We start from the raw sequence: 57,671 nt of genomic DNA, 5'->3' as shown, positions 1-57,671 counted from the left end.
CATCGTCATCAGCTGTATCATCTACAGCTTCAGTAATTCCTGTTTGTCCAGCTTTTATTGCGATATTTGCAAGTTCATCAAGATTTTTACTCATAAGATTTGTACTAATTTCCAATAGCATCGGTAAGTTCACACCACTTACTACTCTTAAATCATCTGGATGAGCTAGAAAGTATTTAAATGATTCATTAAAAGGGGTTCCACCTTTTAAGTCACATAGAATCAAATTATCTGAGCCAGAAACTGAATCCAGCAACGATATTAATTTATTTTTGTAGTTATCAATTCCAGTTTCATCAAGTTCTAAAGTTTTTACATTATCATTTTTCCCAGCAATCATTTCACATGCTGCCTTAAGGCCCGACGCCAATCCTTTGTGAGTTGTAACAATAACATTAACCATACTTACCCTCCTTTTGATATTATGTAATTACATATCTGACAACCACATTATAATTCCGAATTTTATAAAAAGTCAATGGATTTTGAGAGCGTTTTATTAAATACTTATTTTTTACTATAATATGCGAAATAAAAAGCGATGAAGCATTAAAATTTATAATTGACAAAAGCAATTAAGAGGTTTTATGATAATTGTGTCAAAAGAAATATGTAAATACATAATTCGAAGAAAGGAATTTAAAAAATGAAATATACTATAGATGATTTTGCTCGCTTAATTGATCACACCAACTTACATGCTGATGCTACGGAAGAAGATATGAAAAAGCTTTGTGATGAAGCTAAAGAATATCACTTCAAAATGGTTGCAATAAACCAATGTCAATCTAAGTTTTGTTCTGAGCAACTTAAGGGAACTGATATTGATACCGGAGCTGCAATTGCCTTCCCATTAGGACAACAGACTATTGAATCCAAGAAGTTTGATACCGAAGATGCAATTAAAAATGGTGCAAATGAAATTGACTATGTCATTAACATCACCAAGTTAAAGGACAAAGACTACGACTACATTAAGAAAGAAATGGAAACTCTTGTAGAGGTTTGTCATAAGCACAACATTCCTTGCAAAGTCATCTTTGAAAATTGTTATCTAACTAAAGATGAAATTAAGAAATTAGCAGAAATCGCTAAAGAAGTAAAACCTGATTTCATCAAAACATCAACAGGCTTCGGAACTGGTGGAGCAACAGTTGAAGATGTTAAATTAATGAAAGAGGTCGTAGGAGACGACGTGAAAGTTAAGGCTGCTGGTGGAATTAGAAGCAGTGATACATTTTTAGCCTTAATTCGTGCAGGTGCCGATAGAATTGGATGTAGTGCAGGAATACCAATCATTAATGCCTTAAAGCAAAGAATGAAAGATGATAATGTTGACTCTATCGAAATCAATCGCTAGTGCTCTTTAACTATATAATTGACCTTTACTCTAAATTCAATTAAACTGATTTTGCAAAATTTGAAAGATTGTTAGGTGGACTTATATGGCGAAATACGAAGAAATACAACAAACATTGCTTAAGAAAATTTCAGATGGAACCTATCCAGTTGGATCAATCATTCCCAAAGAACTTGAATTAGCTAAAAAGTATAGTGTTAGTCGCCCCACCGTTAATCATGCAATTCAAAATTTAGTAAAAGATGGTTTCCTTGAACAAAGAAAACGGCGTGGCACGATTGTAAAAAGAAATAAAATTGAGCAAGAGTTTACCCATGTAATAAAAAGTTACAATGAAGAAATGGAACAAAACGGTCTCCAAGCTAAAACAAAAGTCTTATTTTTCGACCTTGTTACTCCCCCGCTAGAAGTTCGACAAGCTTTTGATTTAGACGAGGAAGAAAAAGTTTACAAGTTGATCAGACTACGTTTTGCTGATGATGATCCGCTTGTTTTGGTTACTACATATTTACCAGCTTCTCCTCTTCCTAACTTAAAAAAAGTAGACTTTACTCAAAGATCTCTTTATGATGAATTAGATTCAAGAAAATTGGGTATAACTCATGTCATAAGAAAATTAGAAGTTAAAAATGCCGATAAAACTGCTAGTACCTTTCTAAACATTGAACCCGCTTCAGCCGTATTTCTTTTCCATACTTTGGGTTATACAGCCTCAGGTGACAAGCTTGAATATTCTATCGCTACATATCGTGGAGACAAGAACTATTTCATGATTGATATAGATCAAAGTAATAGTGGTTCAATTAATACTAAATTATCGCTATAAATAAAAATCAAACATATTTTAAAGGCTCAGATTAATACGGATCTGAACCTTTTTGTGTTTATTGAATTTTTCTCACCCACAGATTTTTTCACCAAAAAGGACTAAAATATGAAGCAGTATTATATATAGGAGATCTTCATATGTCATTGTCATCATTAGTCGGCGTACCCACTCAAATTGATTGGCTGCTGCGGATTTTAGTTGCTGCATTATGTGGCAGCGCAATTGGTTATGAGCGAGCAACTCAGCGCAAGAGTGCCGGAATCAGAACTCACATGGTTGTCGCAGTAGCATCTGCATTATTCATGATCGTTTCAAAATACGGCTTCTTCGACTTGCTCAGCATGCACGACATCGCGCTGGACCCATCAAGAATTGCCGCTCAGATCGTTACCGGTATTTCCTTCATCGGCGCCGGAACCATTTTAGTTAGAAAAGAACAAATCTCTGGTTTAACTACAGCAGCTGGCGTCTGGGCAACCGCCGCCATCGGTATGGCTGTTGGTGCTGGAATGTATTTGATTGGTATTATCAGTACCGTATTTTTGTTCTTCATCCAAATTCTATTTCACGACGATTCCTTCATTAATTTCATCATTTTGCACGTTCGCTTTACAGTTCAAGTTGATGCAAACAACCATCCCGGAATTTTAGATGAATTAAAAGATTTTCTTTCTAAAAATGAAGTGGAACAAATCTCAATGAAAATCATCGATGTGACAAGTGATCGAATTATTGTTAACGTCGATGGCATTATTAGGAACCGTAAGGACGAAAATGACATCATCCTCGCCCTTGAAAAAAACAGTGATGTCCACCGTGTAAATTATAGCCGCGGCGGAATGAATTAGATAAAAAACGCCTTTGAAAATTTTCAGAGGCATTTTTATTTCCCAGGAAATATTTAAATTGGATATTGGTATGGAAATTGAGCAGCTTGGGGCACATCTTGCCAAACAACAGTATGACCAGCCCCATGCGAGCAAAAAACAGAGTTAGGTGTATTTTCCAAATCAGATTCTGGATCATAGTTTTTTTGGGCAATGACTTCTTGCGCATTGTGACAATCAAAATAGCCTTTGACGATGCATTCAAGATTTCCCTGACCATGAGTATAAGCGCGCACTTCTTTGGCGTAATCTCTCATTTGGGCAACTGGTGCACTTCCTGTTAAAATTACGTACTCGCCCTCTTCTTGTGGCGCATCAAAATGTCCACCCATTTTTTGGATATCATTCATCGCACGGCCCACTTGATCTTGGCCAACTTCTAAACGAAAGTCATACCATGGCTCAAGCAGCTTTGTTTGAGAACGCAGATTTAATTCCATTAATCCCTGGCGAACTGCTCGCCAAGCAGCCTGCCTAAAATCTCCACCAACAGTATGGACGTTGCTACCTTTGCCGCCAATGAGCGTGATCTTCATGTCAGTTATTGGGGACGCTGTGAGGACGCCGCGATGCTCCTTGCTTTCAAGTGCAGTCATAATTTGATGTTGCCAATTTTTAGTCAAAACTTCTAAACTGCACTTATTTTTAAATTGAATCCCGCTACCAGCTGGTGCTGGCTCAAGCAACAAATGGACTTCTGCATAATGACGCAGCGGCTCAAAATGACCAACTGCTTCAATTTTATCTGTGATAGTTTCGGCATATAATATACTGCCTTCTTCAAATGCAACTTTTAAATTGAAGCGCTCTTGCATAATTTGTTCTAGTATTTCTAGCTGAACTTGACCCATAATTTGGACATGTATTTCTTGCAGGTGCTCCGACCACGTGACATGCAAGCTAGGATCCTCATCTTCTAGAATTCGTAATTTTTCTAAGCAGACATGGATATCATTATTTAATGGATTAAGTTTATAAGTTAAAACCGGTCGTAGCGAATTTTCAATTATATCTTTTTGATTACCTAATCCTTGGCCAGGATAGGTGGAGCTTAAGCCAGTAGCCGCGATAACGACACCGGCAGTAGCTACAGATTTGATTTCAAATTTTTCACCATTATAATTTCGCAGCTGATCAACTTTTTGACCAGGTAATACTTCGCTTTTAGCTTTTAATTCACCACCTATAATTTTGAGCCGCGTTAGCCGTTGTCCCTTCTCATCATGAGAGATCTTAAAAACGCGAGCTCCAAATTCTGAACCATAGCTAGGCTGGATGGTCCATTTTTCTAGTCCTTTTAAAAACAATTCGATATTTTCTAGCTTTAAGGCCGAGCCAAAATAGACTGGAAAGACTTTGCGGTCAGCTATCATTTTTTGAATTTCTTCGTCATCGATGTCACCTTGCTCAAGATATTTTTCTAAAACTTCTTCATCGCTTGTTGCGACATTTTCATAAAAGTCATCATCTTTGTTTGTAAAATCGACTGCATTTTGACTGAGCGACTTCTGAATTTCTTTTAGAATTTTATCTTTGTCAGCGCCTTGAGTATCCATTTTATTCACAAAAATAAAAGTTGGAACATTATGATTTTTAAGTAAGCGCCACAGAGTTTTCGTATAGCTGGTAATCCCATCTGCAGCTGAAACAACCAAAATTGCATAATCCAGTGCAGTCAATACTTGCTGTGTTTGGCTCGCAAAGTCAATGTGGCCGGGAGTATCTAAGATCGTTAAGTGAAGATTATCTGTTTGAAGCTGGGCTTGGTGAGAAAAAATCGTGATGCCGCGCTTTTTCTCCAACGCATCAGAATCTAAAAACGCGTCCCCATTATCGACTCTTCCCAGCTTACGTAAGCTGCCAGCGGTATAAAGAAGTCCTTCAGTTAAAGTGGTCTTTCCTGCATCAACGTGTGCAAGAATTCCAGTAATTAATTTTTTCATAATAGTATTTCCTTTTAGTTAGCTACTTTTATTTTTGTTCAAGTTAAGAAAATATGCAAAATTATATTTCCTGGGAAATTATTTCTCACTCAATTCTATACATTAATACTATTTGATCAGAATTTTTGACTATTACTTTAAGAAAGTTCCATTATTAAGATATAATAATCTAGTTTAGATTAACAATATTAAAATAGGAGTAAATACTTTAAAGAAAGGAGTATTTGATGCCTAAATTATTAGACTACATTCGTTGGCGTGGCGACCTCAGTTTCGAAGTCGAACCTTTCAATAGCGTCGACGCTGCTTTATTTGCTCACTTGATCTACTTACCTTATGATTCATCAGTAGGCGGTCACAAGATTGGTGAAGCCTCAAAAAGACTTTTATTCAAGCGAACTAAACCTTACCAACTTAACAAAATGGACACAACTGAACTTGAATTAATGCCATTAAGTGATCGCTATCGCAAAATGGAAATTCTTGATTGGACCGACTACATGCAAAAAAAGCCGGCAGTTCAATTTACTGCTGCTACAACTCGACTGAATAAAAATACGATTATTGTTGCTTTTCGTGGAACTGATGGTTCGATGATCGGTTTAAATGAAGATGTCGATATGTCCTATCAGCCCCAAATTGTCGGTCAGTCAATTGCAGCCGATTATTTAAAAAGCGTAGCAAAAAAGTATCCCCATGATTTCATTTATACCGTTGGTCACTCCAAAGGAGGTAATTTGGCGGCTTACGCTGCTTCTGCTTTGCCAATTGCTGATCAAGATCGCATTATCAAGGCATTTAGCTTTGATGGACCAGGCTTTATGCGGTCAACTTACTCAAGCCCTTCTTTTCAAAGAGTTTTACCAAAACTAATCACTTATGTACCCGAGGAATCAATTTTCGGTATGATGCTCGATCACCCAGAAAGAACGCTAGTCGTCCGCAGTAATGCAAAAATGTTAAAACAGCACGACCCGCGCAGGTGGCGTGTTGCACGAAATGGGTTTGTTTTAGCACCTGGCTTAACTAACTCCAGTCGGATCATTCGTCATTCCTTTATCTCTTGGAATACGCAAATTCCTCGAGAAAAGCGCGAATCTCTCTGGCTCGCCTTATTCAGTGCCCTTGAAAATGAAAAGATCACTGAATTCAACCAACTAACTGCTAACAAGCTTCGTGGTGCAATTCAATTTAGCCATGCCTATCTTTCTTTAGATCCCGAAGTTCGCCTTGTTGCAAATGAAATTATTTCTGATATTGCAGCTACTGCTCGTGAGCACATCAATATTCCATTTGTAAACAAAGCAAAAATTCTAGAGCCGTTGGGCAATGACTCTAGCAAAGGACCAATCGTAGATGACTCATATGATGGTTCATAAAGTTTCACGTGTAACAAAATAACCTCCCTTTTCAACTTTGAAAAAGAAGGTTATTTTTTTAGATAAAAATTTAGTTAAACTGATTTTGGTTCTGGTTTACCTAAAATCATAGTTGCGACTCTTGTTCCTGCCCAAACAGCGATAAACGATGCAAAATAAGACACGATAAAGAAAATCAACCAATCATGTAAACAGCCATTAATCCAGGTTTGCATTCTTGCAGCTTGAGGAATAGCTGAATTATAAAAAATGCTCTGTCCACTACAAATTAGGGTGTTGAAAGTGTTCAAAATTGCAGACGGAATAATTGCCTGTACCAAATTAAAGCCAACTGTTCCTTCTTTTAGTCCTACTGCATTAGCCAGCCAATTGCCCCAATCATTGTATGGGACAAATAAACTAACCATAAACACAATCATGAAAATTTCTGCCCATAATTTAAAAATTACTGTCCAATTCATTCCTAAATTATCAACTAAGGCTACAGCGATTGCCATCACCAATCCCATAATTAGAGAAAGTACGGTGGTAATTATTGTGCCAAAATGACTTTTCAAAAACATTTCGACTCAACTCTTTTCCATTCCATCCAAGTTAATGCATTGATGCTCCACTATTGGCATCACTATTATTTTCCTCAAAAGCAGTATCAGCTGCGATACGTCCAAAAGTGAAAATATCTGCTAAAGAGTTTCCACCTAAACGATTTCCGGCATGAATACCGCCAGCATTTTCACCAGCACTATAAAGTCCCTTAATTGCTTGGCCTTCTTTATTTAAAACGCGAGCTTTAGTATCAATTACTAATCCTCCCATCGTGTGGTGAATAGCAGGCTTACGAGGTGTTGCATAAAATGGTGCAACTTCGCACTTTAAGCCAAAGACGTTCTTATGAAATTCTGGGTCTTGGCCGCGATCAACATCTTCGTTATAAGTTTTTATTGTTTCAACTAAAGTTTCTGGATCCATGCCAACTTGCTTAGCCAAATCTTCTAACGTATCAGCTCTAAATAAAGTTCCTGCTTCAACTTGGGCATCAATGGATTCTTGAGTTGTGTTATAAGCTGTTTCTTTGATCTTGTCATCGGCAATTAAGTAAAATAGACCGCCATTAGCAATTGCTGCTTTTGCCAAAGTATCACGTTCAGCAAATTCATTTACAAAACGTTTTCCCTTTTGGTTAACCATAATGAAGTTAGCCGGTGGAGTCTGCAAGCCAGTAAACAATTCACCAGTCTTGGGATCAGATACTGGCATCAATTGGATAAAGCCCATTCCAAATAAGTCGGCTCCTGCTTCAAGTCCCAGCTTAATTCCATCCCCAGTAATAGCTGGCGAGTTGGTAGTGGCAATATCGTCATCAATACTTTCCCAATAAGTATTGTATTTTTGAACCATCTTCGTATTTGCGCCAAAGCCACCCGCAGTTAAAATGACCGCCTTGGCATGCACAGTAACTTTGCTGCCGTCTTTTCTTTGAGCAACTACGCCTTTAACTGCGCCATCTTCAATAATTAAGTCTTTAGCAGCCGTCTCAGTCAGAAGATGTGCACCATGTTCTTTAACCCAGTCACCTAACACGTGAATGTAAGCATAACCCATTGGTTCAACTGGCTTATGGCCACGCCGCCAAAGTCCACCAACTGGTTCAGTTACCTCCTCATTATCAAACTTAACACCTAAGTCAGCTAGCCATTTAACGGAATCCAAAGCATTAGTTACTAACTCATGAACCAAAGCATATTTACCATGAATTTCTTTACCATTTAAATCAGTTCTCTTCCCGCCCAAGTAAGTTTGAATTTCATGAAGTAAAGTCGAATCAAACAAATAGCTGGCACCAGAATCTACATAATCTTGAATTTGTTTTTGTAATTTTTTAAAGTCCTCTTGGTATTCAGGATCAATCTCTTCAATTGGAGTTGCAGCTAATTCTTCCAAAGTTTCCTTTTCACCAGCTAAAGACTTGAATTTTTTTTGCCAATCCGCTTCAGCCGCATTCATTGGGCCACCTGCACGGCTAGTATTACCACCGATTTGAGGATATTTTTCTAAAATAACTACATCTTCACCCTGTTGAATTGAACGAACTGCTGCAGCTAAACCAGCACCACCAGCACCGACTATTGCCACATCAGTAGTAATCTCTTGATCTTGGGCTTTTTGAGAAGCTGGCTTTTGGCGTCTTTTCCATTCATCACTATCGCCACCAGCCATTTCAATTGCTTGGGCAACACCATCGATTACTCCATGACTTGAAATAGTCGCACCTGATACACTATCCACGTTTAAAGTTTGATTATCAACAATTTCTTTAGGTAATCGTTTAAAAACTTCATCCGCAACTCCACGGGTTTCACCACTCGAATCGATATTAATATCTTCGATCTTATCTTCACCTAAGGTTACTTGCATTGGCATGAAACTTGAGCCATGTCCCTTAGCTTTTACTTCGTATTTTCCGGGCTTCATATTCATAATTTATCTTTCTCCTATAGCGCTTTCATTACTTTATAGTTCTATTTTATCGACCATTTATTTTTAAGTGAAATAGTTTTATTACAAGTAAGCTATAATAAAATTGTTATCGCAAAAAATTGAGGTGATATTATGAATGACCCAGAAGAATTACTCCACACTCTAGATATACTTTTAAAAGAAAGCAATTTTACAAAAGCGGCTAGCGAACTCTATATTTCTCAGCCTTATTTAACCCAGCTGGTTAAACGCATTGAAAAAAAGATTGGTGCAAAAATCATCAATCGAACTTCTCAGCCTTTTACTTTGACTGAAGCAGGTCTTATTTTTTATAAATATCTGGAAAATGTATCTTATAATGATCAACAATTGCAACGCCAGCTTGCCCAATTTACTCATCCGGAAAAAGAGGTTATTCGTATTGGGATTTTAGAAAGCTTGGGTTCTTATTTACTTCCTGAAATTCTTCCGCCCTTTCTTAAAAAGCATCCCAATGCTGAAATTCAGCTCTTTGAAGCTTTTCCAAGAAAAACTGAAAAACGTCTATTAAACGAAGAAATTGACTGCTATATTGGTCAAACACCGGATGCCATTGCTCGCGGACTCGACTTTTTCATCAATGGCGGTGAGCAATACTATATCGTCATCCCTTCTAACTCCAAATTTTTCCAGCCAAACAAGTTTATCTTAAATCCAGACGAATTAAATATTAAAGACCTCTTGAGCCAACCGCTAGTTCTTAGCCAACCAGAATCAGCGATTCGACACCAAGTTAATGGTTTGCTGCAAAAGTTTCACGTGAAACCAAATATTGTAATGGAAAGTAATAGTGTAATTACTGTTGCTAATCTGGCAGTTAATGGCATTGGCTTAACTATTTCCTCAGCGAGCATTTTAAAACGTCTGCGCCATCAACCGGTTAACTTATTACCACTTGATCGAGACTTAATTATGATTAAATTCTTTATTGCCGTTAAACAAGGTCGCAAACATTCCAAGCCCATCAAAGACTTAATAAAAACTTTTCAAGAAATCACGTTAGAACAAACTATCCATTAATCCAAAAATAAAAAACGGGGACCGGAAAATTTCCGATCCCCTTTCGAGTAGTAAAGTATATTAAATTAGTTAAACTTATTTATTCTTATTTTTTAAAGCTTCACGAGCTAATTCAAAATCACCTAGCGTAGCTGAGCCATTATCTGCAACTGCTGGCGACACAATCAAATCATCTAGATCTGGTGTAGCAACATAGTTGTTGTTAAATTGATCAAAGAATTTTCTAACCTTAATTAGATCATCTTCATTTAAAACAGATCCGCCCACAACCATAACGTCAGGACGCAAGGTCATGTAAGCATTGTACAAGCATTGAGCTACATAATATGCCACATAAGTGAAGACTTTATTGTCTCTACTTAATTTTTCACCAGGAATGCCAGTTCTAGCTTCAAGTGAAGGACCGGCAGCCATCCCTTCTACACACTTGTTTTGATGGAATGGACACTGGCCTTCGTAGTCATCACCAGGGTATGGAGTCACTAAGGTATGTCCAATTTCTGGGTGGTTGTTTAAGCCAACAAACTTACCAGCTTGAACAATTCCTGCTCCGACTCCAGTTCCGATAGTAATGTAGAAATAAGATTTGCTGTTGTCTTTTCCGCGAGCAATATATTCACCATAGCAAGATGCATTTACATCTGTTGTCATTACTACTGGAATGCCTAATTCTTTTTCAAAATATCCTTTTACATTAGTACCAGACCAGCCACGTTTTGGAGTATCCAAAATATAACCAAAAGTACGTGAATTAGGATTGATATCAATTGGACCAAATGTTCCAATTCCCAAGGCATCTACTGGATGCTCTTTAAAAAATTCCGCTGTTTTGGTTAAAGTTTCATCAGCAGTAGTAGTTGGAATTCTCTTTTTTGCAACAATTTCACCAGTTTCGGCATCTTGCACTGCAGCAATAAATTTAGTTCCACCAGCTTCAATACTGCCAAGATATGTTTTTTGTGTCATCTCATTTCACCCTTTTTCATATAAAAATATAGATTTTTATCTCATACATGCTTCTATATTATAGAAAAGATCACCCTAAAAAGTAAGTGCTTTCAAAATAAAAATATTATTTACTATCTTTGCGGAGTATCGTGAGCGTAATCTAAGTTTGAAAAACGGTTGTACGGCTTTGAGAACATTAATTTTACAGTTCCGCGGCTACCAGACCGGTTCTTTTCAATGATTACCTCAACTTCTCCATTATCTTGCTCAGCTTCCACTTCACCTTCGTCGCTATCTTCTTGCTCATCGCGATAGTAATCATCACGATATAAGAAGGCAACAATATCGGCATCCTGTTCAATAGAACCTGATTCACGAATATCTGATAAAACAGGGCGCTTATCTTGGCGCTGTTCAACAGAACGTGATAACTGTGATAGTGCAATAACTGGAATATGGAGCTCTTTAGCTAATTTTTTCAACTGACGAGAAATCGCAGAAACTTCTTGCTGACGTGATTCACTACGTGGACCTTCAATTAATTGCAAATAGTCGATAACAATTAAGCCTAAGTTTCCCTTTTCTTTAGCTAAGCGACGTGATTTTGCACGAATTTCGCTCATTTTAATTCCGGGCGTATCATCAATATAAATACTCGTCCGATCAAGTGATCCAGCTGCAACTACCAATTTTTGCCATTCATCTTCAGTTAACTGACCAGTTCGCAAGTGCTGTGAGTCAATAAGTCCTTCTGAAGCCAGCATTCTTTGCACTAACTGATCAGCTCCCATTTCTAGAGAAAACATAGCGACAGTTTTGTCAGTATGAAGTCCTACAAATTGGGCCACATTCAAGGCAAAGGCAGTTTTACCTACACCAGGACGCGCCGCTAAGATAATTAACTCATCCTCATGAAAACCTGTTGTCATCTTATCTAATTCTTGAAAACCTGTTGGAAGCCCCGTCACCATATTGCCATCGTCAGGAATATCATTGATTGCTTCAACTGTTTCATTTAAGACGTCATGAATCGATTTAAAGCCCCCAGAAGCATTTTCTTGAGAGACATTCATAATTGAGCTTTCGGCATTATCTAAGATGTCAGTGACGCCGTCTGAGCCTTCTATGGCATTTTGGATGATACGCTGACTTGTCGTAATTAAATTACGCAATAATGCCTTGCGTTTAACAATCTGAGCATAGTAGGTAATGTGAACTGCTGTTGGAGTTGCAATTGCCAATTGAGAAATATACGCAATTCCTCCAATATCTTCGAGTTGATTTTTCTTTTTTAACTCATCTTGCAAAGTAACGACATCAATCGCACTACCGCGATCAGCAATATCGATCATCGCACCAAAAACCAGACGATTGGCATGTTCATAAAAATCGTCTGGCTCTAAAATATCTGATGCCTCAATAATAGCTTCAGGGTTTAAAAAAACGGCACCTAAGACCGCTTTTTCTGCTTCACTATCATGAGGAATTTGTTGAGAAACAACATTATCCATTTTTTATTAATCTTGCTCCGTAATATGAACACGAACAGTGGATTCAACGCCCTTAAATAATTTAACTGGGACATTAGTATATCCTAAGGCTTTGATTGGTTCTGGCAATGATAATTTGCGCTTATCAATTTTAATGCCGTATTGTTGCTCCAAGCCTTCGACAATTTTCTTACCAGAAATTGATCCAAATAAACGTGAATCAGTACCAGCTTTTGACTTAAAGTTAACAATAGTCTTATCGTCTTCAAGCTGCTTTTTAATTTCTTGTGCTTGGGCTTTTTCTGCTTCATAAGCATCTTTTTCAGCCTTTTCAAGACGCTTCAAAGTATTCAAGTTTGAACTAGTAGCTTCTTTAGCTAAACCCTTTTTAATCAAAAAGTTTTGTGCGTAACCATCTGGAACGTTCTTAACTTCTCCTCTTTTACCTTTTCCTCTAACGTCTTGAGTAAAAATAACCTTCATAACTAATTACTCCTATTCATTTTCTTTTAAATATTCATCAATTGCCTTAAGCAATTCATCTTTTGCCTGCTCGACTGTCACATCTTCAAGTTGGGTAGCCGCATTAGAGAGGTGACCACCTCCGCCCAATTTTTCCATGATAACTTGGACGTTAATTTCGCCCATTGAACGAGCAGAAATGCCTACAGTGTTCTTACTACGTCTTGCAATTGCAAAACTAGCATCGACATGCTCAAGTGACAAAGCAGTATCGGCTGCTTGAGCCACAATTACTGGATTATAGATTTTATCATCTTCACCCATTAAAAGTGCCATATCTGGCTTGATCATTTCAATAGTTGAAACCAGGTGGTTACGCTGGAGATAACTATCGATATTTTCTTTTAATAACTCAGCCACAACAGTTGAATCAGCTCCGATAGAGCGCAAGTAACTTGCTGCATCGAAAGTTCTCGTTCCAGTTCGAAGTGAGAATTCCTTGGAATCCACTGTGATACCTGCTAGCATTGCAGAAGCTTCAAGCGGACTTAAAACTCCCTCACCACCTTGCGGCTGATATTCAATCATTTCTGTTACTAACTCACAAGTTGATGAAGCATACGGTTCAATATAAACCAGCATTGGATTTTCAGGAAACTCTTCGCCACGTCTATGGTGGTCTATCACAATTAAACGATTTTTCAATCTGTTATATAGTAACTGATCATAAGTAATTGAATACTTAGAGTGATCTGTTAACACTAATAATGAATCATCGGTTGCCTCATCTAATGCATCCCCGGGACTAATAAAGATATCTTGATCAATCCCTGCCGCTTTCATTTTAGCAACTAATCGGCCAACATCATAGTTAACATGTTCAGTATCTAATACAACATTTGCTTTAACACCATGAACTTGAGCAATTTTTACAATTCCGATGGCTGATCCGACTGCATCTAAATCAGGGTTCCTGTGTCCTTGAACAAAAACGTGGTCCACACCCTTGAATAACTCTTCCAGAGCTTGAGAAACCATTCTCGCACGCACACGGGTCCGTTTTTCCATTGGGTTAGACTTACCACCATAAAAGCGGGCATCTTTACCAGGCTGCTTAACTACCACCTGATCACCGCCTCGACCTAAAGCCAAATCCAAATTAGATTGAGCCTGATCAGCGATTTCATTCAAGCTTTCAGATCCAAAAGCAATTCCGATTGATAAGGTCAATGGCGTGTTACGACGACTTGACTCTTTTCTAATCTTATCTAAGATAGAAAACTTATCATCTTCCATTTTATCTAAGTCTGAAACGTGAGCCAACAAGATAAAGTGATCTTCGTCAATTCGCTTCAAATAAGCATGAAATTCTTTAGCATAGTCGTTGAGTGATTTTTGAACATAAGAACTCATATCCGTTAAATCTTGATCACTCATTGCCTGACTTAATTCGTCATAATTATCAATAAAAATTAAGGCAATTGCCAAACGTTGTTGCTTATATTTTTCTTCGATATTTGCATACTTGGTAATATCAAAGAGATAAACTACTCCGAGATTATTTTGAACTACCATTTCAAATTTATGATTGCCCCAAGTAATTACTCGATTTTGAGAAGTTTTATCGTTAATAGCTTCATTGATAAACTTATAAAGTTGCGGATCAACTGACTTAATTGACGATCCAATTGCGTCTTTATCCTTTAAATAAAGCTGTAAATATGGGTTTACCCACTGAATCTGTTGGTCATTATCATATAGCAAAATACCTAGCGGCATCTTAATCATGGCTTCTTGTTCACCACGCTTGATGCGATAAGACAAATTAGCGGCATAGTTGTTGGCATTGCCAGCTAAAACATAGGTCCCATAAACTGCAAAAGCACAAGTCAAGATAAATAGCAAAAACATCGCTAAGCCATACAAAGGACTAATCAAAAAACCAATGATAGCTCCTAATAGCGACAACACTAAAATAATAATTAGCGAAGCTGTTAATCTTGAATCCTTAATGAATGCAGGTAATTCTAATTTTCGTAAAAAATCTTTCATAAAGATCCTCTCTGATCGCATTAACATCTAGAAAATAGTGTACACTGCGTTACTTTATATTATACCCTAGTAAAAGCTGATTTGTGGATAAAATAAAATCCAGTCAATGTTTCTGAGTTATACACATGTGGATATGTTTTAAATTTAAAAAGAGTAATCCTTCTTCTGAATCACTCTTTTCGCTTTATTACATCATGTCATGTTTTTTCAAATACCACAACAAAACTAACATAACTAAAACTGTCCCTATCGTTATTAAAATCCAGTCAATTGTACTATTTAAAATTGGTAATTTAACGTTCATTCCAAAAAATCCTGTCACAATCGTTGGAATCGTCAAAAGTAGTGACCAGACAGTTAAGAACTGCATAGTATTGTTTAGGTTATTGTTCAAAATATTGTTAGAAGTCTTAGATATTTCTTCCGTCACTTCATTATAAATTTTTACCATTTGCGATGACTGCTGAACTTCGATGATAATATCATCACACATTTCTTCTTCGGATGCGTTCATATGAAGGCCAGACTTCTTATTTTTAACACTATCAAGCATCATCAAGTTGGTCCTAATTGAACTAGATAAGAAAACCAAACTTTTTTCTACCTGAGCTAAGGCCTGCAGGTCTTTGTTTTTAATTCTGCCACTTAAATGACTATCGAGCACAATCCGCTCACTATTTAGCTGACTTAAGGCTCTTTGGAAGTATTTTGTCACCGAAAAAAGAATTGCAAAGACTAACTCTTTTTCACTATGAATTGTCTCATCTGTTTTTTGCCTAAAATCTTCAATCATATAAGTTGTATCTGGGGTATGCACTGTAAAAAGTGTGCCGCCAACCATCAAAAACTTAATTGGTAATGTAGTAAAGTGGTCTGCATCTTCCGTCGGCCAAATTGGCACATCATAAACGAACAAGTCACTATTAGTAATGTAGTCGTGATCAAAGTGAGGACGTTCATGAAGGTCGTTGATATAAGAAATAATCTCTGAAGTTAGATGGAATTTGGATTTAAGTATGCGAATATCATGATCATCTAAATTATAGATATCATACCATTTATACTGAAAATCATATTGGCCTGGTAAACTTTGCTTAATGATCATTGTCCAATCCCCTTTTTTAGCTTGCAGTACTATAATAACGCAATAGCTAACAAAAAAGAGTACCCTGGGGTACTCTTTTTTTATTTTTTGATCTGTTTTTAGTCTTCTGCAACGAATGGCAATAAGCCCATAACGCGAGCTCTCTTGATTGCAACAGTCAACTTACGTTGATTCTTTGCGCTAGTGCCAGTGACACGACGTGGTAAAATCTTACCTCTTTCAGAGATAAAACGTTTCAACAAATCAACATCTTTGTAGTCGATGTAATCGATATGGTTAGCAGCAATGTAGTCAACCTTACGACGACGACGGCCACCTCTTCTTTGTTGAGCCATGTTCAAAGATCCTTTCTAGTTAAAATTTAAAATGGGAGATCATCATCTGAGATATCAATAGGATTACCTGAATCTGCAAATGGATCTTGTGGTTGCTTTGTAGGAGCATTGTTGTTAGTGCTTGGAGCACTATTGCCACCAAAGTTATCTGTACTTGGTGCACCAGCATTATTACCAGCTTGTGGTGCAAATCCTGGATTACTTTGACGATTTTCACGATCGCGACGTGATTCTAATAATGAGAAGTTATCTACAATTACTTCAGTAACGTAAACACGCTTACCATCTTTATCATCGTACGTTCTCGTTTGAAGACGTCCTTGAATACCAACTAATGATCCCTTTGAAGTAAAGTTAGCAAAATTCTCTGCAGCTTTACGCCAAATTACACAACTGATAAAGTCAGCGCCACGCTCGCCTTGGCTATTAGTATATTGACGATCAACAGCTAGAGTAAACGTAGCAACTGAGATTCCACTCCCAGTAGTACGTAAATCAGGATCACGTGTTAAACGGCCAACAAGTACAACATTATTAATCATACTAGTGTCCTTCCTTTCCTAATTCACGAAAAAATAATTACTTGTCTAACTTAACAGTCATTGAACGTAAGATTTGGTTATCAATACGTGAAAGACGACCAAATTCGTTAACTGCATCTGCGTTATCAGCAGTGAAAGTTAAGATGTGGTATGTACCTTCACGGTATTTATCCATTTCGTAAGCGAAACGTCTCTTACCCCAATCCTTAGATTCAAGATCTTGAGCACCGTTGTCGGTTACAATCTTGTCAAATCTTTCGATCAAAGCCTTCTTTGAGTCTTCATCAATGTCAGGCTTGATAATGTAAGTAACTTCGTACTTAGTTTTTGCCATATAAATGCACCTCCTCATGGACTAAATGGTTCTTGTTTAAAATCAAGAACAAGGAGTAATGAATAATATTACTCACAATCCTTGATTCTATCACAGAAACAAAAAAATTACCAAACTTTTTTCACGTGATCCTGAGCAAATTGCTCATTATTTATTACACGAAAAGTTGGTAATTTTATTTTTATTCTAGATTATTCATCAGAATTCTCTGAATTATTGTTTTGACTAGCATCTTCTTGAGAAGCCTCTTGGCTTTCTTGCTCATCAGAAGGTACCGCTGTCACACTGGCAACTTTGGCGCCATCATCAACACGAATTAAGCGAACACCTAAAGTTGCACGACCAGTTTGAGAAACATCATTCACATCAAATCTGATCATAACGCCAGCACTAGTAATTAACATGATGTCTTCATCACCATTAACTACAGTTACCCCAGCTAATGGACCGTTCTTTTCACCGATGTTGGCCGTCTTAATACCTTTTCCGCCACGTCCTTTAACCGGATATTCACTAGCACTAGTACGCTTACCGTATCCTTTTTCAGAAATTACCAAAACTTCTGAATCAGGTTCTAAGATATCAGACCCAACTACGTAATCATTTTCACGTAAGTTGATTCCGCGTACACCAGCAGCTGTACGGCCCATTGCACGGACGTCTTTTTCATTGAAAGTTACTGCATAACCTAAGTGAGTACCAATTAAAATGTTTTGTTTACCATTCGTAGTCAAAACATTGTTCAATTCATCCCCGTCACGCAAAGTAAGTGCAATCAAACCACTACGTCTAATGTTGTTAAATTCACTAACGTGGGTTCTCTTAACAGTTCCTAACCGAGTGACAAAGAATAAGTAATTATCATCTGCTCCTTCAGGAACATTAATTACAGCTTGGATCTTTTCACCCTTATCTAACTGCAATAAGTTAATGATCGGCAATCCCTTAGCATTTCGACCAAATTCAGGAATCTCATAAGCTTTCTTAGAGTAGACCTTTCCTAAGTTAGTAAAGAAGAGCAAGAAATCGTGGGTGCTTGAGAAGATCAGATGGTTAATAAAGTCATCATCTTGAACTCCCATTCCTTTAATTCCACGACCACCGCGGTTTTGAACTTTAAATTCACTAGCTGGCATTCTCTTGATATAGCCGTTGTGAGTTAAAGTTAAAAGAACATCTTCTTTTTCAATTAGGTCTTCATCTTCGATAGAAACCACTTCACCGGCTGCAATTTCAGTTCTTCTGTCATCACCAAAACGCTTTTGAATATCAAGCAATTCATCGTAAATGATCTTATCAATACGTTCAGGCTTAGCCAAAATGTCTCTGTAATCAGCAATTTTTGCTTGCAATTCTTGATATTCAGCTTCGATCTTATCGCGCTCTAAACCTGTCAAACGAACTAAACGCATATCCAAGATAGCTTGAGATTGACGATCATCTAGGCCAAAGCGAGAAATTAATTGTGCCTTAGCAATGTCACTTGTCTTAGATCCACGAATAATCTTGATGATTTCGTCAATATGATCTAAGGCAATTCGTAAACCTTCCAAGATATGAGCACGAGCTTCAGCTTTTCTTAAATCAAACTTGGTTCTGCGAGTAATAACATCTTCTTGGTGGTCCAAGTAATATTGCAGCATTTGCTTTAAAGTCAAAAAGTGCGGTGCGCCATTAACAATAGCAACCATATTGATTCCAAAGTTAGCCTGCATTTGGGTTTCTTTGAATAAATTATTCAAAACGACACTTGCACTAGCATCGCGGCGAATGTCAATGGTAATTCTCATACCAGTCTGGTCAGATTCATCACGAACCCCAGTAATACCATCAATTACTTTTTCGCGGGCTAAATCTGCAATCTTTTTAACTAATTCAGCCTTGTTAACTAAATATGGAATTTCGCTGACTACGATACGTTCACGACCGTTTTTTTCAGTTTCAATGTTGGTCTTAGCACGCACAACAATGTTTCCTTTACCACTTTCATAAGCGCGATAAATTCCACTGCGTCCCATGACAATACCACCAGTTGGAAAGTCAGGACCAGGAATAACTTTCATCAAGTCCTTAACGGTCACATCTGGATTGTCCATCAACATATGAATTCCACTAATGACTTCTGCCAAGTTATGAGGCGGAATATTAGTTGTCATACCAACAGCGATACCGCTAGCTCCGTTGACTAATAAGTTAGGAATTCGGGCTGGTAAAACAACAGGTTCATTTTCAGTGTCATCGTAGTTACGCTGCCAATCAATAGTTTCTTTATTGATATCGCGAAGCATTTCAACTGCAATTTTACTCATACGCGCCTCAGTATAACGCATTGCGGCTGGTTCATCGCCGTCAACAGAACCGAAGTTTCCGTGTCCGTCAACTAACATGTAGCGATATGAGAAATCTTGAGCCATGTGAGCCATTGCCAAATAAATTGATGAATCTCCATGTGGGTGGAACTTACCCATAACTTCCCCAACAATTCTGGCTGATTTTTTATATGGCTTATCAGGAGTAACACCTAATTCATTCATTCCGTACAAAATACGGCGCTGTACTGGCTTTAAACCATCTCTAACATCTGGCAAAGCACGCGCTACGATAACTGACATAGCATAGTCCAAAAATGAACTACGCATCGTATGAGTCAGATCAACGTTACGTATTCTGCGATCTTGCATTTGATTATCGTTATCCATTTAATTCTCCTATGCATCCAAGTTCTCTACGTATTTGGCGTTCTTTTCAATAAAGTCACGTCTTGGAGCTACTTCGTTACCCATGAGCAATTCAAAGACTTCATCTGCATCTTTGGCATATTCAGGACTTACCCGGTCTAAACGTCTATTTTCTGGATTCATTGTAGTTTCCCATAACTGTTCTGGATCCATTTCACCTAATCCCTTATAACGTTGAACAACTGGTTTAGGACTTGGTTGAAGCGTACCTAAGTAATCATGCAATTCTTCGTCAGTATCAAGGTATTTCTCAATCTTGCCTTGACGCACTTGATACAGAGGTGGACGAGCAATATAAACATATCCTTTTTCAATCATTGGACGCATGTAATTATAAAATAGCGTCAAAAGTAATGTTCTAATGTGAGCTCCATCGACATCGGCATCCGTCATAATAATTAGCTTATGATAGCGCGCTTTAGAAACATCAAAGTCTGCTCCAAATCCTGTACCTAATGCAGTAAACAGTGATCTGATTTCTTGGTTAGCCAAAATTCGATCCATCGAAGCTTTTTCAACGTTTAAAATCTTACCTCTGATTGGCAAAATTGCTTGAGTTAAACGTGAACGCCCTTGCTTAGCAGAACCGCCGGCAGAGTTACCTTCGACGATGAATAATTCTGAGATACTTGGATCGTTACTAGTGTTATCAGCCAATTTACCTGGCAAGTTAGCAATTTCTAAGCCAGACTTTTTACGAGTAACTTCACGAGCACGCTTAGCAGCCACACGTGCACGAGCTGCCAATTGACCTTTTTCAACGATCTTACGACCAACTTGAGGATTTTCCATCAAGAACTTACTGAAAGTTTCAGAAAAAGCCTTATCTACAGCTGCACGTGCATCTGAATTGCCGAGCTTGGTCTTAGTCTGACCTTCAAATTGAGGGTTAGGGTGTTTTACAGAAACAACTGCTGTCATCCCTTCACGAATATCTTCACCAGAAAGATTATCGTCTTTATCCTTGAAGATTTTAGCCTTACGAGCGTAATCATTAACCACACGAGTCAACGCTGTCTTAAAGCCAGCTTCGTGCATCCCACCTTCATAGGTATGGATATTGTTGGCAAAAGTCATCAAAGTAGTCTTATAACCAGTCGTATATTGCAAAGCAACTTCAACATTGATACCGTCGTATTCGCCTTCTACATAAACTGGTTCATCGAAAAGAACTTCTTGACCACGATTTAAGAAAGAAACGTATTCTTTAATACCACCTTCAAAATGGTAGACATCAGTTTCAGCACTTTCTTTACGTTTATCAGTAAAAGTTAACTTCAGCCCTTTATTCAAAAAGGCTAATTCTCTAATTCTGTTTTTTAAGACTTTGTCATCAAAAGTAGTCGTTTCAGTAAAGATATCAGGATCTGGATAAAAATGAACGATCGTGCCGTGCTCATTTAATGACACAGTTCCCACTTGTTTCATTTCTTGCACTACACGGCCATGGTCAAAGGCAATTGTATACTTTTTGCCATCACGCATAACCGTTACATCAAGCTTAGTGGATAAGGCATTTACAACTGAAGCACCAACACCGTGTAAACCACCAGATACCTTGTATCCGCCACCGCCAAATTTTCCTCCAGCGTGCAAAACTGTAAAAACAGTTTCTAATGCTGGACGGCCGGTCTTTTTCTGAATATCAACTGGGATACCACGTCCATCATCTTGTACGGTAACACTACCATCTTCATTAACAGTAATTTCAATTTTAGTCGCAAAACCTGCTAACCGTTCATCGATACTGTTATCGATAATTTCCCATACTAAGTGGTGCAAGCCCTGGCTACTGGTAGACCCAATATACATACCAGGACGTTTTCTAACGGCCTCTAGGCCCCCTAAAACCTGAATTTGGCTGGCATTATATTCATCAGCTTTTTCTTCAAATTTTTTAGCTTTTTGTAAGTCTTGCTTACTGTTATCTTCGGCCATTTAATTCTCCTCTTTAGTAATAATTCCTGACTTGATGTAGTAAATTTTTGGGGCTTTCACGATTTCCCAAGAAATTCCCTCTAAATCTGTAGTAGTAATAAAAGTTTGAGTTTTTCCATGAATGTAGTTGAGCAGACTGCTCTGGCGATCATGATCTAATTCGCTCATCACATCATCTAAAAGTAAAATGGGATACTCATTTGTAAGGTGATGAACTAACTGGATTTCGGCTAATTTCATGCTTAAAGCAATCGTGCGTTGCTGACCTTGAGATGCATAATCATGGGCATTTTTCCCATTAATCATAAAAACTAGGTCATCACGATGTGGCCCAGTCAAAGTAGTGCCCTTGCGAATCTCGTTGGCTTTATTTTTATGAAAACTCTCTAAAAGCTTGGTATATATGTCATTTACTTGATCATTAGCTTCAATTTCATTGATTGAAGGTTGATATACAATCTCGAGTTCTTCACGATTAGCACTGATTTGGCTATGAGCCTTATGAGCATAACCATTTAATAGTTTCACAAAATTGAGTCTGCGATAAATAATTTCTGCCGCAATGCCAGCCAATTGGTCTGACAACACATCTAAGAACAGCTTATCCTTCGCCTTGCCTAATGAAAGCTGCTTAAGATAATTATTTTTTTGCTGAAGGACTTGGCGATACTGGCTTGAAAAATACAAATATTCCGCATTAATCTGCCCGAATTCGAGATCCATAAACCTTCGCCTTAAAGCCGGAGCCCCTTTAACTAGAGCCAGATCTTCCGGAGAAAACAAAATTGCATTCATTTGCCCCACATATTTTGACAACTTTTTTTGCTCCAAGCGATTAACCCAGGCTTTTTTTCCTTTGGTAGATAAGCGTACTTTAAGCTCTACTTCTACTTGGCTTTTATGTACTTTTCCTTGCAGACCCGCAAATTTACTACCAAAACGAATTAATTCTTTATCACTGTTAGTTCGATGAGATCGTGTCAGTGCCAAAAAATAAATTGCTTCTAGCAAGTTTGTTTTCCCTTGAGCGTTTTGACCCAAGAATATATTGATTTGCGGATCAAAATCAGTCTGCAGACTAGAAAAATTGCGAAAATCTTTCAAAGTCAAATTTTCAAGATACATGATTATTGCGCACTAAATTGATAACTCGTACCTTCAACTTCAACCACATCGCCTGGATGAAGCTTTTTGCCTCGACGATCTTCCAAGACTCCATTCAATTTAACTGGGTTGTCTTTTAAATACCACTTGGCTTGTCCGCCAGAAGAAATAATACTTTCTTCTTTCAAAAATTGAGCCAAAGTAATAAATTCACCCTTAATTGTGAAATTTTTAATACTACTCACCCCATTTACCTAGTTATACCTTGTTATTATACCGTTTTTTACGGTTAAAAACAATTCACATTCGCCTTATCAGGGCTTTTGACTTAATTTATGTTGAACTAATATACCTATACTCAAATGGCAAAAAAAAGCTGAAAATGGCAAAATTTGCCTTTTCAGCTTAATGCACTAATAAAAAGTACTCGAAGTTTTTTTAAAATGTTCGAACTGGGGTAATCAATTGCGTAAAGTCCACATCATCTTTAGCTGGAGTAACAGTAAATGGACGAAGGGGTTGAGTAAACTTCATAACAATTGAATCTGTAATTGAGGCTCTCAATGCATCTCTCAAATAATCTGGGTTAAAAGCAATTTCCAAGCTTTCACCAGCTAGATTCTTAAATGGAATTTCTTCTTCCACGTTTCCGATTTCTGCAGATTGTCCTCTTAAAATTACACTTTGTTTATCAGTATCTAAGTTTAACTTAACGACGTTATTTCTACTTTCGTGAGTAAGTAAACTAGCACGATCAAGTGAACGTGACAAAGTTGACAAATCAAATTCAACTTCAGTTGTAGAACTTGTTGGAATTAAACGATCAGTATCAGGATATGACCCTTCTAATAAACGTGAATAAAAAGCAATATTGCCAATGTTAAAAAGTACTTGATTATCACCTGGATTAACAGTAATTTCAGGATCCTTTTCCCCAATAATTCTTGAAAATTCAACTAAGCTATTACCAGGAATTACAAGATTAGATTTAACTTCAGGTCCGTTTTCTACAGTAATTGTTCTTTGAGATAAGCGGTGACTGTCAGTAGCAACTGCCTTAATCGCATTCTTACTGAAATTAAAGTTAACCCCATTTAAAGTTGGACGACTTTCTTGGTTAGCAACTGCAAATACAGTTTCATTAATTACCTCTCTAAAAGTCTTACCCGAAAGTTTAAATGCTACATCAGTTGGAATTTCTGGTAAACGTGGGTAGTTATTGGCATCTAACCCATTAATCATAAATTCTGTATTTTCAGATGTAATCTTTGTTTGAAAACTTTCTTTTACTTCAAAAGAGAAATCCTTACCTGGTAACTTCTTAATAATTTCACTGAAGAAACGTGCAGGTAAAACAATAGAGCCAGTTGATTCAACTCTTAAGTCATCGTTAACTGGGATTTTAATTTCAATAGAGATATCAGTATCACTACCAGTTAAAATTAATTCATTTTCAGAAAGATCTAGTTTGATTCCGCTAAGAATTGGAATAGTAGCACGTGAAGAAATCGCACGCATAACATTATTCAAATTATCGAGGAACAAATTTCTATTTATTGTAAACTGCATTGTTTACCTCCGTTTAATTTTTTAAGTACTCTTTTTTTATTTAATTATATATTTAAATACTTAGAAGTAGTAGTAGGTACGGTGGATTATGTTGAAAAGTCAAATAATCCACTGATATGAAAGAAAAGTACTTGTACAAAACATGTGAATAAATTCAAAAGTTATCCACATGTTATTAACTTTCCTAATGATCTAACATTGCCTTTAAATCATACACAGCTGCTTTGATATCTGAGTCAGTTTTTAGGGAACGATCGATTTTTTCAACTGCATGCATGACTGTTGTATGATCTTTACCGCCAAATTCTTGACCTATTTTAGGTAGACTTGAATCTGTTAACTCACGCGATAAATACATAGCAATTTGACGTGGAACGACAATTTGTTTAACGCGCTTTTTGCCCTTTAGTTCAGCTGTCGAGGTTTGGAAGTAGTTAGCAACCACCTCTTGAATTTTAGATATTTGTAGGCCTCGATTTTTTTGAACCAGTTTTAAGTCAGTAAGGGCTTCTTTTGCAAGATCAACGTTAATGTCTTCTTTTTCAATTGTTGCATGAGCCTGAACCTTAACTAAAGCACCCTCTAATTCTCGTATATTAGTGTCAACTTGGGATGCAATATAGTCTAAAGTATTGTCATCAATTGAAAGTCCATCAGCTTCTGCTTTTTTACGTAAAATTGCGATTCTTGTTTCAAGATCTGGAGGCGTAATTTCAACTTGTAAGCCCCAGGTAAAACGAGACACCAATCTTTCCGATAAAGCAGGGATTTCATTTGGCAAACGATCACTAGTCATAACGATTTGCTTTTGATCGTTATAAAGGGTTTCAAAAGTGTGGAAAAATTCTTCCTGGATCCCCTCTTTTTTAGCAAAAAACTGAATATCATCTACTAATAAAAGATCACAAGTCCGATATTTTTCTCTAAATTCATCTTGGGTCTTATTTTTGATGGAATTAATAAAATCGTTAACGAAAGTTTCACTTTGAATGTAAACTACTTTAGCATTTGGCTTTTCAGAAAGCATTTGATGGCCGATTGCTTGCATCAGGTGTGTTTTACCTAATCCAACACCACCAAAAATAAACAATGGGTTGTAAAAACTACCTGGATTATCTGCAACAGCTAAAGCAGCACCAGCAGCGAGCTTGTTTCCTTCACCTTGGACGAAAGTATCAAAAGTATATTTACTGTTTAATTGTAAATCTTTCGTAAATTCATCAGGGGTTTCTTCATGAACTGGTTGAGTCTGTTCACGTGGCTGGGGAGTTACAAAGTGTTCGGGGCCTTCTTCTCCTGCAATAGTGAAAACCGGTGAGATCTCCATGTCGGCATAAGCATATGCTTCTTGAACTAGTTGAGAAGCGAGATTTTTTTCCCAATAGCCCTTAGAAACCGGAGATTCAACTGCAATTACCATTTGTTTAGTATTTTTATCAAAAGATAAGGGTTTAGTATTTTTAAACCAAGCGTTATAGGCAACTTCACTGTAACGTTTTTTCATTTCAGAGTTAAAAAATTGCCAAAATTTGTCTAAATCGAACAAAAATAGTTCCTCCAATTGGATGGTATACGTTTTAAAACAAAATAAATTCTAGCATTTTTTTGAATGGTTTTCCACAGGTGAATAACAGTAAATAACAAGTCCACAGGGATGTGGATAAAATATTTGCAATTTCCACAGAAGAACAAAAAATATTATAATTTTTATCATTATCCACAAGATATCTGTGCATAACTTTCTCTTGTTTTACAAAGCTTGAAGTGGGATTTTCAAAAAGATTTCCACAACCTGTGAATTATGTTTTTCACACCATGTTAATTGTGCAAAACTCTGCGTATTACCCTGTGTATAATTTTTTTATAAAAAATGGATTAAAATTTTTCCACACCAAAAGTTTTAAAAAATCAAGTCTTGATTAAGGATTTTTTCTCTGAAAACCTTGGTTTTTTGCGATAAATATGCTATCCTAATTTAGAAATTGTGCTTAAAGTACTAAAAACGGAGGTGCATATTAATGTCCACTAAGAGAACTTACCAACCTAAGAAGCGTCACCGTTCACGCGTTCATGGTTTTATGAAGCGTATGGCTACTGCAAACGGCCGCAAGGTTTTAGCAAGACGCCGTAAAAAGGGTAGAAAAGTCTTATCTGCTTAAGCCACTGAACTCAGTGGTTTTTTTAATCTAAGTTAGGATGAAAAGTTTTGAAAAAATCCTACCGAGTAAAATCCGAAAAAGATTTTCAGACTGTATTTGAACACGGCCAATCTATGGCGAATCGTGCCTTTGTCCTTTACGTTTTACCTAAACAGGGACAGAAGCATTTTCGTGTAGGTATTTCTGTTGGAAAGAAAGTTGGTCACACAGCTGTAGCAAGAAATAGGCTAAAAAGATATATTCGAGCTACACTCACTGAATTTAAACCAAATATCAAACCTGATTTAGATTTTTTAGTGATTGCTAGGCCATATGCTCGAGATTTTAATATGGTGAGAACTAGAAAGAATCTCGAACATATAATGAAGCTTTCACATATTCTGACTACTACGGAAACCGAGGAACAGTAGAGTGAAAGACCTTTTAACGAAGAAAAATTTAAAAAGGCTTGTACTAGTATTAGGAATTGTTGCTCTTGTGCTCACTGTTAGTGGGTGTGCGGCCCCAACTTCAGGTAATATTCAGCCGATTTCTCATACCAGCGGCAGTTGGTGGGATCGATATGTACTTTATTACTTGTCACAATTCATTTTATGGATTGCAAGTTGGGTTCATAATTCCTATGGTTGGGCAATTGTTATCTTTACTGTCATTATTAGAATTATCTTATTCCCACTGCAAGCAATGTCTATTAAGAGCATGGCCAAGCAGCAAAAGCTTCAGCCTCAGATGGATGCTTTACGTAAGAAATATTCTGGTAAAGATGTAGAGACTCGCCAAAAATTGCAAGCTGAAACAAGCAAGCTTTATAAAGAAGCTGGGGTAAATCCATATGTGGGATGTTTACCATTATTAATTCAGTTACCTATTATGTGGGGACTGTATCAAGCAATTTACCGGACTCCGGAATTGATGAATGGTAAATTCTTATGGATGGACTTGGGTCGTCCCGATCCTTATTACATCATGCCAATTTTAGCTGCGGTATTTACATTTATGGCTTCATATATTAGTCAAATGTCGCAACCACAATCATCCCAAAATGGTATGACGAAGTCGATGACCTATGTGATGCCTGTGATTATTGGGGTATCCGCAATTGGAATCCAATCCGCAATTTCAGTTTACTGGGTTATTTCCAACCTTTTCCAAGTAGTTCAGACCTTCATTTTGCAAAATCCATTCAAGTATCAACGTGAAATGGAGCAACAAAAAGAAGCTGAACGTGAGCGTGAACGTCGTTTACGTAAGACCTACAAGAAGTTAGGCCGTAAGAAAAAGTAAATAATTATCTAAATCATATAGATAAAGTAGTCAAAGTGCTTTGTCCATCATGTTTCAATGGTGGAGTGGGCACTTTTTTTATTGAAATTTTTAGATAGGGAGAAAAAATGGCACAAGTTTTAACACAATTTGATACAATTGCAGCAATTTCGACCCCGCTAGGTGAGGGAGGAATTTCAATTGTCCGCCTTTCTGGTGAAGATGCTGTCAAAATTGCTAATAAGGTTTTTAAAGGTGCTAACTTAACTAAAGTACCGAGTCATACAATTCATTACGGCCATGTCGTTGATCCGAAAACAAACAAAGTAATTGATGAATGTATGGCTACAGTGATGCTTGCACCTAAAACATTTACCCGTGAAGATGTAGTAGAAATTTCCTGTCATGGCGGAATCGTAGTTACCAATGACATCTTGCAACTTCTTTTGGCAAATGGTGCGAGAATGGCTGATGCAGGTGAATTTACTAAACGTGCATTTATGAATGGACGAATCGATTTAACGCAAGCTGAATCTGTTATGGATATGGTGCGCGCAAAAACAGATCGCGCTCGACAAGTTGCCATGAACCAACTGGAAGGAGGTTTAATGACTAAGATTAAATCTTTACGTGGGCAGCTACTGGATACGATGGCGCAAGAAGAGGTTAATATTGACTATCCTGAATATGATATGGACGATATGACTGGCCAACAGATGAAACAAAAAGCTATTTCTGTTTCTAAAAAAATCGATGACTTATTGGCTACTGCTCAAGAAGGAAAAATTATTCGCTCAGGCTTAGCAACAGCAATCGTCGGTAAACCTAATGTGGGAAAGTCTTCATTGCTTAATTACCTAACTCAAGATGATAAAGCAATTGTGACTGATGTGGCTGGCACGACTCGTGATACGTTAGAAGAATATGTGTCAGTTAAAGGAGCAGCGTTAAAATTGATTGATACTGCTGGTATTCACGCAACTGATGATAAAGTTGAAAAGATTGGGGTAGAGCGTTCAAAAAAGGCGGTTAAGCAAGCTGATTTGGTCCTATTATTGCTTGATTCAAGTCGCGAACTTTCTGATGAAGACCGTAATTTGCTAGACTTTACCAAAGACAAAAAGCGCATTATTGTTTTGAATAAAAGCGATTTGGGCCAAAAGATCAGTCCAAAGCAAATTAAAGAAATGACAGATAGTCCGATAGTTGTTACTTCTATTTTGCAAAAAGAAAATATGGATCAATTAGAAAAAGCAATCGAGCAGCTATTTTTTAAAGGAATTGAAAATTCAGCTGATCAAGTTTTAGTTACTAATCAGCGTCAAGCTAGTTTGTTAATTAAAGCTAAGCAATCACTAACGGAAGTTATTGAAGGCGTTGATAACGATATGCCTCTTGATTTGGTTCAAATTGATCTAACAAATGCTTGGAATGATTTGGGCGAAATTACAGGTGAAAGCGCCCCGGATGAATTAATTACACAATTATTTAGCCAATTCTGTCTTGGAAAGTAGGATAAGTATGAAAACGTATGAATCTAGTGAATATGATGTAATTGTTGTTGGAGCAGGTCATGCTGGCTGTGAAGCCGCTTTAGCTGCTGCTCATATGGGAGAAAAAACGCTACTTTTAACAATTAACTTGGATATGGTCGCATTTATGCCATGTAATCCATCAGTCGGAGGTCCTGCCAAAGGAATAGTTGTGCGGGAAATCGACGCACTTGGTGGTCAAATGGGTAAAAATATTGATGCAACTTATGTGCAAATGCGGATGCTTAATACGGGAAAAGGACCAGCTGTCCGCGCTTTACGTGCACAAGCAGATAAGTGGCAATACCATGAACACATGAAAGATACGATTGAAAATACTCCTAATTTGACTTTGCGCCAAGGGGTAGCTGACGAATTAATTGTTGAAGATGGCGTATGTAAAGGGCTCATCACCAATACTGGTGCGCGTTATTTAGCTAAAAGTGTTGTTTTAACTACAGGAACTGCAGCTCGCGGCAAGATAATTATTGGAGAATTGACTTATTCTTCTGGTCCAAATAATTCCCTGCCTTCTATTAAGTTGCCTGAAAACTTAGAAAAGCTTGGTTTTAAATTACGTCGCTTTAAGACAGGAACTCCTCCTCGCGTTGATGGTAACACTGTTGATTATTCAAAAACTGAAGAAGAACCTGGAGATAGCGAGCCTCGCCACTTTTCTTATACGACAAGTGATGCCAGCTATATTAAGCCCGAAGATCAGATGTCATGTTATATGACCTACACTAATCCCAAGACTCACGAAATTATTCGTGAAAATCTTGATCGTGCTCCAATGTTTTCGGGAATAATTAAAGGGGTAGGGCCACGTTATTGTCCTTCAATTGAAGATAAGGTTGTCAGATTTGCGGATAAAGACCGTCACCAAATTTTCTTAGAGCCTGAAGGACGCCATACTAAGGAAGTTTATGTGGGCGATTTTTCAACTTCGATGCCTGAAGAAGTGCAACTAAAAATGGTGCACTCGGTAGCTGGTCTTGAAAAAGCTGAATTAATGCGTCCAGGTTATGCGATTGAATATGATGTCATTGAACCATGGCAGCTTAAGCATACCTTGGAAACGAAGAACATTAAAAACTTATTTACAGCAGGCCAGATGAACGGAACATCGGGTTATGAGGAAGCTGGTGGCCAAGGATTAATTGCCGGAATTAATGCGGCATTGCGTGCTCAAAATAAGCCTGGCTTTACTTTACAGCGAGATGAAGCTTATATTGGGGTTTTAATTGATGATTTGGTAACTAAGGGTACTAATGAACCTTATCGCTTGTTAACTAGCCGTGCGGAATATCGTCTGCTTTTGCGGCATGATAATGCGGATTTACGTTTGACTGAAAAAGGTCACAAGTTGGGGCTAATTTCTGAGGAGCGTTACCAAGAATTTGAAGATAAAAAGCAAGCAATTGAAGACGCCATGCAAGCAATCAAGCAAGTCAAAATTCACCCAACGGATGAAGTCCAAGAATATCTAGCTTCAATTAAGCAGGATCGTTTAAATGCAGGCGTTAGTGGGGCTGATTTTTTGAAGAGACCGCGAGTAACTTTTGATGCTATTGAAAAATTGGTCGGTCATCCATTAGCTAGTGATCGCTATGTTAAAGAACAAGTCGAAATTGCACTTAAATATGAAGGCTATATCAAAAAAGAAAAGGTTATGGTGGATCGTTTGCACCGCTTAGAATCTAAAAAGATTCCAGAGGGGATTGACTATAATGCAATTTCTAGTCTAGCAACCGAGGCACGTCAAAAATTTGAAAAGATTCGTCCTGAATCAATTGCCCAAGCTGAAAGAATCTCTGGGGTTAATCCAGCAGATCTGGCGATCTTAACAGCTTACATCCAACAGGGTAAGATTGCTAAATTACCGGGCTATGGAAAAAATAAATAACTAATTTCTGAAGAAAGAGCACTGTCAAATGACAAGTGTTTCTTTTTTTGCCTCAAATATTACAAAAATGTTACAAAATTTAGGGCTAAAAACAAATTATGATCAATTAATCACACAAAAAAACCGCATAGGAGAGAACTTATAGTGTGATTTTAAATAACTTTGTGAAATAATTATTTTGATAATTGCGGTGTCCCTTATATAGTAGGTAATGAAAACACTTTCAAAGATTGCACAAGTGTGGTTTAATTTAAATGTACAGAAATAGAATTTAAGGAGATGCGTATATATTATGGCAAAAATTAATGGCTCAGATGCAATGCTAAAAGTTCTATATGATTGGGGTATTGACCACATTTATGGTTTCCCAGGTGGTTCATTCGATTCAAGTATGAACGCTATTTACGACTTTAGAGATAAGATGAAGTTCATTGAAGTTCGTCACGAAGAAGCTGGCGCATTGGCTGCTTCAGCTGAATATAAATTAACTGGTAAAGTGGGTGTATGTTTTGGTTCAGCAGGTCCTGGTGCTGCTCACTTATTCAACGGTTTATATGATGCAAAATACGATAAGACTCCAATGGTAGCAATCGTTGCTAACGTTCCTACTAGTCGTCAAGATATTGATTTCTTCCAAGCATTTGATGAAGATAAGTGGTTCTTAGATGCTAGTGTTTGGTGTGCTTCAGCTAAGACTGCAGATTTGATCCCAGTTTTAACTGATGAAGCAATTCGTCAAGCTTATGCAAGAAAAGGTCCTGCAGTTTTAATTATTCCTAAGGACTATGGCTGGCAAAAGATTGAAGATAACTTCCGTGTTAACAAGGATGCACATCCAGAAGCTAACTACCCAGCACCAACTAAGACTTCTGTTGAAGAAGCTATTAAGTTAATTAACGAAGCTAAGAATCCTGTTGTTTACTTTGGTAACGGTGCTAAGGATGCTGGCGAAGAATTAAAGGAATTTTCTGATAAATACAAGATGCCACTTCTTTCATCTTACTTAGGTAAAGGTGTTGTAGAAGATGCATTCCCAGCATACATGGGTACTATTGGTCGTATTGGGCCAAAGGCAGCTAATGAAATTCAAGGTTACGCAGACTTAGTTGTTTGGGTTGGTAATAACTCACCATTTTCATCATTATGGTTCACTAAGGATGCTAAAGTTATTCAAATTGATGTGGATGAAGGTAAGTTTGGTAAGCGTCACTCAGTTGATGTATCAATGCTTGCTGATTCTAAGAAGAGTTTACGTGCATTAATTGATGCAGGGGAAGAAAAGTCAGAAACTCCACTTTATAAGGCTGCTTTAGCAGATCGTGAAAATTGGGATGCATGGCACTCAAGCTTTAGAGATTCTGATGAAATGCCAGTTCGTCCAGAACCAATCTTTGATGTAATTAACAAAGAAGCTGATGATGACGCAATCTTTGCCATTGATGTAGGTAACGTTAACGTAGATCAATGTCGTTTGCTTAACTTACACGATGATCAAAAGTGGACTACTTCCGGTCTTCACGCAACTATGGGCTATGGTGCTCCTGCAGCTCTTTCTGCAGCAACTGTATATCCAGACCGTGAAGTTTGGAACTTAGCTGGTGATGGTGGCTTTGCTATGATGAGCCAAGAATTGTTGACTATGGCTCGCTACAATATGCATGTTTTGAATGTGGTATTTACTAATGAAACTTTAGGTTATATCCAAGCAGAACAAGAAGATGAATCTCACCAACCATTGTCAGGTGTTATTATCCCTGATAACAACTGGGCAAAAGTTGCTGAAGGTATGAATGTCAAGGGTGTTGTAGTACGTACTAAGAGAGAATTCGAAGAAGCAGTTAAGGAATTCAAGAAGATGGATGGCCCAATGCTTATCGATATCAAGTACACCCACGAAATGCCATACTCAACTGAATTGAACCAATTAGATGATCCAGCCTTTGTTGAAAAATACCAAGCTGAGGCTTTGAAGCCATTTAGCTACTTTGCAGAAAAATATGGTGTTGAAGCAGATGCCGCAAGTGGGGCTTCACAACATGAAGATTCAAGTGCGGAAGAAGTTGTAGAAACTGATACTTCTTCTGGTGCATCAAGACATTAATTTAGTCATACTATAGAAGAATAGATACGCCTGTGAGAGAAATGTTTCCGAGTTGACGAGAAACATTTCTTTTTTTATTAAAAGTAAGCAAAGCTGTGCGAAAAGTTAGTAAAAAAAGTATACTAGTAGTTGAATGAATAAAATAATTAAATGGAGGCACTATTTATGCAACAATTTGGGGTTATTGGCCTTTCAGTTATGGGTAAAAACCTTGCATTAAATGTTAAAAATCATGGCTTCTCTGTATCTGGATTTTCTATTGATAAACCAGAAGTTGATGCCTTAGCTAAATACGAAGATAAAAATTTAAAGCCAACTTATACTTGGGAAGAATTCGTAAATTCCTTGGAAAAACCTCGTAAGATTTTGATTCAAATTATGGCTGGTAAGCCAGTTGATGAGACTTTACAAAAGTTACTTCCATTACTTGATAAGGGCGACATCTTAATTGATGGAGGAAATTCAAACTTCCACGATACTAACCGTCGTGCACATGAAATGGCAAAACATGGTATTCACTTCTTTGGTATGGGAGTATCTGGTGGTGAAGAGGGCGCTTTAAATGGACCTGCTTTAATGCCAGGTGGTGATGAAAAAGCATATGAAGAAGTTGCGCCTATTTTGGAAGCTATCGCTGCAAAGACTCCAACTGGTCAACCATGTGTTGGTTATATCGGGCCAGAAGGTAGTGGTCACTACGTCAAGATGGTCCACAATGGTATTGAATACGGCATTATGCAAATCATTGCAGAAGTTTATGACGTCTTGTGTACTGCTGGAAATTACTCAAATGATGAAATGAGTGAAATTTTTGCTAACTGGGACCAAGGAGCACTTCAAGCTTACTTAATTGAAATTACTTCTAAAGTTCTTAAGCAAAAAGACGATTTAACTAATGATCATATCATTGACCATATTTTGAATGAAGCTTCATATAAAGGTACTGGGAATTGGATGTTAGAAGACGCCATCAAGTTGGGTGCACCAATTACTGTAATTGCCGAAGCTGTTCTTGCTCGTTTTATGTCAAAGGCTACGTTTAGAGATGGCGCAACTCCAAAGATGGATCCAGCTAAAGCTCCAAGTGATTTGGTTGATAAATTAGGTAAGGCATTATACTTAGCAATGGCTGTTTCATATGCTCAAGGATTTGAACAAATGACTATGGCTGCTAATGCATATAATTGGAAGCTTCACTACGCAACTATTGCTCAAAACTGGGAAGCTGGCTGTATCATTCGCTCTCAAATGCTTCATGATATTAAGTTTGCCTACAATTCTGATCCTGATTTGAAGAACTTATTTAAGGCACCATTTTTTGTTAAGGTAATGAACGCAAATATGGATGCTTTGAAAGAAATCGTCCAAGTTGCTGCTGAAGCTGGTGTACCAACTCCAACTTTGAGTGCTGCTTTGAATTACTTGGAATCTATTTTCAACCCACGTTTACCTCAAAATATTATTCAAGGTCAACGTGATTACTTTGGTGCTCATACTTACCAAAGAAACGACCGTCCAGGTACTTTTCATACTGAATGGTACGAAGAAAAATAAAATTGTTACACGTGAAACTATAAAGTCACTACGAAAGTAGTGGCTTTTTGCGTTAGAATAGTACTTATATCGATAAGAAAGTGGGAAAGTATGAGATACGAGGAAAAAAGCAATCTCAAGTTAATGCTGCAAGCATTATGCGTGGGAATAATTGCAGGTGTAGTAGTTGGCTTTTTTAGGTTTGGAATTGGCAAAATGGAAGCCTTTTGGCTAGATTTATTTAAAAAATCTCACCAAAATCCGATCTGGTTTATTGCAATTGTAATTGGCCTAGCTTTAACGGGGATAATTGCAGGCTATTTTGTAAAGCAATATTCGCATGTAGGCGGTTCAGGTATTCCAGAAGTTAAACTGCAGATGCAAGGAAAGCTAACTTTAAAATGGTGGCCAATTCTGTGGCGGAAGTTGATTGGCGGTATTATGGTAATTGGTACGGGCCTTTTCTTAGGACCAGAAGGACCATCGCTGCAATTAGGTTCGACAATTGGACAAGGAGTAGGTCAAGGTTTTAAGCAAACAAAAACCAACTCCAGAGTCTTACTTGCTACAGGAGCTGCAAGTGGTTTATCTGCAGCTTTTGGGGCACCACTGAGTGGGGCATTGTTTGTCTTAGAAGAAATTTTTCACAACTTTTCACCACGCGTTTGGATGAATGCACTAGTTGGGGCAATTGCTTCGAATTTTATTGTTTCGAATTTATTTGGTCAAAAACCAGCTTTAGCACTAGAATATAATAATTCTTTCCCAATACCGCTATATTGGCATTTGATAGTTTTAGGATTGATTTTAGGTTTTCTTGGTCATTTGTATAAGTGGGGATTATTTAATTTTAAAAAGGTTTATGCCAAGATTACTTTTATTCCACGCTGGCTACATGGATTAATTCCATTGGTGATTTTGGTCCCGATTATGTATTACTTACCCTTAATTACCGGACCAGGCAATCGGTTGATTTTGTCGCTACCAAAATCAATTGCTTATAGCAGCTGGAATTTGGTGGGGATGCTAGCAGTTTTTTACGTAATTAGAATTGCTTTTTCAATTGTTTCTTACGACTCAGGTCTGCCTAGTGGTATTTTCTTGCCAATCTTAACAATGGGAGCTTTAATTGGCGCAACTTATGGCTTATTCATGGTGCAATTAGGGTTACTGCCACAAAAGTTAGTCATTAACTTGATTATCTTTTCGATGGCAGGTTATTTTGCCGCAATTATTCGCGCACCCTTTACGGCAATTATTTTGATTACCGAAATGGTTGGATCGCTGCTTCACTTGATGCCATTAGCAGTGGTCGCTTTTATCGCACTATTAGTCGATCAATTACTTGGTGGACGTCCAATTTATGATTCATTGGCTGCAGCTATGGAGCCTGCTCCTAGTGAAAAGGGCTTGTGCGGCGAAGAAGATCAGATTTCGATCCCGGTGTATGAAAGTAGTAAATTAGTCGACGAAAAAGTTGAAGATATTAAATGGCCGGATGATACTTTGATTAAGGTGATTCATCGCGGCAGCCAAGATATTATTCCGCATGGTGATACCGTGATTGCGGCTGGAGATTTACTAGTTTTAGCCGTCGATCAAAATCGCCGCGGACAAGTTTATGATGCAATTAAAAAACTGCAAGGTGTAGAATTAGACGGATAATTTAAATATATAATAAGTCTGTTGAACTCAAAAGCTCGACAGGCTTATTTTTTATATGATAGAATAATTTAATAAATTATTAAAAGGAGATAAGAATGAGATTACGTTTAGTAGCTTTCTAAAATCAATTCAAATATAGAAAGCGAGCAATTTATGTTAAAAATTAATATTAAAGATTATCTTGCGACTATGATGATGTATGTCAAATTCATGATCTTGCACGTAAACAAGAGCTTGAAATAGGTGGGGCGCAAAAATACTTTAAGCCTTTAGAAAAAGCAATATATAAAGATGATTTTTGGAGTTGCACGATATGGGTTGCGAAGGTAATTGAACAAACTGTTGGTTTTGTCGCAGTTCATCCACACGAATTGACGTACATTTATGTGCACCCCGACTTTCAAGGCAACGGAATCGGCTTTGCACTTGCTAAAAAAGCACTCCTTAATCTGGAGCGCCCAGTTACTCTAGATGTATTTGTAGAAAATGAGAAGGCTAAGAGCCTATATCGCAAATTAGGCTTTGTCAGCCAAGAAGTTAAATGGCAGCAGTGGGATTTAATGGATCCTAAAAAATATTCAGATGAGAAAATGATCTTAAACTAAGCAGATAAATAAGCCTGTTAGCAAAATAAAGCTAGTAGGCTTATTTTTTGATATCTAAAGTATAGTTGCACCTAGACAGGTTTTAAAATGATTCAGCGCCCAGTTATGTCCATTTTTGTCAAAACTAGCAACGCCGTCCTTGTGAATTACCAAATTATAGCAGCGATTATAAGCATCCATTGCTGTATGCAGTACACAAATATCGGTGCAGACACCAGTTAAATGAAGTGTATCGACTTTACGTTCGCGTAAAATTATATCTAAGTTAGTACCTGCAAAAGCAGAATAACGAGTCTTGTCCATAAAGATGACGTGATCATTATCTTTATTTTTATCATACCAAGTCTGGAGTTTTCCATATAACTTGCGACCCCAAGTATTAGGCAAGTTATGTGGTGGGAATAATTTGGTTTCTGGATGGAATTTATTTCCCGGGAAATGTAAATCGGTTGGAATTATCACCCATTTATTTTCTTTTAGGAAATTATCTGCCAAATTCACGATCTCATCTTCTATTTCTTGAGCTGGTTTTCCGCAAGTTAGACTGCCGTGATCATCTACAAAGTCATTGGTGTAATCAATAATTAAGAGTGCTTCTTGAGTCATAATTTATCTCCTTAACGAATAATTAGGAATATTATGAACCATAAAAGAAAAAGTCTCAAGATTGAGGCGTTAAATTAAGTTTGAGGGCTTTTTATATAGCTTCCGTAAATATAATTACTTGGCTACTTTTTCAACTTCTTCCAGGCCTTTTTAGAACCGCGATCTAAATCCTTGTTTAATTTATATTCTTGCCAATCTTGAATAAATAATAAATCGAGATTATAGCCTTTAGGATAAAGTTCTTCAGCTTTTCGAACTAATTTTGCTCCTTTTAAGGGTACAGTTTCAAAAGTCTTATTAACGAAAATCACAATCTGATTAGCTATGTCAGAGTTCTCGTAGAAGAGAACTTCTTGGTGATATTTTGGCACTTTGATTCGATCACCTTTTTTAAAAGATGGTAGAGACTTAACTTTTTTCTGTTTGTTTTTAAATTCAATATTAGCTTGCTTTAGAGGAAAGACACCAGTATTTAAGAAATCTTTGGCTTCCGACAGTACATCTTCTGGCATCCCACTTTTTTCTGCAATCCAGAGAGCACGACTAGCTCCCACTTGATTTAAAAGTAGTTTATATGTGGGATGTAGAGTTTCTAAGTCAAAATCCATTGCTGCTGTAATAAAAGCAGGATTTTTAGTTGAATAATCTTTTATGGCACTATAGTGGGTGGTTGCTAAGACTAGGCAACCTTTCAGTTGGAGGGTTTGTAAAAGAGCAATAGCGAGTGCTGCACCTTCATTTGGATCAGTTCCACTACCGAGTTCATCTAACAAAATTAGACTATTTTTAGTTGCTTTTTGAACAATGTCTGCCATCTTTTTCATTTCAGCAGAAAATGTTGAAAGTGAGTTATCTAAGTCTTGATGATCCCCAATTGAAGTATAGATTTTTGTCATGAGTGGAATTGAACAAGTATCGGTACTAGGTAAGAAGAGACCAAATTCACTCATTGAGGTGGCCAAACCAACCGTTTTAAGTGTAACAGTTTTACCACCTGCGTTTGGCCCAGTGATAATTAAGCCATGTTTAGTTGCATCTAATTTAAGAGATAGAGGAACGGGATTAGTTAATAAGGGATGCTTCATTGCGTGCAATTGAAGCTCATTTTGCTCATTTAAAATTGGTCGTTTGCCACCAATAGCCTGCGAATATTTTGCACGGGCTAAGATACAATCAAGATCAACGATTACATTAAGATTGGCTTTAAAATGATCTAGCTCATCATAGATTTTTGCTGTTAAATTTCCCAAAATTTGAGATTCAATCAAGTAAATCTGATTTTCGACTGCATTTTTTTCTTGAGTAAGATGAATTATCTTAGTTGGCTCAATGAAGACGGTGGATCCATTATTAGATTGATCAATAATATTCCCACCAAAAGTATGCTTAAAACTTGCCTTAATAGGCAGAGTATAATGATTATCTTTTTGAATAATCTGAAAATCTTGCAACATTGATTGATATTTTTTTGTCTGCAGGTATTTCTGTAAGGTCTCTTTGATAGTCGTATTTAATTTGTTATTTCTTTGGCGTAGTTTAGCCAGCTCCTTATCAGCCCGGTCTGAAACTTGTCCACGTTCAATATCTAGATAAATTATTTCTTCTAATTTATCTAGAATAATTAACGTATCACCATAGCTAGCAATAATTGGAGTATTATTTCTTTGCTTATCAAAAAAGCGCACTAATAAGCGGCTAACTCTGATAAAGTCTGCAGCTTGTTCTAGTTCTCCGGGATTTAAGATATATCCCTTGTTTACCTTATTTATGATTGGCGTGAAAGCATCTGAATTAATAAAAGGAATGTGTAGACCATGCTCTAAAATCCAGACCATTTCTTCAGTTTCATCTAATAAAGCATTTGCCTTAACTAAGTTAGTTGTAAGTGGCTGAGCTAAAATTTGTTCCTTAGCTTCTGGTGAAACGGCATAGCGGGCTACAAGTTTGCGTACACGTGAAAATTCGATTTCGTCAGTATTATTCAATTTTTTATTTTTCTCCTTAAGAAAATAGAATTTAAAGTTGGTTTTCTCAAGGGAAAGTAGATTAGTCCCTTGAGACTAAAATACAATTAGCATCATATAGCAAATATGTCCTTTTCTAAATTATTGATTCTAATGATATAACATTTTTTAGAAAAAATCACTAGGTGAGAGGTGAATAGGTAAGTGTATAGCACTATTTTTATAGTAGGATATAAGAATATTAAGAATAAAAAGATTGCGAAACATGCTTTTAGGATATATTTAAAGCAAATAAAAACTCTCAAAATTATATTTGAGAGTAAAAGTTATTTATTAACAATTTTTTTGATCAGTAATTCCTTCTTTAGCGCGTTCTGCTAAAAAGCTCGCTTTTGCTATTTTAACGGCTCCAGTTAAGATACCAGAATCGTTACGCAGACGTAAAGTAGTATCGTGAACATCAAGAATTAAGTTATTACCAAGAAACGCTAAATCGTAGTCTGAAGTATAAATTTCAAAATTAGCATTATTTTCAATTTTTACAGAGTAGCGTGGATCGTGTTTCATCGTATCAAGCGAGATCAATGAATAATCCATTCCGATATTACATGACCCACCTTCAATTGAATAGTCGCCACCACCGCCATCAACAATCAAAAGTATTTCATGTTTGTTATAACCGCGATTTATAAGAAAGTCGATTGCTTCTTGGCTAATTATCATTTTTATCATAGGAATCAACCGTATCCTTTCTAAACTTAATTTTAAGAAAAAGTAGAATCGAATCAATTATTTTGTTTGAATTGGGGTGAAGTTTCAGGTGCCCAAAGTAGGCAGATGATAAAACTTGCGAGCAGCACAATTGCACATACAAGCATCGATAAACTTGAACCACCCTGATTAGTTAAAACAGGCAGTAAGAATGTTCCCGCAGCAGCACCAATTCGACTGATTGTAATACAAGTCCCAACTCCAGTTCCACGAACTTTAATATCGAATAATTCGGTTGGATATGGGTAATCTAAAACTAAGCCTGATGATAGAATAATTGCGAATAAGCAAAAGATTGTTAACTGCAGGCTGGTTGGGATGTTTTTAGCGAAAGCTAAAATGCCGATTAATGTGCCTGAAAGTAAAAAGTTGGAGATTAAAAATGCACGACGGCTGATCTTGTTAAAAATTAAGATTCCAAGGATGACTCCAACAAACATACCGCCGTTGTAAATAATTCCGGATACTTTTTGATCAGTTACATGCATACCTTGAAGTAAGATTGGCAAGAAAATACTGATGCCAAAGAAAGCGAAGGCTTGGCAGGCATAGAATAATCCGCCAACTAAAGTGCGACGCAAGTATTTTTTAGAAAAGAGAATTTTCCACGTAACTTCTTTAACTGGTTTCGCCTTTTTTAAACGTTTGGGAAGACCCCACTTGCGTCCCATGTGCTTTTTAATAACTTTATTTGCTTTCTTAACTTTACCTCGGCTAGCGAGCCAGCTTGGAGAAGCAGGTAATGGGAAAATTGACCTGAAAATTGCGGCAATAAATGCAGGAATTGCACCAGTAGCTAAAATAACTTGCCAAGTATAAGAACCAAAGCCTGTGACAAATGTCCCAGTTAAATATGATGCAATAAAACCAATTGTCCAATAAATCAATAAATGACTCTGGCGCTTGCTATCTTCACCAGCTGGCAGCCACTCGGTAAGCAAGGCATTACCAACTGTGTAGTCGACGGCAATCATCAGCCCAATAATGACTCTGATGATAAAAATTAGGACAAAATTGGCGGTTAACAATTGCAATAATGAAAAAACACCCAAGATGTACATATTGATCATGAGTAATTTTCGACGACCAATCTTGTCAGAAATTCTGCCAATTACGATACTGCCAGCAAGTCCAATTAATGAACCAGCTCCAATAAGACCTGTCCAAAGGTCATTGATGTTTAAGTACTTTGCCGCATTAGATAAGGCGGTCCCAGAAATACCCAAGGAAAAACCGCAGGCAATTTGACCTAGGATTACAGCTACTAACACTCGAACATGAATTGGCATCAGTGGTGCTTTTTTATAATTCTTCTTTGGTTTCACTTCGTTTAAATTATTTGTTTGCTCACTCATAAAAAGAGACCTTAAAAGAGTCTCTGTAAAAATCACTCCTTAAAATTGCTTGTAAAAATATAGTAACTATATCCACCCTAACAAATTATCGGATTTCATGCAAAGTGGGCTCGCTAGTAGAATACAAGATTGATTCTAAAAGACATGAAATAATCTTGAATTTTAAAGCCAGTGATATCAAGCATGATAGAGACCTTATTGAACGTAGTTTTGATGATTTTAAAGATGACGAGTGGGCTGATGAAGCTGACATGAAGGCAAAATTTGAAAAGTGAAGAGTCGATTAATTATTGGCAAAAAGAATTGCAAATATCAGATATCACTATTCAAAAATATGTTGGACTGACATCTAAAAACTTAGATTTGTTAAAAGATTATCCCAGAATTGGACAGGATGTTACCAATCTATATAAATTTTCTCAGACTATATATCGCATTGACGAAAAGAAAAAATGATCCTAGTTGGATCATTTTTTAGCAGCAAGCAATTGCGTATCCAATTTTAACTAGTTTTGCTTTTCGATATTGCCAGCGGCAATTGGTAATGTGGTGTGAGCATCGTAATCCATTACGCAGCCTTTAACACTGTCAGGTAATTCCATGGTTTTAGGGACGCCATGAACGTATACCACGCGCTTATCTAATTGTAAGTCGCTAGAGCCAAATGCCTTTTTAAAGTTAGCTTGTAATTCTGCCATTGGTACGTCGATTTCATATTCATAATATCCTTTGCTGTCGGCAACAGGATAAGTGTTGTTAGGAATATTCATTTTGGCAGGATCGGCGTCAAGGGGTACCATCGTAGTTCCTGAGACTGGTTCAGTTTCTGGTAAATCGACAAAGCCATCGTGGTTAACATCTTGGGCCATAGTTGCAGCTTGAGCAGTTTTACCGTCCGCAAAACCATGGAAGTGTTCCCAGTGTTCGATATTTTTTGGAGTATCAAACATTTCAACTTTGATGTGGAGCGTGTCACCATTTTCAGTAAATTCAGCGGTTCCATGAGGCTTGCAGCCGATTTTTTCAGAGTTAAGTGGCTTGATGTGAGCAATGTATTTAGTCATAGTTAAGATCCTTTCTTTTAAGTCACGCTTTAGCTTTATCGAAATCGATAAACTGAAGAATAATTTTTTAACGTTTATATCTTTAATTATAGGCGGATGTAGTATAATAAAATTGATTTAAATCAAGAAAGAAGAATAAAAATGCCAAAACATTCGCCACTTGCCTGTTTAAGTAAGGCGGCTCTTTTTAAGGACTTGCCAGAATCTTTGAGAAAAAAACTAGTCCCGATATCAGCGCACCAAGAATATTTCCCTAAAGGCAGCTTGATTCGCCAGCCAATGGATGGAAAAGATGGGATGCTAGTCATGGATAAGGGAAATGCCAAAGTCTATAGCTTGAATGAAGATGGGAAAGAGACGATTCTAGGTACTTTAACTACTGGTGATTCAGAAGGCCAAGAACACTTATTTTCCAGTAATTCTCGCGAAAATTTTGTCCAAGCAACTACTGACACCTGGGTATGTTCGATGACTAGACGTGATTTTCAAAATTTGATTAGACAAACGCCAGATTTAGCCTTGAGCTTACTGAATGATTTTGGTCAAAAACTAGTAACAGCCGAGCAAAATACAGTCCGTCGTAATTCAATGGATGCTAAGCAAAGGATACTAGCATATCTAGATGACCTATCTAAAAAGCAGGGCAGCAATCAAGTCAAGCTCGAATTAAAAAAGAAAGATTTAGCAAGCTATCTAGGAATTACCCCGGAGACTTTTAGCCGTAAGCTCAAAGAATTAGTAAAAGAGAATAAGATCGAGGTAAATAAGAAAGTAATTACAATTAATGAATAAAAATAAGGACACAGTGAAAATGCCGTGTCCTTTGTTTTTTGACTAATTCTGTTTATTTCTTATAAAAAGTTTCTTCTACAGCGTGGGTAATGGCAATCTTGTCGTGTGCATAAGAAAGGCCACCTTGAATATAAAGACGGTATGGATCACGCAATGGACCGTCAGAAGAAAGCTCAATTGTTGAACCTTCAGTAAAACTACCTGAAGCCATGACAACATCATCTTCGTAGCCATCTTGGTGGTATGGAATTGGGTCAACGAATGAGTTCATTGGAGAATAGTGCTGAATTGCAGCACAGAATTTAACCATTGGATCAGGCTTACCGAAAGTTACAGTTTGAACGATATCAGTTCTTGGATCATCCCATTTAGGCGCAACTTTCATGCCCATTTCTTCACACAAAGCTGCTGTAAAAATCATGCCCTTGATTGCTTCTCCGGTAGTGTGAGGTGCCATGAAGAATCCTTGGTAAATATCACGTAAATATCCCCATGTTGCACCTTCGCCTTTACCAGCACCCGGTACGTTAAGGCGAGAGCCAGCACCTTCAATTAATTCTTTTTTACCAGCTAAGAATGCGCCGCCTTTAACAATTCCAGCACCAGCATTTTTGAAAAGTGAGCCAGCTAGCATATCTGCACCATAAAAAGTTGGCTCTTCAGTTTCAGAAAATTCGCCATAGCAGTTATCAACGAAGATCTTCACATCAGGACGAACTTCCTTGATGAACTTAAGCATCTTTTTAATCTTTTCCATAGTAAAACTGGCGCGGACAGCATATCCTAGTGAGCGCTGGATGGTTACGACCTTAATAGACTTATCTTGCAAGTCTTTTTTAGCTTGTTCATAATCAACTTCACCGTTGTCTAATAAGTCAGTGTGCTTAAAGTTAATGCCCCATTCTTTCATATTGCCAGGCTTGTCTCCTGCTAAGCCAATAACTTCTTGAATAGTATCATATGGCATTCCCGTTAAATAATAAAGGGTATCGCCAGGGCGAAGCATACTGAATAAGCCAACTGAAATAGCTTGTGTTGCTGAAGAAAATTGTGGACGCACCAAAGCATCACCGGTTTTAAAGTAGTCCGCATAAATGGCTTCGATCTTATCACGACCCATATCGTCATAACCGTAACCAGTTGATGGGACCAAATCTTCTTCACCGACACGGTGTTTTCTAAATAATTCTAGTACGCGTTGTTGGTTGTATAAAACTTGTTCATCGATTTCGTTTAAGCGTCCAGCAATTTTTTTATCAACCTTTTCAACTTTTTCTTTTAATTCCGCTGGTAAATCTTCTTTCCATGAAAATGACATAATTTCCTCCTTATTTTTCCTTCAGTACTTCAGCTTGAACCTTAATTTTGCCATCTGACTTTTGGTCCCAATAAACACCTTGAATCTCTGGCACAAAGCCTGGGAAGCGTTCAATTGCACCTACTAAAACCTCAAAATATTGCTTGTCAATCTGACCCCATTTTTCACCAGGTGCCACGATAAAGACCCCAGGTGGATAAGGGAGGGCTCCTTCGGCCGCAATTCGTCCTGCAGCATCATTTAAATCAACCAATTCACTTTCGTTTTTCATGAATAATTGATTCGCAGCTTCAGGCGTCATGACATAGTCTTGCATGTTAGTTTTGGCAAACAAATCTTTTTGCAAGGTGAAAGTTTTATTTTTACGGTAGTAATTGTGCATCTCACCACATAACTGTCTTAAAGTATAACCTTTATAACGCTCTGGATAAACCTTGCTTAATTTAGGCAAAACTTTGCTTAATGGCGCATCTTCATCATAGAATTTTTCAAATTCTAAAAAGGCATCCAGTAAAATGTCTAATTCTTTCTTTGTGTCACCAGGGGTGAGCAAAAATAGTAATGAATTCAGATCATCTTTAGCGCGAATAATCCGCTTTTCCATTAAAAATTCAGCAACGACTGGTCCGGGGATACCATCTTTTTCATAGCGTGAGTTTTTAACATCGATCCCTGGAGTTTTGACGGTGATTTTAAGTGGATCAAGCATAGCTTCGCCCTTGGCAATTTTGTTAAAGCCATGCCAATTGTCAGTAGGGTTAAATTCCCAGTATTTAGCATTAGTTGCCAGTTCTTCAGTAGAAATTTTTGCAAAATTATCAGGAACTAGTGGTTTAAAGAGCTTAGATTTTGCTAGCAGTGTCTTGCGCCATTCAATTCCTAAACGTAAGATTTCATCCCACCATTTTTTATTGCCGCTTCCAGCAGTTAAATATGAGTTCACAGTCAGAGAGGCATATAGTGGGTAAGAATAACTAGAAGTTACGAATTTGAGATAGGCATGATTGAAGTGCTTGTGGTCAACATAGCGTTTTTGGCCTTTGAGGTGACTATCTTTTTTCAAAATTTGGGAGGCTTGTCCCATCCCAGCTTGCTGTTTGTGCAATGATTGAGTAACTAAAATTCCCGGATCATCTGGTCCAAAATTAAGCGACAGAGGAGATAGGTGCTTCATAATTGGAACAAATTGTTCAAAGCCGCCCCAAGCACAATCGAATAAAATGTAGTCACATAACTTGCCTATTTTATCGATCATCCATTTGGCATCGTAAAATAAACCGTCGTAAGTTTCTGATTGGATAATTGCTAATCTAAACGGCCGCTTAGCCTTAGCTTTTTCAGGATCAACTTTAGCAATTTGCTGGCGTAGATTTTCTTCATCTAAAGCAGCAGGATCCATTTCTCCAATTAATCCTAAAGCATTACGGTCAGTCGGAATATAAACCGGTTTAGCTCCGCTCATGACCAAGGCACTATTATATAAAGACTTGTGGTTGTTACGATCAAATAAAACTAAGTCCCCATCAGTTAAAAGCGCACTAGCACAGATGGAGTTAGCACTGGTTGTTCCATTCGTACAAAAGTAGACCTTGTCGGCATTGTAAGTTTCAGCTGCCTTTTGTTCAGCAGTTAGGGGTGTTCCTTCGTGAGTCATCGTGTCGCCAAGCTCAGCGACTGTGTCGCTGGTATCAGCAAACATCAAGTTCTCGCCAAAAAAGCGGTTGAAGACAACACCAGCAGGGTGTTTTTCATAATAAAGTCCATTATGGTGACCAGGAGTTGTAAAACTAACGGGCCGATCTTGAGCAAAGTTCACTAGATCACTTAAAAATCCCGGGACCATTTCATTTGTATAAGCTTTAGCTTTGCGCAGAATTTGATCTTTTTCGTCTTGAGAAATCGTTTCACGTGAAACTTTAATAATAGGGATGCCAAGACCAGAAGTTTTTTGAAGATCGTGAGCAGTTTTTAAGCCATTTTCGCTCGCTACAACAATCGCGGCTAGGCTACTTGCCTGTATATCTTGATTAAGGTGCGCAGTGTCCCAATCGGAAAATTGCGCATTTTTAATTGTGCTGTCGACAGCAATTTTTAGAAAATTCATTTTTTCACCTTATGTTCCCTATTATTTTCAAAAAAGCCTTGCAAAAGCTTCATAAATCCTTATAATTTTTGGCGGATGTTTTTTCATCTCAAATAAATATAAGGATGTTACGGCATAAATTATATCTACTTATTGAGGTTATAGACAAGTGGTTTTAAATACTTTGCTTATCGTATTGAAACCTCCAAATTTTTTCGCATAGATAATGGCGATTAAATTTAGGAGGAAATAAAATTGGATAAACCAGATATCTTAGATAGCTTAGAACCGAATAAAAAGCACTATATGAGTTGGCCAGTCATTGCCTTAATTGACTTTGTAACGATTATTAGTTTTGAAAATATTTTCTATCCCTTCCAAAATCAGGGATTGTCGGTAGTTATTTCTTGGATTTTCTTACTGTTTTCATATGTGATTCCTTACGCATTGATTAGTAGTCAAATGAGTTTGACCTTTGATAATCAAGATGGAGGACTCGCTTCTTGGGTAAGAAGAAGTACGAATGATACTTTAGGATATTGGACTTCGTGGATGTATTGGGTGCAGAGTGTGCCTTATATTGTTGACGTTTCTAACTCAGTTATCGTGTCGTTTAGCTGGATGATTTTCGGAAACAATAGCTTGGATAAGAAGATGTCGACTTTCTGGTTCGGAATTTTGACATTTGTGATCATACTGATCTTTATTTTGTTAGAAAACAAATTGCGCAACTCACTAGAAATCCTTTCTTTAATTGGTGGGGGAGCTATGTTCATTATGTCGATGCTTTTTGTATTGCTTGCTGCGTGGTCAGTGATGCATGGACACCACATTGCAACTCAACCATTTAATTGGGGCGCATTTAAGCCTTCATTTAGCTTGAATTATTTCTCAACTACCGGACTTTTGATCTTCGCTATGTCTGGTGCGGAATTAGCTGCACCATACGTGCAACAGATGAAGAATCCTAAGCGTGATTTTCCTAAGGCAATGTGGATGCTGGCAATCATGACAGGATTTTTGACTATCTTTGGAACGCTTGCTTTAGCAATGTTCTTTAACGCACATCATATTCCGCATGACTTTAAGATGAACGGTCCTTACTACGCCTTCCAGCTTTTGGGTGAAAGTTTAGGAATGGGTAAAGTCTTAATGTACATCTTTGCAGTTGTGCAAGCAATCTTCATGATGGCACAATTGGCAGTGCTGCTCGATGCATCAAGTCGTGTATTTGCTGGGGATGTTGGCGAAAAGTTCATGCCAAAATGGCTTACCAAGAAAAACAAAAATGGTCGCCCAATTCACAGTTACACTTTTACTGTAGGACTTAGCTTATTCTTGCTTCTTTTGACAGGAACATTACCTAACATCAACACCATTTATAACTGGCTGTTGAACGTTAACGGAATTATTTCACCATACAAGACTTGTTGGGTATTCTTTGCCTTTGTAGCAATGAGAATGCACCAAGAAAAATACCACTCAGATTATGTCTTCATTAAGAATAAGACTGGTGCTTTGGCAGTTGGTTTTTGGTGCTTGATCTTTACTTTTGTCTGCGCAACTTTAGGATTTATCCCACAAAACGTAGAACTTGGTACACCAGCCTTCAATCACCAACTATGGATGAACATTATTACAGTTGTAGTATTGTTTGGTCTTGGATTTGTTTTACCATTACTTCGTAAGCGTGAAGCAAAACGCGAAGCGGCTATGATGAGTGAAATGGAAGAATAGAATATTTGTATTAAAAAAGAATCCCGCTTGGGATTCTTTTTGCGTTTTGAGGAGATCATTTTTTGCTTTTATTATAAAAATAGCCCACCAATTGTCCAGCTGCAATTAAGACTATGCTCAATAGCAGTGGCCTTATAAAAGTTTGCATATTTATCATGCGCATATCCATAAAAAAGTAAGCGAATAGTAGTAGATAGGTGATGACAAAATCCATTACTTCTTGCTTTAATGATTTCATATTAACACCGCCTTTATTTAAGAAGGGTGACTAAAATCCAAACTATATTTGTAAATAGCAGTCCTAAGGCTGTTAGACCCTTATATAAATTTTTCTTTTCTGTCGAAGAATATCTATTAACTAAATATTCCATGCTAGCACCAATAACTAGATTCATTAACACCATAACCACACGATAAGATAAATTTCCCCACCATGACGTTAGATTTAGGATAGATAGCAAGGTAAAAGTTATTGTTACGTCGTAATTATTAGTGAGGCGTCTTAGAGTCTTCATAGGCTAATTTCTTACTTTCTTTAATAAGGGTGTACCAAAAATACAGATATAATAAAATGCAGATGAGTAAAAGCGGAATCTTGATCCACATTGGCCACTGCATGGTCGCATCCATAATTGAAGTATGAAGGTTGGTTTTAAAAATAACATCTGAAAGAAGTGGTACAAAAGGAACGATTGCCAATGCTACTTCAAAGGTTAGCACTAATTTTTTCATAATAATTTTCCTCCGATTAGTCTATACTCAACAGCTTTGATAAAAAGGGTCCTTCCGAAACATAGCCTGCAATAAGCTATCAACCTAAGAATTTTTTCTTTCTTCTTGTTCTTATACATTCGAAATAGTGCAGTGTTAATTGAAAGCAAAATAAATTTTATATAAGTAAAAAAACTCTACTACTAAATTAAACCCTACTTGCTTAATTTATAAACTACTAAAGTAGTTAGTCCTCCGCATATTGCACTTAATATAATATTCAAAAACCAATTTGAAATATATGGGGCAATTAGAAAATTATAAAGTTCAATTACCAATGTTAAACAAATAAAATATAAAATTAATTGCTTTCTTTTCATAAGATTATTGCCATCCAAATCCATTTACAGTTCCTGTGAAGAAATTATAATCTACCCAAACTCCACCCTTAATGCCATTTGTAACTAATACACCTACCGATGAGCTAATTGCACCTACTGCAAAAGTAGCGGCCCCTCCTGTGACATAGCTAGCAATAAGTGTTCCTACACCACCAACAGCTCCAGTTGCAACGGCTTGGGTTAAATTTTTATTTAGATTAAGTTTAAATTATAAGAGAGTGAAATACATAAATTTGGGCGTATTTGCCCTTTATTACATTATTGGTACTTCTTTTTGAATTCTGAAAGTTCTTGAGCCTATTTTGGCATACCAGCAATGGTGATATTTTCAATTATCAGATTGCAATATTTTAGTGCAGATTCATCGTTTTTATTTTTGTATTGAATAAAGCATGTAAAGAATTTCATTATATTTTTATAGAAGAAAATATCAGGGTTAGTAGGAATATTGTTTCCAAAGGAAATATAGTCATCAATATCGTCGAAGTTACTTTCTTCAATGGAAAGAATCAAAATATTTATTACTGATGAAATAAGCGATTTTTGAATGAATTTAGACTTATTATCTTTGTATTGCTCGATAAGCCTTTTAACTATTGTTTTATTATCAGAAAGACTATAAAATCGCATCGAATTGCAATAAAGCATGAATTTAGTGCTATTGAAATTAGGTATTTCAAAAACTTGCTTTTTAATCTTATCTCTAAGTTTTTGATTAGGATTATCAGGACTTAAAAGTTCTATGAAGCCGGAAGCTATTAAAGCTTGCATTTCTTTATCCTTTTCAGAGAAATCACTTTCTGAAACCATCATTTTTATTTCTTGTAGCTTATCCTTATCCACTTGATAGTATGCTTCTTCCATGAGCTTTCTTTGTGTCTGAAGTTTACTTTGGTAGTTTTCATAATTAGGATCTAGTTTTCCTATAAATTCTGTAGCATTAATTTGGTTGTAATTAAGTAAATCGATCAAATTATTGATTGAGATTTGGTGGATATTCTTTTCTACTTTACTGTAATAAGAACGATCTATTATGTTACCTGCAAATTCTTTCAAGGTTTTATTTTGATTAACGCGATAATATCTAAGTAAATCTCCAACGGTCATCAATCTTCCCTCCTTATTGGGATACTTATCGTGAATATCCCGATATTTTTCACTGTAATATAGGTGTTCTTTCAATATCTTTTTTCATAATAATTCTTTTATTCTCATAAGATTATTATCATCTATATATCTATATTCAGTGATTGTATCTTTCGAAATATAGCTTATAATGAGTTGTCAAACTAAGAAGTCTTTTCTTTCTTCTTGTTCTTATACATTCGAAAGAGTGCAGTGGTAATTGCAAGTAAATTCACACCAATAACAAAAGGAATTGCAGTAATAAATTCAGTATTCCAAAAATCCTTTATGGCGGCTTCAGTATGAACTCCAAAAATCATAGTGCCAAAACTGTAATAAGCTGAATAAAGTGTAATTAGTATTAAGCCTGCAAGATTAATTATTAACAATCCAAATAACCATTTGAAAAACTTTTTAAGGGATGCTGTTAACTTACTAAATTTACCCATAATGATTTCCTCTATCAAACAGCCTTACTAAAGAAAAAAGCGCCCTACCAGACCAATTATTTTGATCTAATAGGGCGCTTTGGGCGCTGTACCACCTATGTTCGCCGGACATAAACCCAGCCTCGTTGCACGTGCGGCTCAAAAAGAGCGATACGTCGACGCTGTAAAGGGCGTTCCCTGAAACTACTCAATTCGTAATTTCTGCTCAAAGGTGATTTTCAGCTAAACCTTCGTTGTTTCTTCGCACCAACCAGAAACTCTCTGTAGTACTTCAGTAAAACTTACTTTCCTTATCAAAGCCGTTATTATTTTTTGTTGATCATAATATTACAGTGATAAAAATTAAAAGTCAACAGTAATTTTAATTATTTATTAGTCAAATTATAAATTTACAGAGCTTAATATAGTAATTATTAATGAAGAGAGCATCGCTGGTTCTTGATCTTTCAAAAATAAGATAATATAATTGTAAAAGAAAAGGAGCTAGTGACTGCAATTCACTAACTCCAAACGTAACTCGATACGACCGGAAGTGGCTAACCTTTGTGGTTAGCTTTTTTTATTTTTCTACAAATTCAAAATACTAGATAAATAATACATCCCAGCTAAAAGTAATGTCATACCTCCAATTGAAGCAATCATCGTGGCTTGCAGTTTCTTCGTAATTACTAGATAAGCAATAAATTCACGAATAAATGCATTCAAAGTAAAGTACCACTTGGTTTTTGCACCATAGCCGATGCATTGCAAGCCTTGTCGCTTAGCCAATACTAAGGCGCGATAGACGTGGTAAGAATTAGTGACCAAGCAAAAGCTAGTGTTAGGCTTCATTAATCGGTGTGAAAACTTGAGATTTTCATTTGTTGTTTTGGATTTGTCTTCAATCAAGATATCAGATTTTGGTACACCGCGTTTTTCGGTATAAGCAGCCATAGCATGAGATTCTGGAATTTCTTCATCAGGACCTTGACCACCAGACATGATCAGCTTTGATCCAGGATTGCGCCGGTAGATTTCAATTCCGCGATTAATGCGGCTAGCAAGTAGCGGTGTCACTTTTTTGCCTATTAAGCCAGCTCCGAGAACAACAACATAATTGAGCGGCTTTTGGCGAATATTGATTAAATTGAGCCAAGAAGTCAGCGTGTACATCACCATGATGAAAATTAGGTAAAAGATACTTAATGACAAGAAAAGATAAATGAAGCGAAACCAAGGAGTTACTGTAAGGCGACCAAGTCTGGGATAAGCAAAAATCAAGAGAATGATTGCAGCTGCCATCCCTAGCGAGAGGAAGTTTGTCCACTTGGTGCCTTCTTTAAGTAAGATCTTGATGCCATCATAAAGAAACATCAAAATCAACAAAATGACGAAGGCAAAAATCAGTAGGGCCACTCCAACAGCTAGTAAGAGCACAATCTGTGAGATTAGCTGATGCTGCTTGGGAAATTTAGTGTCGATAATGATAATAGTATCTATTGCTAAAAATCCAAGAAACATCAAGGTGGTTGTTAAGGTGAAGCCAGCCCACATCGAGCGGCGTTCATGAGTTAAAACAAAAATAAATATGGCTAGACTTGCTAAAAAGAGCCCAAGACACCAATAAAATACTTCAAACATAAAATTTCTCACCTCTTTAATTGAGTAACCAATCTTTGATATTAATGATAGGGATGCCTGCAATCATTTCCTTTTCTTCATATCGCCCTGTAATGACAATTTTTTTATAATTATTTGGAATTTGAAGTAAATTATCAGTTTCTCTAGTTGAATTTTCAGGTAAAGTATAAGTTACTTGAATATATTCTTTGTCATGTGGTTTAGTAGCAATAAAATCAATTTCTTTATCAGCAAGTTTACCAATTTGAACTTGATAACCACGGCGAAGCAGTTCAATGTAGACTATATTTTCTAAAATACTTCCTCGGTCATTAATTCGCTCGCCTAAAGCTTGAGTTCTTAAACCAGTGTCAACTAAGTAGTATTTGCCTTGTGAAGCTAGTATTTTTCTACCACTAATATCATAACGATCAGCTTTATAAAAAAGATAGGCATCTTCAAAATATTTTAAATAGCGTTGAACAGCATTATAAGAAATGTTGAAATGAGCAGACTTAAGAGTATTAACGATCTTGTTGGGATTTACCAGTTGTCCAACAGTACTAGATAAATATTTTGCAACTAAAGTTACTAGTTCAGGCTCACGTAAACCATTCTTTGAACCAACATCATTAACAAGAATAGTGTTGTAAATGCCAGATAAAATAGTTTGTTTTAATTCTTCTTTAGCTAATACGACTGCGGGGAAACCACCGTATTGCACATACTCTTGATATAGATTGTTAATTTCTTTTTCAGAAGGGGAATCTTTCTTATTGAAAGCTAGCATTTCTTTAAATGATAAGGGGTAGACCTTAATTTCAATGTAGCGTCCAGAAAGAAGTGTGGCTAATTCTCCACTCAAAAGATCAGAATTACTTCCAGTTATAGTTAAGTCTAAATTTTGATTTAAGCGTAAGCTATTAAGGATCTTCTGCCATTCTTTTACATATTGAATTTCATCAAGTAAAATATACATTTTTTTGTTTAGAATAAATCGTTGCTTAAGATAGGCATAAAGTTTTTTTGGTTCATAAAGATCGATATTATCAAAATCTTCAAATGATAAATAAATTATCTGCTTCTTATCAATATTTTGATCTAAAAGATATTGGCGATAAAGCAGTAACAAATAAGATTTTCCTGATCTTCTAACACCTGTAAGAACTTTAATAAACTCTGTATCTTTAAAATCAGTTAACTTTTTTAAATAGTCGGGACGATCAATTAATTCAGGTTTCATGTTTTTACCTCATAAATAAAATTATATCTATATTGTATCAAAATTTACTTTATAAGATAAATTCTTGCGGATAGTGGATATTTTTTTGCTTATGAAGAAAAGGCATTACCTAAACCTTGGGTAATGCCTTTTAATTCTTCTAAGTAATAGCTACGTGGGGATCTTTTTCCTTCTTGTTGCGAACTACTTTAATACTCATTTTAATTGTAGTGACTAGGACCAGCGCTTCGACAGCTAATAAAGCAAATAAGGCGTAGTGAACATTTGTAGTACCTGAGATCGTTGTCAAAATAGTTGTTAATAGCGGTGCAGTTGCCATTAAGATAGTATTCAATAATCCAACGCTAGAAGCTAAGATTTTTTGGTCAACGGTGTTTACTAGCCACTGAGTTAACTTGATCGAGCCTAAGCTGGCAGTCATAGCAAGTAAGAAGTAACAAGGTAAAATGACATAGATATTGGCAAAAAGTGCTGCAAGCGTGGTTGCGAGTGCGAAGATAATTGCAGTAAGAATTATTGAAAAAACAGAAGTCTTTTTAAATACCTGCGGACCAAACATACTGCCTAATGCGGCACCAGCGGCTACAACTACACCCATAATTGCGATTGTGAAGCTGTAGCTAGAAATAATCATAGTAGATTTATTAGCTGCCATCACGATTGAAATTAAAGATTCCATGGAATTCAAGGCTCCGTTTAATAGTGCTACCACTAACACAATAGTAAGCAATCCGGCTTGTTTTTTAACTTGTAAAAATGAAGACTTCATTGTCGCAAAGAATTTTTGATCGTTAACTTCGACTTCTTTTTCAACTTGTGCATCGCGGGTTTTATTTTGCTTTAAACCGACACTAGCGTATAGAGCTCCAGCTGCTAAGAAGGTAGCAGCGTTCAAAAACGCTAAGTTAGAATATGACATAAATAAAAGAAGACCCGAGCCGATGAATTGAGCAGTAATGTTGATAATTTGAGAAATCCCACTAGTAAATCCAGTAGCTTCACCGAATTCATCTTTGCCCACTAAGTCTACTATTAAGGGTGCAACTAAGCCGCCGGAATAAGAGCCAAATGTATCGGAAATCAAATTAATAATTACTACGGCAATAACTAAAGTCCAATCTGAAATATGGCTAGCAAATAAAATTCCTACGATTGCATATAAGATAAAACGAGCTAGCGCCATTAAGAAAATATTTCTGAATTTTTTCTTAGTTTTATCAGCTAGGTAGCCACCAAAAATTTCAAATAGCTTTGGCACGGATTCAGAAATCGCAATTAATGAAAGTGCTAAAGAGTAGTTGTGCAACTTACTTGCATAGGTCATAAAGGCCAAGTAAAAAAGAATGTCGCCTGCGCTAGAAAGAAAACTGGCAATTGAAAAGCGTCTGTAGCCGCTATTTTTAAGAAATACGTTCATAATGGTTAACTCCTTTTGTTTTAAGATTGATTTAATCTTAGCAAGGAATTAAAATTGTTTTTAAAAATGTCGTATTCGAAATTGAAGGTGATTAAATGACGATTGGGGAATTGCTCAAGCAGTACAGAATTAAGCAAAATAAAAGGCAAAAAGACTTTGCGGCTGGAATTGTCAGCCCTTCTTATTACTCCAAGGTTGAAAAAAATATCCATCGCATTACAGCTGAAGACTTGCTAGCTATCTTAGCTCACAATAAGATATCCGTTTCTGACTTTTTTGCAAGGCTTGCAACAGATCCTAATCAAGTTCAAATTCAAACGATGAATAAGTTGTTTGATAAATTGGATGAAGCCTTTTATTCAGAAAATATTGAAAAAAACCTTACCAGCTTTAAGAAACAAGTAAAGCAGGCTGATTTGAATGATGACCGGAAGGAAGAATTAATATTAATTGCGGATGGACTCATAGAAACATTAAAAACAGAGCTGGCAAGTTTTGATAATGAGGTGAGACTCAAGATTAAAGAAAAACTTTTTTCGATGCCAGAATTTGACATATACAAGTTAACTCTGTACACAAATTTTATGTCTTTCTATGATTTTGATGCCAATCAAGAAATAGTCAGACAAATTATTAAGCAGTTCCACCTTGCACAAAGTAGAGAGGTTCAGACAGTGCTTCTTGCCATTATTTCTAATTTGCTGGGTGAGGCAGTCAAAGAGGAAAAATACAGTGAAGCTACAAGCTTCATCGACTTTGCAAAAACGATTCCGTCTTCGGCAACGGGATTATTGTATAAGCTGCATATTGAATTTTATGCTCAGCTCATTGCTTATCACCAAGACAAAAATAAGGTTCATTTGAATAAATGTCGGGTGCTAATTGAAAGTATGGAGTTAGGGGGTGTCACTAATCTTAGCGAATTGATGAGACGAGAATTAGATAAAGTAAGGACAAAGTAAAAGAGGCAATCTTGATACAGATTACCTCTTTATTGTGCTTATTTAAGTATTCTATTTGTATCGTCTTTTTCAACGACAAACTTCACAACAGTATCACTTAGTCCATAAGTGATTAATGCCGCTGCGACCAAGTATCCAAGAAAGATTTGGTTAACGAAAAATAAGGTAGTAGCCAAAATCAAGCCCGAAGCGAAAAAGAGAATACCAGTCTGTGGAACTAACTTTTTGTTTTTAATCCCATTAGCATATAGCCGATACATTTTGAAAAAGACATAGGCTACGGTTGAAATTGCAATGAAGATGCAGGCGTAAAAAACACTGTTGTAGGCCATAATTAATGCTGCCATCAGATACAAGCTGCCAGTAATTATTAAACCGATTGTTATCGACTTAGTGAGGACATCGTCTCCCTTAAGATCTTCGCCCAAATCAACCCAGAAATAAACAATTGCACATACTGCGATTAAACAAATAAAGGCTGAAATACTAGTTAGAAACAAAGGAATGATAGCAAGACCTAATGGCAAGCGCAAAAATAAAACCCAAAAGGTAAATTTTCTTTTCTTCATCCATTGTTTGTAATGTTCATGTTCGTCCAATAGGCTCACTCCTTTACATTATTAATCATGTATTAATATTATGGAATATTAATGAAAATGATACTACTTAAAATTAAAAAAGCAAGAGAAAACCTATCGCTAAATTAAAAAGCTCATATTCTTGGTTGCAAGAAATATGCTGTCTCTTATACACATCTG

Annotated in this window: 52 protein-coding genes and 1 other annotated feature (1 of these 53 running past the window's edge); of the genes, 19 read left to right on the top strand and 33 right to left on the bottom strand. The window is 36.8% G+C overall.

The annotated features are described in order from the left end of the window. On the bottom strand, nt 1–403 hold the 5' portion of the coding sequence (locus Q0Y70_RS00260) for a PTS sugar transporter subunit IIA (protein WP_297815078.1). 17 nt of this gene lie to the left of the window's left edge; the window shows 403 of its 420 coding nt (coding positions 1–403); its start codon is at nt 401–403; its stop codon lies off the left edge, out of view. A 243-nt stretch (nt 404–646) separates the two neighbouring features. Between Q0Y70_RS00260 and deoC the strand changes: the two genes are divergently transcribed. From deoC to Q0Y70_RS00245, 3 genes are all read left to right on the top strand, one after another. Continuing rightward, the gene (gene deoC, locus Q0Y70_RS00255; RefSeq protein WP_297815075.1) at nt 647–1,360 is read left to right on the top strand and encodes a deoxyribose-phosphate aldolase; all 714 of its coding nucleotides are present in this window, start codon (nt 647–649) and stop codon (nt 1,358–1,360) included. Nucleotides 1,361–1,445: 85 nt separating this feature from the next. Continuing rightward, a complete protein-coding gene (locus tag Q0Y70_RS00250) occupies nt 1,446–2,186 on the top strand; it encodes a GntR family transcriptional regulator (protein WP_297815072.1) in 741 nt (246 codons plus the stop codon). Between the two features lie 140 nt (nt 2,187–2,326). Beyond that, a complete protein-coding gene (locus Q0Y70_RS00245) occupies nt 2,327–3,037 on the top strand; it encodes an MgtC/SapB family protein (protein WP_297815069.1) in 711 nt (236 codons plus the stop codon). A 53-nt stretch (nt 3,038–3,090) separates the two neighbouring features. Here Q0Y70_RS00245 and Q0Y70_RS00240 read toward each other — a convergent pair whose 3' ends face one another. After that, nucleotides 3,091–5,019, bottom strand: a complete 1,929-nt coding sequence (locus Q0Y70_RS00240; protein ID WP_297815066.1) for a translation factor GTPase family protein — start codon at nt 5,017–5,019, stop codon at nt 3,091–3,093. A 227-nt stretch (nt 5,020–5,246) separates the two neighbouring features. On the opposite strand from Q0Y70_RS00240, the gene Q0Y70_RS00235 reads away from it, so the two are divergent. After that, a complete protein-coding gene (locus Q0Y70_RS00235) occupies nt 5,247–6,398 on the top strand; it encodes an Mbeg1-like protein (RefSeq protein ID WP_297815063.1) in 1,152 nt (383 codons plus the stop codon). A 74-nt stretch (nt 6,399–6,472) separates the two neighbouring features. Here Q0Y70_RS00235 and Q0Y70_RS00230 read toward each other — a convergent pair whose 3' ends face one another. Together Q0Y70_RS00230 and Q0Y70_RS00225 are read right to left on the bottom strand one after the other, a co-directional pair. Beyond that, on the bottom strand, nt 6,473–6,961 hold the full coding sequence (locus tag Q0Y70_RS00230) for a hypothetical protein (protein ID WP_297815060.1): 489 nt from the start codon (nt 6,959–6,961) through the stop codon (nt 6,473–6,475). Between the two features lie 31 nt (nt 6,962–6,992). Further along, nucleotides 6,993–8,870 carry a flavocytochrome c gene (locus tag Q0Y70_RS00225; RefSeq protein WP_297815163.1) on the bottom strand — a complete coding sequence of 626 codons (1,878 nt, stop codon included), beginning with the start codon at nt 8,868–8,870 and terminating at the stop codon, nt 6,993–6,995. A gap of 138 nt (nt 8,871–9,008) precedes the next feature. Between Q0Y70_RS00225 and Q0Y70_RS00220 the strand changes: the two genes are divergently transcribed. After that, nucleotides 9,009–9,935: a LysR family transcriptional regulator gene (locus tag Q0Y70_RS00220; RefSeq protein WP_297815057.1), complete on the top strand. Its 927-nt coding sequence runs from the start codon at nt 9,009–9,011 to the stop codon at nt 9,933–9,935. 75 nt (nt 9,936–10,010) lie between these two features. Here Q0Y70_RS00220 and Q0Y70_RS00215 read toward each other — a convergent pair whose 3' ends face one another. The 14 genes from Q0Y70_RS00215 to dnaA form a co-directional block, all read right to left on the bottom strand. After that, nucleotides 10,011–10,901, bottom strand: a complete 891-nt coding sequence (locus Q0Y70_RS00215) for an ROK family protein (RefSeq protein ID WP_297815054.1) — start codon at nt 10,899–10,901, stop codon at nt 10,011–10,013. A gap of 113 nt (nt 10,902–11,014) precedes the next feature. Next, nucleotides 11,015–12,394 carry a replicative DNA helicase gene (gene dnaB / locus Q0Y70_RS00210; RefSeq protein ID WP_297815051.1) on the bottom strand — a complete coding sequence of 460 codons (1,380 nt, stop codon included), beginning with the start codon at nt 12,392–12,394 and terminating at the stop codon, nt 11,015–11,017. 6 nt (nt 12,395–12,400) lie between these two features. Then, nucleotides 12,401–12,856: a 50S ribosomal protein L9 gene (gene rplI / locus Q0Y70_RS00205; RefSeq protein WP_297815048.1), complete on the bottom strand. Its 456-nt coding sequence runs from the start codon at nt 12,854–12,856 to the stop codon at nt 12,401–12,403. A 12-nt stretch (nt 12,857–12,868) separates the two neighbouring features. Further along, nucleotides 12,869–14,887, bottom strand: coding sequence for a DHH family phosphoesterase (locus Q0Y70_RS00200; RefSeq protein ID WP_297815044.1), 2,019 nt, complete (start codon nt 14,885–14,887; stop codon nt 12,869–12,871). Nucleotides 14,888–15,074: 187 nt separating this feature from the next. Next, the gene (locus Q0Y70_RS00195) at nt 15,075–15,992 is read right to left on the bottom strand and encodes a magnesium transporter CorA family protein (protein WP_297815042.1); all 918 of its coding nucleotides are present in this window, start codon (nt 15,990–15,992) and stop codon (nt 15,075–15,077) included. A 98-nt stretch (nt 15,993–16,090) separates the two neighbouring features. Continuing rightward, nucleotides 16,091–16,327 (bottom strand): 30S ribosomal protein S18, encoded by a 237-nt coding sequence (gene rpsR / locus Q0Y70_RS00190; RefSeq protein ID WP_008471430.1) that lies wholly within the window; start codon nt 16,325–16,327, stop codon nt 16,091–16,093. 26 nt (nt 16,328–16,353) lie between these two features. After that, on the bottom strand, nt 16,354–16,869 hold the full coding sequence (gene ssb / locus Q0Y70_RS00185; RefSeq protein WP_297815036.1) for a single-stranded DNA-binding protein: 516 nt from the start codon (nt 16,867–16,869) through the stop codon (nt 16,354–16,356). A 37-nt stretch (nt 16,870–16,906) separates the two neighbouring features. Further along, nucleotides 16,907–17,203: a 30S ribosomal protein S6 gene (gene rpsF, locus Q0Y70_RS00180; RefSeq protein ID WP_297815033.1), complete on the bottom strand. Its 297-nt coding sequence runs from the start codon at nt 17,201–17,203 to the stop codon at nt 16,907–16,909. 191 nt (nt 17,204–17,394) lie between these two features. Beyond that, the gene (gene gyrA / locus Q0Y70_RS00175; protein WP_297815030.1) at nt 17,395–19,902 is read right to left on the bottom strand and encodes a DNA gyrase subunit A; all 2,508 of its coding nucleotides are present in this window, start codon (nt 19,900–19,902) and stop codon (nt 17,395–17,397) included. Nucleotides 19,903–19,911: 9 nt separating this feature from the next. After that, entirely contained in the window at nt 19,912–21,879 is a 1,968-nt protein-coding gene (gene gyrB, locus Q0Y70_RS00170) for a DNA topoisomerase (ATP-hydrolyzing) subunit B (protein WP_297815027.1), read from the bottom strand. Further along, complete coding sequence (gene recF / locus Q0Y70_RS00165; RefSeq protein WP_297815024.1) at nt 21,880–23,004, bottom strand: DNA replication/repair protein RecF; 1,125 nt, start codon at nt 23,002–23,004, stop codon at nt 21,880–21,882. 2 nt (nt 23,005–23,006) lie between these two features. Beyond that, nucleotides 23,007–23,228, bottom strand: coding sequence for a S4 domain-containing protein YaaA (yaaA, locus tag Q0Y70_RS00160; protein WP_297815022.1), 222 nt, complete (start codon nt 23,226–23,228; stop codon nt 23,007–23,009). 193 nt (nt 23,229–23,421) lie between these two features. Next, complete coding sequence (gene dnaN, locus Q0Y70_RS00155) at nt 23,422–24,552, bottom strand: DNA polymerase III subunit beta (protein WP_297815019.1); 1,131 nt, start codon at nt 24,550–24,552, stop codon at nt 23,422–23,424. 184 nt (nt 24,553–24,736) lie between these two features. Next, nucleotides 24,737–26,098 (bottom strand): chromosomal replication initiator protein DnaA, encoded by a 1,362-nt coding sequence (gene dnaA, locus Q0Y70_RS00150; protein ID WP_297815016.1) that lies wholly within the window; start codon nt 26,096–26,098, stop codon nt 24,737–24,739. Nucleotides 26,099–26,570: 472 nt separating this feature from the next. Here dnaA and rpmH point away from each other — a divergent pair, with 472 nt between their 5' ends. From rpmH to Q0Y70_RS00105, 9 genes are all read left to right on the top strand, one after another. After that, a complete protein-coding gene (gene rpmH, locus Q0Y70_RS00145) occupies nt 26,571–26,711 on the top strand; it encodes a 50S ribosomal protein L34 (protein WP_003648141.1) in 141 nt (46 codons plus the stop codon). 47 nt (nt 26,712–26,758) lie between these two features. Further along, entirely contained in the window at nt 26,759–27,121 is a 363-nt protein-coding gene (rnpA, locus tag Q0Y70_RS00140; protein ID WP_297815011.1) for a ribonuclease P protein component, read from the top strand. Between the two features lies 1 nt (nt 27,122). Further along, nucleotides 27,123–27,995, top strand: a complete 873-nt coding sequence (locus Q0Y70_RS00135; RefSeq protein ID WP_297815008.1) for a membrane protein insertase YidC — start codon at nt 27,123–27,125, stop codon at nt 27,993–27,995. Between the two features lie 107 nt (nt 27,996–28,102). Continuing rightward, nucleotides 28,103–29,488 carry a tRNA uridine-5-carboxymethylaminomethyl(34) synthesis GTPase MnmE gene (gene mnmE / locus Q0Y70_RS00130; RefSeq protein ID WP_297815005.1) on the top strand — a complete coding sequence of 462 codons (1,386 nt, stop codon included), beginning with the start codon at nt 28,103–28,105 and terminating at the stop codon, nt 29,486–29,488. Between the two features lie 7 nt (nt 29,489–29,495). Next, nucleotides 29,496–31,412: a tRNA uridine-5-carboxymethylaminomethyl(34) synthesis enzyme MnmG gene (mnmG, locus tag Q0Y70_RS00125; RefSeq protein WP_297815001.1), complete on the top strand. Its 1,917-nt coding sequence runs from the start codon at nt 29,496–29,498 to the stop codon at nt 31,410–31,412. Between the two features lie 292 nt (nt 31,413–31,704). Beyond that, complete coding sequence (gene spxB / locus Q0Y70_RS00120) at nt 31,705–33,513, top strand: pyruvate oxidase (protein ID WP_297814998.1); 1,809 nt, start codon at nt 31,705–31,707, stop codon at nt 33,511–33,513. A gap of 165 nt (nt 33,514–33,678) precedes the next feature. Beyond that, nucleotides 33,679–35,067 carry an NADP-dependent phosphogluconate dehydrogenase gene (gene gndA, locus Q0Y70_RS00115; RefSeq protein WP_297814995.1) on the top strand — a complete coding sequence of 463 codons (1,389 nt, stop codon included), beginning with the start codon at nt 33,679–33,681 and terminating at the stop codon, nt 35,065–35,067. Nucleotides 35,068–35,157: 90 nt separating this feature from the next. Beyond that, nucleotides 35,158–36,711, top strand: a complete 1,554-nt coding sequence (locus Q0Y70_RS00110; RefSeq protein WP_297814992.1) for a ClC family H(+)/Cl(-) exchange transporter — start codon at nt 35,158–35,160, stop codon at nt 36,709–36,711. 206 nt (nt 36,712–36,917) lie between these two features. Then, complete coding sequence (locus Q0Y70_RS00105; RefSeq protein WP_367270325.1) at nt 36,918–37,316, top strand: GNAT family N-acetyltransferase; 399 nt, start codon at nt 36,918–36,920, stop codon at nt 37,314–37,316. A 54-nt stretch (nt 37,317–37,370) separates the two neighbouring features. Here Q0Y70_RS00105 and Q0Y70_RS00100 read toward each other — a convergent pair whose 3' ends face one another. The 4 genes from Q0Y70_RS00100 to Q0Y70_RS00085 form a co-directional block, all read right to left on the bottom strand. Next, a complete protein-coding gene (locus Q0Y70_RS00100; protein ID WP_297814989.1) occupies nt 37,371–37,922 on the bottom strand; it encodes a cysteine hydrolase family protein in 552 nt (183 codons plus the stop codon). Nucleotides 37,923–38,044: 122 nt separating this feature from the next. Continuing rightward, entirely contained in the window at nt 38,045–39,907 is a 1,863-nt protein-coding gene (locus tag Q0Y70_RS00095; protein ID WP_297814987.1) for an endonuclease MutS2, read from the bottom strand. Nucleotides 39,908–40,219: 312 nt separating this feature from the next. Beyond that, nucleotides 40,220–40,618, bottom strand: a complete 399-nt coding sequence (locus tag Q0Y70_RS00090; RefSeq protein WP_297814984.1) for an iron-sulfur cluster biosynthesis family protein — start codon at nt 40,616–40,618, stop codon at nt 40,220–40,222. Nucleotides 40,619–40,671: 53 nt separating this feature from the next. Beyond that, the gene (locus Q0Y70_RS00085; RefSeq protein WP_297814981.1) at nt 40,672–42,012 is read right to left on the bottom strand and encodes an MFS transporter; all 1,341 of its coding nucleotides are present in this window, start codon (nt 42,010–42,012) and stop codon (nt 40,672–40,674) included. A 104-nt stretch (nt 42,013–42,116) separates the two neighbouring features. Here Q0Y70_RS00085 and Q0Y70_RS00080 point away from each other — a divergent pair, with 104 nt between their 5' ends. Together Q0Y70_RS00080 and Q0Y70_RS00075 are read left to right on the top strand one after the other, a co-directional pair. Continuing rightward, nucleotides 42,117–42,287, top strand: a complete 171-nt coding sequence (locus Q0Y70_RS00080) for a hypothetical protein (RefSeq protein ID WP_297814978.1) — start codon at nt 42,117–42,119, stop codon at nt 42,285–42,287. Continuing rightward, complete coding sequence (locus Q0Y70_RS00075) at nt 42,277–42,468, top strand: hypothetical protein (protein ID WP_297814975.1); 192 nt, start codon at nt 42,277–42,279, stop codon at nt 42,466–42,468. Before Q0Y70_RS00080 ends, Q0Y70_RS00075 begins: the two co-directional genes overlap by 11 nt. A gap of 50 nt (nt 42,469–42,518) precedes the next feature. Here the strand turns inward: Q0Y70_RS00075 and Q0Y70_RS00070 are convergent, their stop codons facing one another. Then, entirely contained in the window at nt 42,519–43,076 is a 558-nt protein-coding gene (locus tag Q0Y70_RS00070; protein WP_297814972.1) for a hypothetical protein, read from the bottom strand. 141 nt (nt 43,077–43,217) lie between these two features. On the opposite strand from Q0Y70_RS00070, the gene Q0Y70_RS00065 reads away from it, so the two are divergent. Continuing rightward, nucleotides 43,218–43,868, top strand: coding sequence for a Crp/Fnr family transcriptional regulator (locus Q0Y70_RS00065; RefSeq protein WP_297814969.1), 651 nt, complete (start codon nt 43,218–43,220; stop codon nt 43,866–43,868). Nucleotides 43,869–43,920: 52 nt separating this feature from the next. Here the strand turns inward: Q0Y70_RS00065 and Q0Y70_RS00060 are convergent, their stop codons facing one another. Together Q0Y70_RS00060 and Q0Y70_RS00055 are read right to left on the bottom strand one after the other, a co-directional pair. Beyond that, complete coding sequence (locus Q0Y70_RS00060; RefSeq protein ID WP_297814966.1) at nt 43,921–45,186, bottom strand: methionine gamma-lyase family protein; 1,266 nt, start codon at nt 45,184–45,186, stop codon at nt 43,921–43,923. 10 nt (nt 45,187–45,196) lie between these two features. Next, on the bottom strand, nt 45,197–47,290 hold the full coding sequence (locus Q0Y70_RS00055; RefSeq protein WP_297814963.1) for a putative ornithine decarboxylase: 2,094 nt from the start codon (nt 47,288–47,290) through the stop codon (nt 45,197–45,199). Nucleotides 47,291–47,524: 234 nt separating this feature from the next. Between Q0Y70_RS00055 and Q0Y70_RS00050 the strand changes: the two genes are divergently transcribed. Then, entirely contained in the window at nt 47,525–49,006 is a 1,482-nt protein-coding gene (locus Q0Y70_RS00050; protein ID WP_297814960.1) for an APC family permease, read from the top strand. Nucleotides 49,007–49,257: 251 nt separating this feature from the next. On the opposite strand, the gene Q0Y70_RS00045 is transcribed toward Q0Y70_RS00050, so the two are convergent. From Q0Y70_RS00045 to Q0Y70_RS00015, 7 genes are all read right to left on the bottom strand, one after another. Then, nucleotides 49,258–49,521 carry a hypothetical protein gene (locus Q0Y70_RS00045; protein WP_297814958.1) on the bottom strand — a complete coding sequence of 88 codons (264 nt, stop codon included), beginning with the start codon at nt 49,519–49,521 and terminating at the stop codon, nt 49,258–49,260. Further along, entirely contained in the window at nt 49,496–49,738 is a 243-nt protein-coding gene (locus Q0Y70_RS00040; RefSeq protein WP_297814955.1) for a ubiquitin, read from the bottom strand. Before Q0Y70_RS00040 ends, Q0Y70_RS00045 begins: the two co-directional genes overlap by 26 nt. Nucleotides 49,739–50,415: 677 nt before the next feature. Beyond that, entirely contained in the window at nt 50,416–51,225 is an 810-nt protein-coding gene (locus tag Q0Y70_RS00035; RefSeq protein ID WP_297814952.1) for a helix-turn-helix domain-containing protein, read from the bottom strand. A 182-nt stretch (nt 51,226–51,407) separates the two neighbouring features. Further along, on the bottom strand, nt 51,408–51,692 hold the full coding sequence (locus tag Q0Y70_RS00030; protein ID WP_297814949.1) for a hypothetical protein: 285 nt from the start codon (nt 51,690–51,692) through the stop codon (nt 51,408–51,410). 67 nt (nt 51,693–51,759) lie between these two features. Next, nucleotides 51,760–51,998 (bottom strand) — a binding site (T-box leader). Between the two features lie 261 nt (nt 51,999–52,259). Further along, nucleotides 52,260–53,312 carry a YdcF family protein gene (locus Q0Y70_RS00025; protein ID WP_297814946.1) on the bottom strand — a complete coding sequence of 351 codons (1,053 nt, stop codon included), beginning with the start codon at nt 53,310–53,312 and terminating at the stop codon, nt 52,260–52,262. 16 nt (nt 53,313–53,328) lie between these two features. Further along, entirely contained in the window at nt 53,329–54,534 is a 1,206-nt protein-coding gene (locus Q0Y70_RS00020; RefSeq protein WP_297814943.1) for an ATP-binding protein, read from the bottom strand. A gap of 139 nt (nt 54,535–54,673) precedes the next feature. Further along, complete coding sequence (locus tag Q0Y70_RS00015) at nt 54,674–55,951, bottom strand: MFS transporter (RefSeq protein WP_297814940.1); 1,278 nt, start codon at nt 55,949–55,951, stop codon at nt 54,674–54,676. 95 nt (nt 55,952–56,046) lie between these two features. Here Q0Y70_RS00015 and Q0Y70_RS00010 point away from each other — a divergent pair, with 95 nt between their 5' ends. Next, entirely contained in the window at nt 56,047–56,913 is an 867-nt protein-coding gene (locus Q0Y70_RS00010) for a helix-turn-helix domain-containing protein (protein ID WP_297814937.1), read from the top strand. Between the two features lie 38 nt (nt 56,914–56,951). Here Q0Y70_RS00010 and Q0Y70_RS00005 read toward each other — a convergent pair whose 3' ends face one another. Next, on the bottom strand, nt 56,952–57,512 hold the full coding sequence (locus Q0Y70_RS00005; protein WP_297814934.1) for a hypothetical protein: 561 nt from the start codon (nt 57,510–57,512) through the stop codon (nt 56,952–56,954). Between the last annotated feature and the right edge of the window lie 159 nt (nt 57,513–57,671).

Origin of the sequence: uncultured Lactobacillus sp. (assembly GCF_947367085.1) — a bacterium.
Lineage (GTDB): Bacteria > Bacillota > Bacilli > Lactobacillales > Lactobacillaceae > Lactobacillus.
Note: the sequence above shows the minus strand (reverse complement) of the source record. Positions and strands in the feature narration are given on the sequence as shown.

Excerpts from the sequence above, each read along its gene's own strand:
- Q0Y70_RS00200 (WP_297815044.1), bottom strand. The coding sequence starts at position 14,887 with ATGAAAGATTTTTTACGAAAATTAGAATTACCTGCATTCATTAAGGAT.
- Q0Y70_RS00100 (WP_297814989.1), bottom strand. The coding sequence starts at position 37,922 with ATGACTCAAGAAGCACTCTTAATTATTGATTACACCAATGACTTTGTA.
- Q0Y70_RS00055 (WP_297814963.1), bottom strand. The coding sequence starts at position 47,290 with ATGAATTTTCTAAAAATTGCTGTCGACAGCACAATTAAAAATGCGCAA.
- Q0Y70_RS00090 (WP_297814984.1), bottom strand. The coding sequence starts at position 40,618 with ATGATAAAAATGATAATTAGCCAAGAAGCAATCGACTTTCTTATAAAT.
- Q0Y70_RS00225 (WP_297815163.1), bottom strand. The coding sequence starts at position 8,870 with ATGAAGCCCGGAAAATACGAAGTAAAAGCTAAGGGACATGGCTCAAGT.
- Q0Y70_RS00195 (WP_297815042.1), bottom strand. The coding sequence starts at position 15,992 with ATGATCATTAAGCAAAGTTTACCAGGCCAATATGATTTTCAGTATAAA.
- rpmH (WP_003648141.1), top strand. The coding sequence starts at position 26,571 with ATGTCCACTAAGAGAACTTACCAACCTAAGAAGCGTCACCGTTCACGC.
- mnmG (WP_297815001.1), top strand. The coding sequence starts at position 29,496 with ATGAAAACGTATGAATCTAGTGAATATGATGTAATTGTTGTTGGAGCA.
- Q0Y70_RS00045 (WP_297814958.1), bottom strand. The coding sequence starts at position 49,521 with ATGAAGACTCTAAGACGCCTCACTAATAATTACGACGTAACAATAACT.
- Q0Y70_RS00215 (WP_297815054.1), bottom strand. The coding sequence starts at position 10,901 with ATGACACAAAAAACATATCTTGGCAGTATTGAAGCTGGTGGAACTAAA.
- Q0Y70_RS00250 (WP_297815072.1), top strand. The coding sequence starts at position 1,446 with ATGGCGAAATACGAAGAAATACAACAAACATTGCTTAAGAAAATTTCA.
- recF (WP_297815024.1), bottom strand. The coding sequence starts at position 23,004 with ATGTATCTTGAAAATTTGACTTTGAAAGATTTTCGCAATTTTTCTAGT.
- Q0Y70_RS00230 (WP_297815060.1), bottom strand. The coding sequence starts at position 6,961 with ATGTTTTTGAAAAGTCATTTTGGCACAATAATTACCACCGTACTTTCT.
- Q0Y70_RS00040 (WP_297814955.1), bottom strand. The coding sequence starts at position 49,738 with ATGAAAAAATTAGTGCTAACCTTTGAAGTAGCATTGGCAATCGTTCCT.
- Q0Y70_RS00015 (WP_297814940.1), bottom strand. The coding sequence starts at position 55,951 with ATGAACGTATTTCTTAAAAATAGCGGCTACAGACGCTTTTCAATTGCC.
- dnaB (WP_297815051.1), bottom strand. The coding sequence starts at position 12,394 with ATGGATAATGTTGTTTCTCAACAAATTCCTCATGATAGTGAAGCAGAA.
- Q0Y70_RS00030 (WP_297814949.1), bottom strand. The coding sequence starts at position 51,692 with ATGGGTAAATTTAGTAAGTTAACAGCATCCCTTAAAAAGTTTTTCAAA.
- Q0Y70_RS00245 (WP_297815069.1), top strand. The coding sequence starts at position 2,327 with ATGTCATTGTCATCATTAGTCGGCGTACCCACTCAAATTGATTGGCTG.
- Q0Y70_RS00060 (WP_297814966.1), bottom strand. The coding sequence starts at position 45,186 with ATGTCATTTTCATGGAAAGAAGATTTACCAGCGGAATTAAAAGAAAAA.
- dnaN (WP_297815019.1), bottom strand. The coding sequence starts at position 24,552 with ATGCAGTTTACAATAAATAGAAATTTGTTCCTCGATAATTTGAATAAT.
- gndA (WP_297814995.1), top strand. The coding sequence starts at position 33,679 with ATGCAACAATTTGGGGTTATTGGCCTTTCAGTTATGGGTAAAAACCTT.
- gyrA (WP_297815030.1), bottom strand. The coding sequence starts at position 19,902 with ATGGATAACGATAATCAAATGCAAGATCGCAGAATACGTAACGTTGAT.
- Q0Y70_RS00240 (WP_297815066.1), bottom strand. The coding sequence starts at position 5,019 with ATGAAAAAATTAATTACTGGAATTCTTGCACACGTTGATGCAGGAAAG.
- Q0Y70_RS00065 (WP_297814969.1), top strand. The coding sequence starts at position 43,218 with ATGCCAAAACATTCGCCACTTGCCTGTTTAAGTAAGGCGGCTCTTTTT.
- mnmE (WP_297815005.1), top strand. The coding sequence starts at position 28,103 with ATGGCACAAGTTTTAACACAATTTGATACAATTGCAGCAATTTCGACC.
- Q0Y70_RS00035 (WP_297814952.1), bottom strand. The coding sequence starts at position 51,225 with ATGACCGTTGGAGATTTACTTAGATATTATCGCGTTAATCAAAATAAA.
- Q0Y70_RS00025 (WP_297814946.1), bottom strand. The coding sequence starts at position 53,312 with ATGTTTGAAGTATTTTATTGGTGTCTTGGGCTCTTTTTAGCAAGTCTA.
- deoC (WP_297815075.1), top strand. The coding sequence starts at position 647 with ATGAAATATACTATAGATGATTTTGCTCGCTTAATTGATCACACCAAC.
- rplI (WP_297815048.1), bottom strand. The coding sequence starts at position 12,856 with ATGAAGGTTATTTTTACTCAAGACGTTAGAGGAAAAGGTAAAAGAGGA.
- Q0Y70_RS00010 (WP_297814937.1), top strand. The coding sequence starts at position 56,047 with ATGACGATTGGGGAATTGCTCAAGCAGTACAGAATTAAGCAAAATAAA.
- Q0Y70_RS00070 (WP_297814972.1), bottom strand. The coding sequence starts at position 43,076 with ATGACTAAATACATTGCTCACATCAAGCCACTTAACTCTGAAAAAATC.
- rpsF (WP_297815033.1), bottom strand. The coding sequence starts at position 17,203 with ATGGCAAAAACTAAGTACGAAGTTACTTACATTATCAAGCCTGACATT.
- ssb (WP_297815036.1), bottom strand. The coding sequence starts at position 16,869 with ATGATTAATAATGTTGTACTTGTTGGCCGTTTAACACGTGATCCTGAT.
- Q0Y70_RS00020 (WP_297814943.1), bottom strand. The coding sequence starts at position 54,534 with ATGAAACCTGAATTAATTGATCGTCCCGACTATTTAAAAAAGTTAACT.
- Q0Y70_RS00220 (WP_297815057.1), top strand. The coding sequence starts at position 9,009 with ATGAATGACCCAGAAGAATTACTCCACACTCTAGATATACTTTTAAAA.
- Q0Y70_RS00235 (WP_297815063.1), top strand. The coding sequence starts at position 5,247 with ATGCCTAAATTATTAGACTACATTCGTTGGCGTGGCGACCTCAGTTTC.
- gyrB (WP_297815027.1), bottom strand. The coding sequence starts at position 21,879 with ATGGCCGAAGATAACAGTAAGCAAGACTTACAAAAAGCTAAAAAATTT.
- spxB (WP_297814998.1), top strand. The coding sequence starts at position 31,705 with ATGGCAAAAATTAATGGCTCAGATGCAATGCTAAAAGTTCTATATGAT.
- Q0Y70_RS00085 (WP_297814981.1), bottom strand. The coding sequence starts at position 42,012 with ATGAGTGAGCAAACAAATAATTTAAACGAAGTGAAACCAAAGAAGAAT.
- rpsR (WP_008471430.1), bottom strand. The coding sequence starts at position 16,327 with ATGGCTCAACAAAGAAGAGGTGGCCGTCGTCGTCGTAAGGTTGACTAC.
- Q0Y70_RS00110 (WP_297814992.1), top strand. The coding sequence starts at position 35,158 with ATGAGATACGAGGAAAAAAGCAATCTCAAGTTAATGCTGCAAGCATTA.